The sequence below is a fragment of the Geminisphaera colitermitum TAV2 genome (genome assembly GCF_000171235.2).
GTDB classification, from domain to species: domain Bacteria; phylum Verrucomicrobiota; class Verrucomicrobiia; order Opitutales; family Opitutaceae; genus Geminisphaera; species Geminisphaera colitermitum.
This window is the reverse complement of record NZ_ABEA03000143.1, coordinates 1-46,414: the sequence shown is the minus strand read 5'-3', so window position 1 is coordinate 46,414 and position 46,414 is coordinate 1. Positions and strand designations below refer to the sequence as shown.

Annotated in this window: 33 protein-coding genes and 2 pseudogenes; 13 read left to right on the top strand and 22 right to left on the bottom strand. The window is 61.8% G+C overall.

The window, feature by feature from the left end; genetic code table 11:
• Positions 1–263: 263 nt before the first annotated feature.
• The 4 genes from OBACDRAFT_RS16490 to OBACDRAFT_RS16475 all read right to left on the bottom strand — a co-directional run bounded on the left by OBACDRAFT_RS16490 (position 264) and on the right by OBACDRAFT_RS16475 (position 5,372).
• Complete coding sequence (locus OBACDRAFT_RS16490) at positions 264–2,651, bottom strand: sodium:solute symporter family transporter (RefSeq protein ID WP_043587528.1); 2,388 nt, start codon at positions 2,649–2,651, stop codon at positions 264–266.
• A 344-nt stretch (positions 2,652–2,995) separates the two neighbouring features.
• Entirely contained in the window at positions 2,996–4,015 is a 1,020-nt protein-coding gene (locus tag OBACDRAFT_RS16485) for a 3'-5' exoribonuclease YhaM family protein (protein WP_043587510.1), read from the bottom strand.
• Positions 4,008–4,670, bottom strand: a complete 663-nt coding sequence (locus OBACDRAFT_RS16480) for an isochorismatase family protein (protein WP_081722124.1) — start codon at positions 4,668–4,670, stop codon at positions 4,008–4,010. The genes OBACDRAFT_RS16485 and OBACDRAFT_RS16480 overlap by 8 nt, the downstream gene beginning before the upstream one ends.
• Positions 4,671–4,709: 39 nt before the next feature.
• Entirely contained in the window at positions 4,710–5,372 is a 663-nt protein-coding gene (locus tag OBACDRAFT_RS16475) for a metallophosphoesterase (RefSeq protein WP_043587508.1), read from the bottom strand.
• 297 nt (positions 5,373–5,669) lie between these two features.
• On the opposite strand from OBACDRAFT_RS16475, the gene OBACDRAFT_RS16470 reads away from it, so the two are divergent.
• Complete coding sequence (locus OBACDRAFT_RS16470; RefSeq protein WP_232767270.1) at positions 5,670–6,107, top strand: hypothetical protein; 438 nt, start codon at positions 5,670–5,672, stop codon at positions 6,105–6,107.
• Positions 6,108–6,257: 150 nt separating this feature from the next.
• On the opposite strand, the gene OBACDRAFT_RS16465 is transcribed toward OBACDRAFT_RS16470, so the two are convergent.
• The gene (locus OBACDRAFT_RS16465; RefSeq protein ID WP_043587505.1) at positions 6,258–6,518 is read right to left on the bottom strand and encodes a hypothetical protein; all 261 of its coding nucleotides are present in this window, start codon (positions 6,516–6,518) and stop codon (positions 6,258–6,260) included.
• Positions 6,519–6,789: 271 nt separating this feature from the next.
• Between OBACDRAFT_RS16465 and OBACDRAFT_RS28410 the strand changes: the two genes are divergently transcribed.
• On the top strand, positions 6,790–6,954 hold the full coding sequence (locus OBACDRAFT_RS28410; protein WP_157837140.1) for a hypothetical protein: 165 nt from the start codon (positions 6,790–6,792) through the stop codon (positions 6,952–6,954).
• On the opposite strand, the gene OBACDRAFT_RS16460 is transcribed toward OBACDRAFT_RS28410, so the two are convergent.
• The 3 genes from OBACDRAFT_RS16460 to OBACDRAFT_RS16450 form a co-directional block, all read right to left on the bottom strand.
• Entirely contained in the window at positions 6,929–9,694 is a 2,766-nt protein-coding gene (locus tag OBACDRAFT_RS16460) for an endo-1,3-alpha-glucanase family glycosylhydrolase (RefSeq protein WP_052362144.1), read from the bottom strand. The genes OBACDRAFT_RS28410 and OBACDRAFT_RS16460 overlap by 26 nt on opposite strands.
• A gap of 118 nt (positions 9,695–9,812) precedes the next feature.
• On the bottom strand, positions 9,813–10,550 hold the full coding sequence (locus OBACDRAFT_RS25630; RefSeq protein WP_052362143.1) for a type II secretion system protein: 738 nt from the start codon (positions 10,548–10,550) through the stop codon (positions 9,813–9,815).
• A 92-nt stretch (positions 10,551–10,642) separates the two neighbouring features.
• Positions 10,643–11,314, bottom strand: coding sequence for a choice-of-anchor R domain-containing protein (locus OBACDRAFT_RS16450; RefSeq protein WP_043587503.1), 672 nt, complete (start codon positions 11,312–11,314; stop codon positions 10,643–10,645).
• Positions 11,315–11,482: 168 nt separating this feature from the next.
• Between OBACDRAFT_RS16450 and OBACDRAFT_RS30840 the strand changes: the two genes are divergently transcribed.
• Positions 11,483–12,499, top strand: a complete 1,017-nt coding sequence (locus OBACDRAFT_RS30840; protein ID WP_052362142.1) for a LacI family DNA-binding transcriptional regulator — start codon at positions 11,483–11,485, stop codon at positions 12,497–12,499.
• Between the two features lie 36 nt (positions 12,500–12,535).
• On the opposite strand, the gene ettA is transcribed toward OBACDRAFT_RS30840, so the two are convergent.
• The 4 genes from ettA to OBACDRAFT_RS16420 all read right to left on the bottom strand — a co-directional run bounded on the left by ettA (position 12,536) and on the right by OBACDRAFT_RS16420 (position 19,039).
• Positions 12,536–14,236, bottom strand: coding sequence for an energy-dependent translational throttle protein EttA (gene ettA / locus OBACDRAFT_RS16435; RefSeq protein WP_043587497.1), 1,701 nt, complete (start codon positions 14,234–14,236; stop codon positions 12,536–12,538).
• A gap of 136 nt (positions 14,237–14,372) precedes the next feature.
• Positions 14,373–14,729, bottom strand: a complete 357-nt coding sequence (locus OBACDRAFT_RS16430) for a four helix bundle protein (protein WP_043587495.1) — start codon at positions 14,727–14,729, stop codon at positions 14,373–14,375.
• 95 nt (positions 14,730–14,824) lie between these two features.
• Positions 14,825–17,203 carry an alpha-galactosidase gene (locus OBACDRAFT_RS16425; RefSeq protein ID WP_043587493.1) on the bottom strand — a complete coding sequence of 793 codons (2,379 nt, stop codon included), beginning with the start codon at positions 17,201–17,203 and terminating at the stop codon, positions 14,825–14,827.
• A 420-nt stretch (positions 17,204–17,623) separates the two neighbouring features.
• A complete protein-coding gene (locus OBACDRAFT_RS16420) occupies positions 17,624–19,039 on the bottom strand; it encodes a glucuronyl esterase domain-containing protein (protein ID WP_052362141.1) in 1,416 nt (471 codons plus the stop codon).
• Between the two features lie 115 nt (positions 19,040–19,154).
• On the opposite strand from OBACDRAFT_RS16420, the gene OBACDRAFT_RS30835 reads away from it, so the two are divergent.
• Positions 19,155–20,030, top strand: a complete 876-nt coding sequence (locus tag OBACDRAFT_RS30835) for an AraC family transcriptional regulator (protein ID WP_052362140.1) — start codon at positions 19,155–19,157, stop codon at positions 20,028–20,030.
• A 27-nt stretch (positions 20,031–20,057) separates the two neighbouring features.
• Here the strand turns inward: OBACDRAFT_RS30835 and OBACDRAFT_RS16410 are convergent, their stop codons facing one another.
• The gene (locus OBACDRAFT_RS16410) at positions 20,058–21,416 is read right to left on the bottom strand and encodes an MFS transporter (protein ID WP_232767268.1); all 1,359 of its coding nucleotides are present in this window, start codon (positions 21,414–21,416) and stop codon (positions 20,058–20,060) included.
• Between the two features lie 202 nt (positions 21,417–21,618).
• Here OBACDRAFT_RS16410 and OBACDRAFT_RS16405 point away from each other — a divergent pair, with 202 nt between their 5' ends.
• The 4 genes from OBACDRAFT_RS16405 (at position 21,619) to OBACDRAFT_RS16390 (ending at position 26,213) form a co-directional block, all read left to right on the top strand.
• Positions 21,619–23,436, top strand: a complete 1,818-nt coding sequence (locus OBACDRAFT_RS16405) for a DNA translocase FtsK (protein ID WP_088179311.1) — start codon at positions 21,619–21,621, stop codon at positions 23,434–23,436.
• Positions 23,437–23,589: 153 nt separating this feature from the next.
• Positions 23,590–25,275, top strand: a complete 1,686-nt coding sequence (locus OBACDRAFT_RS16400; protein WP_043587489.1) for a serine/threonine-protein kinase — start codon at positions 23,590–23,592, stop codon at positions 25,273–25,275.
• Between the two features lie 5 nt (positions 25,276–25,280).
• Complete coding sequence (locus tag OBACDRAFT_RS16395) at positions 25,281–25,688, top strand: hypothetical protein (protein ID WP_064499553.1); 408 nt, start codon at positions 25,281–25,283, stop codon at positions 25,686–25,688.
• Positions 25,689–25,796: 108 nt separating this feature from the next.
• Positions 25,797–26,213 (top strand): hypothetical protein, encoded by a 417-nt coding sequence (locus OBACDRAFT_RS16390; RefSeq protein WP_043587487.1) that lies wholly within the window; start codon positions 25,797–25,799, stop codon positions 26,211–26,213.
• Between the two features lie 45 nt (positions 26,214–26,258).
• Here the strand turns inward: OBACDRAFT_RS16390 and OBACDRAFT_RS16385 are convergent, their stop codons facing one another.
• The 4 genes from OBACDRAFT_RS16385 to OBACDRAFT_RS16370 form a co-directional block, all read right to left on the bottom strand.
• Positions 26,259–27,137: a carbohydrate-binding family 9-like protein gene (locus OBACDRAFT_RS16385; protein WP_052362139.1), complete on the bottom strand. Its 879-nt coding sequence runs from the start codon at positions 27,135–27,137 to the stop codon at positions 26,259–26,261.
• A gap of 12 nt (positions 27,138–27,149) precedes the next feature.
• Complete coding sequence (locus OBACDRAFT_RS16380; RefSeq protein ID WP_232767266.1) at positions 27,150–31,544, bottom strand: DOMON domain-containing protein; 4,395 nt, start codon at positions 31,542–31,544, stop codon at positions 27,150–27,152.
• A 39-nt stretch (positions 31,545–31,583) separates the two neighbouring features.
• Positions 31,584–32,270 carry a type II secretion system protein gene (locus OBACDRAFT_RS16375; protein ID WP_043587483.1) on the bottom strand — a complete coding sequence of 229 codons (687 nt, stop codon included), beginning with the start codon at positions 32,268–32,270 and terminating at the stop codon, positions 31,584–31,586.
• A 69-nt stretch (positions 32,271–32,339) separates the two neighbouring features.
• A complete protein-coding gene (locus OBACDRAFT_RS16370) occupies positions 32,340–33,686 on the bottom strand; it encodes a hypothetical protein (RefSeq protein WP_052362138.1) in 1,347 nt (448 codons plus the stop codon).
• Between the two features lie 89 nt (positions 33,687–33,775).
• Here OBACDRAFT_RS16370 and OBACDRAFT_RS16365 point away from each other — a divergent pair, with 89 nt between their 5' ends.
• The 5 genes and pseudogenes from OBACDRAFT_RS16365 to OBACDRAFT_RS16350 all read left to right on the top strand — a co-directional run bounded on the left by OBACDRAFT_RS16365 (position 33,776) and on the right by OBACDRAFT_RS16350 (position 39,367).
• Positions 33,776–34,864 (top strand): LacI family DNA-binding transcriptional regulator, encoded by a 1,089-nt coding sequence (locus OBACDRAFT_RS16365; RefSeq protein ID WP_043587481.1) that lies wholly within the window; start codon positions 33,776–33,778, stop codon positions 34,862–34,864.
• A gap of 125 nt (positions 34,865–34,989) precedes the next feature.
• A pseudogene (locus OBACDRAFT_RS31060) lies at positions 34,990–35,985 on the top strand (P-type ATPase actuator domain-containing protein); the annotation flags it as partial.
• Between the two features lie 238 nt (positions 35,986–36,223).
• Positions 36,224–37,291, top strand: coding sequence for a heavy metal translocating P-type ATPase (locus tag OBACDRAFT_RS29985; protein ID WP_232767264.1), 1,068 nt, complete (start codon positions 36,224–36,226; stop codon positions 37,289–37,291).
• 289 nt (positions 37,292–37,580) lie between these two features.
• Positions 37,581–38,738 carry a 3-dehydroquinate synthase gene (gene aroB / locus OBACDRAFT_RS16355; protein WP_081722125.1) on the top strand — a complete coding sequence of 386 codons (1,158 nt, stop codon included), beginning with the start codon at positions 37,581–37,583 and terminating at the stop codon, positions 38,736–38,738.
• Positions 38,739–38,743: 5 nt separating this feature from the next.
• Positions 38,744–39,367, top strand: a complete 624-nt coding sequence (locus OBACDRAFT_RS16350; protein WP_043587479.1) for a hypothetical protein — start codon at positions 38,744–38,746, stop codon at positions 39,365–39,367.
• Positions 39,368–39,444: 77 nt separating this feature from the next.
• On the opposite strand, the pseudogene OBACDRAFT_RS31280 reads toward OBACDRAFT_RS16350, so the two are convergent.
• From OBACDRAFT_RS31280 to OBACDRAFT_RS16320, 5 genes and pseudogenes are all read right to left on the bottom strand, one after another.
• A pseudogene (locus OBACDRAFT_RS31280) lies at positions 39,445–42,653 on the bottom strand (efflux RND transporter permease subunit).
• Positions 42,654–42,805: 152 nt separating this feature from the next.
• Complete coding sequence (locus OBACDRAFT_RS16335) at positions 42,806–43,927, bottom strand: efflux RND transporter periplasmic adaptor subunit (protein WP_043587512.1); 1,122 nt, start codon at positions 43,925–43,927, stop codon at positions 42,806–42,808.
• Between the two features lie 93 nt (positions 43,928–44,020).
• Positions 44,021–44,938, bottom strand: a complete 918-nt coding sequence (locus OBACDRAFT_RS16330; protein ID WP_043587476.1) for an aminotransferase class IV — start codon at positions 44,936–44,938, stop codon at positions 44,021–44,023.
• A 120-nt stretch (positions 44,939–45,058) separates the two neighbouring features.
• Complete coding sequence (locus OBACDRAFT_RS16325; RefSeq protein ID WP_043587474.1) at positions 45,059–45,475, bottom strand: helix-turn-helix domain-containing protein; 417 nt, start codon at positions 45,473–45,475, stop codon at positions 45,059–45,061.
• 150 nt (positions 45,476–45,625) lie between these two features.
• Positions 45,626–46,414, bottom strand: a 789-nt coding sequence (locus OBACDRAFT_RS16320; protein WP_043587472.1) for a dihydrolipoamide acetyltransferase family protein, incomplete at its 5' end; no start/stop codon positions are given.

The following is a 46,414-nucleotide window of genomic DNA, read 5'->3' as shown; positions in this document are numbered from 1 at the left end:
TTCCCCCCCCCCCCCTCGCTAAACAGTTACGAGAGGCCTCCCTACCGTTAAGACGACGGCTACATCTCAACTGAAAACGCTCTAGCCCTCTGTGTTTTCTCTGCGCCTCTGCGTGATCTCTCTGCCTCTCAGCGTTGCGTCCGTTGCGCCGTGGCGGGAAACCCAGCCTCTCCGCGCCTCCGCGTCTCTGGGTGAGATTTCTCGGATGGGCGCGGCGAAGCCGCGTCTGGCGGGTCGGGAGACCCGCCCTCCACAAGGGGGGATCAGTCGTCCTGCTTCTTGTGGGTGCGGGCTTCGAAGGCGGCTTTGTCGGCGATGGAGACGTGGCCTTCCACCACGCCGTTGTCGAGGGGGTTGTCCACGCGGGCGGCAAGGTCTTTGAAGAGGCGGCGCATGTCTATGATGCCGCCAATGAAGAACCAAACCGTGGAGACCGCGCCGATGATGATCATCACCCACATGTTGGTGATGTAAAAATACTGGCTCCACCATTCGAGGGGCCACGGCTTTATCATGTTCCAGATAAGCACGGCGAGGAAGCACAGGCCGAACTTATAGACTATGGCGTAGCAGACGACGGACCAGGCGATGATTTTGTCTCCCCGGGTGTACTCGGGCGTGATGCCTACGAGTTTGCCGACGAAGTTGCGAATGGTCCATGAGGTCTTGATTCTCCTCTCGCCCTCGGTCGCATAGATGCCGCGGTGGAGGAGGCGGTCGAGGTTGTAGCCCTCGGCTTTTTTGGTGATGAGCGAGCCGATGACGTAGGCGATGACGCCGCTGAACATGGCGAGGAAATAAAGTTCGTAGGAGTTGATCGGGAACTTCACGGGGTTCATCTGCCAGTCAATCCAGGGGTTGAAGGGCGAGGAGAGGACGCGGAAGGCGTTGCCAACGCTGTCAACAAAGCCGTGGTGTTCGAGCCAGGGGTAAATGAGCTTGGCCCATTTATACTGGAAGAAGAGGCCGAGGACGGAGAAGCCGGAGCCGAAGATGAGCGAGCAGAAGGCACCGGTGGTCGTCCCGAAGCGGCTGTAAAGGCCGAAGATCATGATGGGGCCGGCACCGCCGAGCCAGACGGAGCACATGATCGTGACGAACATGTTGATGTAGTCGATCTGCACGAAGAAGAGGCAGCACAGGAAGAAGAAGAACGAGACAACTACGCTGCCGATGCGCAGGGTGAGAAGGTGCTCCTTGGGCGTGAGGGGACGCTTGATGAGGGGGAGGACGATGTCCTGAATGATGGTGGAGGAGGAGTTGAAGATGCGCCCGTCATCGGTGGTGAGCATGAGCATGATCATGAGCAGGCAGAAGAGGCCGACGATGCCGACGGGGGCGATTTCGCGGAAGGCAACGGGGAGCATCATCTGGTTGTAGAGGGTGCGGAATTTTTGGAAGCGGTAGTTGCCTTGGGCGCGTTCGGCGGGGCTGGCGTCGTCGGGACTGAGGACGGAGCGGGCGGCGTCGAAATAGTGGGTGTCAAGGTTGGTGCCTTGCGAGAGGTAGGCGTGGGGGAAGGGTTCACCGACGACGTTTTTGTTGGGGTTGTCGGGGCGGGGGTGCGTGGTGATGTCGGGGTTGATTTCGTGGCGCAGCACGGGAAGGGAGGTCATTTTCTCCTTGAGGGCGGCGCGGGTGGCGGGGACGTCGGCCAGGACTTCGGCGGCGACTTTGTCGGAGAGGTGCTGGCGGATGTTGTGGGATTCCTTGGCAAACTTTCCGTGGGTCATCAGGGCGATGATCATGACGGCGATGAGCAGGCACATGAGGGTGGAGAAGCCATTGCGCCACTGGCCAAGCAGGCCGGCCATTTTTTGCTCGTGGGGGGTGCGTCCGCAAATGGAGCTGTCATTGCCAATCCAGGAGGCTTTGTTGAGGACGGAGGCAATGAGGTGGGTGATGAGCATGAAGAGGTTGAAGTCCCTCAATTTGTGCATGTCGAAGGGGTTGAGGAAACTTTCACCGGGGGCGCGGTCCATCATGACGGGACCGATGACGTCGTGCCAGTTGAACTTGAAGAAGATGTAGCCGGCGATGACGACGAAGATGGGGTAGCAGATGATGCTTTGGAAGGCGTCGGTGACAATGAGGGCGATGCGTCCGCCCGGCCACATGACGCACACGCACATGGCGAGGATGATCGCGCACAGGATCGCGAAGGTGGGCATGTTGATGCCCATGATCATGATTTTGTGGGGGAGTCCGAGGTAGTAGATGAAGAAGTTAGCAGCGATGGCGGGGCCGATGGCGTTGGTGAGCATCTCCGAGACGGTGCGGATGACGGCAGCGGTGATGCGCAGGGAGCGGCTGTAGCGCATCTCGATAAACTGTCCGAACGAGAGCGAGCGCGTCTCGCGGAAGCGGTAATTGCAGTATCCGGTCAGTCCCATGATGATGCCGACGGGGACGACAAGGTAGTCCCAGAAGGTGATGGCGTAGCCGACTTGGTATTTGGTCTCGACGAGGGCAACGAGGGTGATGACGCCGAGGCCGGCTGTGAGGTCACCGACGGCGATGACGTAGCGTCCGGCGACGCGCCCGGCGGCGAGGTAGTCGGCGACGCCTCGCACGTATTTGCGACAGTGAATCGCCACCCAGAGGATGATGGTTAGGGGGACGATTGTGATGAGCCAGTCGATCCAGTGCATGGGTTGAGGTTCCTTGTAATAGTAGGGAGGGTTGGTTGAGGCGGGTTGCCGAATGTAAAAGGAAGGGAATCTCGGATTCGGCAGTGGGGCGGCAATCTTTTTCGTTGGAAAGTCCTTGGAATAGATTTTCTGCAAATCACAAGCGGGTGGCTCGATCCCTGAATGGAACGGCGAATCACGCGAGTAATCGCGTCAAATGGTGTTCGCCGGGAGGCAGTTCCTTAGTGGAGGGCGGGTCTCCTGAGCAGTCGGCGAGGCTCGCGCGTAAGCGCGAACCTCGTAATTCCGGATGGCGCGGCTACGCCGCGTCTGGCGGGTCAGGAGACCCGCCCTCTAGTGTATGATCAACTTACCGGCGTCGTGAGCAGGGGGGTGTTGAGGCCGGGGAGTCGTTCGGAGAATTCGGATGCGGGGTCGGCCTGGCGGAGGGCGCGTTGGACCATGCCCATCTTGGCGTCGAGGTTGTCGATCATCGACACGAAGACGGCCTCGGGCGTGGCGGCATACACGGCGGCTCCCCACTCGGGTTCGCCTTGGTGACTGAGAATGATGTGTTCGAGGCGTTCGAGTCGGTCGGGGTCGAGGCGCGATTTGATGCCGTGCTTGCGGGCGAGTTGGTAGCCAAGCACGACGTGGCCTTGCAGGATGCCGCGGCGGCTGCGCCGGGTGGCTAGCGTGCCTTGGTATTCGATGGTCTTGCCGGTGTCGTGCAGGAGGATGCCGGCGAGGGCGAGGCTGGGGTCAACTTCCTTGTAGAGCGGGAGCAGGGCCTGGCAGACGCGGGCCATGTGGATGGTGTGCTCAAGCAGGCCGTGGCGGTAGGCGTGGTGCATGGCAACGGCAGCGGGCGACCAGCGAAAGCTGTCGCCGATCTCCTCAAATACGCTGCGCACCGTCATGCGGAGTTCGTCGTGGGGAATGGCGTCGATGTATTGCAGGAGTTCGGCCCAGAGGGCGTCGGCGTTTTCGGGGGCGAGTTCGACGAGGTTTTCCACGAGGTCGGGCGTGGCGGTCAGTTCTTCCTCACTGACCACGGCGACGCGTCCGAGGCGCGGGGAGAAGCGGCCTTGATAGCTGTCGGCGCGGCCTTCAATGCGGAGCACGGCACCTTCGCCCGCGTTGCGAACGGGTTCGAAGAGCGGGCCGTCGTTGAAAATGGTGCAGTTGAAGGAGCCGCCGCGGTCGCCGAGTTCGACGCTGAGGAAGGGGTTGCCGTTGGAGGCGGTCTTGGTCTGTAGTTTTTTTATGACTACGATGGCGGAAAAGGGCGCGCCGGGCATGAGTTCGGGCGACTTGAGCTGGCGGACCGTGAGCAGGGGCGCGGAGGGGGGGGGGGGAGGGGAGGTGCGGGTGGGTTCAGCCATGGTTTTTGACGAGTTGAGTGTAGGTCTTGAAGAAGGGGTGGGAGGCGTCGCGCAGGATCGAATAATAAACGGTTTCGGCGGGCAGGAGGTGGGCTCCGGCGCGGTCGAGTGCCGCGAGGGCGGCGCGGGCGTCGTCGGGGCGGCGGGCGCCGATGGCGTCGGTGAGGAGGGTGACTTGCAGGTCGGCGCCGATGGCGTCGATGGCGGTTTGGTAAACGCAGATGGGGGTCTCGATGCCGCAGAGGAGGAGGTGTTCGATGGAGTGGCGGTGGAGGGTGTCGAGGAGGCCGGTGCTGTCGTCGAGGGCGGAGAAGGCGGATTTGCCGAGGACGGGGGCGTCGGGCGCAAGGACGCGTGTGGGGGCGTCGGTGGGGCCGAGTTTGGCGGGGAGTTGTTCGGTGAAGAAGATGGGGATGCCGAGTCCGCGCGCGGCGGCGATGGCGAACTGGGAGCGGCGGAGCACGGTGTCGCCGTTGGCGATGGATTTGAGAAAGATGGGTTGCAGGTCAATGGCGATGAGGGCGACGCCGGGGAGGGGGGCGGGCGCAGGCGCGGGGGCGGAGGATGCGGCAGGGGGGATGGAGGGAGTCGGAGATTTGAGATTTGAAGTCTCAGATTTTTGCGTGGCGCGGCGTTGTGGTGTTTTCTTGGCCATGGTGTGTGTGTGCAGTGAGGGAAGGGGGGGGATGTTGAATCATGCCGGGTAGTAACGTCGACGGGCTTTTATCTGGACGATGCGTTTTTCGGGGAGGATGCAGGCGGTGAGCTGGCCGCCCATGGCGCAGCCGGTGTCGAGGCCGATGGACCACTTGAGTTTGTAAACGTCGGGGCGGGGCGTGTGGCCGTAGATTACGAAGGGGGGGCCGTTCCAGAGATCGGCCCAGAGCTGGCCTTCGGGGCATTCGGAGCGTTTGCGCGGGCGGCCCGCGGCGTCGATGACTTGGATGCGGGTGACGACGGAGGCGGGTTGTTTTTGCCAGGGTTCGTTGGGCAGGAATCCGCCGTGGACGCACACGGTGTTGAGTTCGGGGATGTAGTGGGTGAGTTGCATGGTCTGGAGGTAGAGCCAGTCCTCGGGGCGCAGGCGTTCGATGGTGAGCAGGTCGGCTTCCTTGAGGCCGGAGCGGTCGCCGGTGCGTTTCCAGAGGAGGAGGCGGGCTTCGTGGTTGCCAAGCAGGGAGATGGCGCGGTGCTGGCGCGCAAGGTCGATGACGCGGGAGCTGTCGGGGCCGCGGTTGACGAGGTCGCCGAGCAGGATGATGCGGTCGGTCGGGGTGGGCGCGATCAGTTGGAGCAGGTCGGCGAATTCCTGATGACAACCGTGGATGTCGCCGATGGTGATGATGCGACCGTTCATGAGCGGGAAATTTGCTAGCGTCCAGGCCGGGTGGAAGTAAACACGAAACCCCTATGGATATGAATCTGCAGTCGCTGACCCCGGTGTGTTTTGTGAGTGGCCGTCCTTTTACGGAGGGAGAACGGGTGGCGAGCTACCTGGTGCGCCCCGATGCGCAGGCGGCAGGCGCGGTAACCGGGGAGGCTGCGGGGGAGAGCCGGAAGGGATCGGGAAGCGGCGAGGTCGTCGCGGTGGAGGGCACGGGAAGCGGTGTGACCGGGGGCGTGGGGGGGAGGTGGGGCGGGGGTGGCGCCGGAGGTGGTGCGTTACGATTTGCTGGAGTCGGAGGCGGCGGGGTTTGCGCCGCCGGGGCGCGTGATTTGCCGGTGGGTGCAGATTTTCAAGCCGCGCAAGCAGGCGGACAATCCCGAGCGCGAACTCAAGTTGACGGCGGAGTCGTTGTTCCTGTCGCTGGCCGATCCGGCCAACGCGGAGGGCACGACGGAGGGCGCGGAGAATAATACGCGGATGATGCAGGTGCTGGCGTTGATGCTGGAACGCAAGCGCGTGCTGCGGCCCAAGGGAACGAGCGCGGATGGGAGTCGCGCGATTTATGAGCACGCGAAGTCGAAGCAGTTTTATGAGATACCGAGTGTCACGGATCTGAGTCCGGAGTTTTTCCTGTCCATTCAGGAGCAACTTGCCGCGTTGGTCGGAGGTAAAGTGACGCAGGCGGAGCCGGAGCCATCAGCCTGAAATTGTCTCACGCAGAGGCGCAGAGGCGCGGAGAAAATAGAAAACAAAAATTAGAGAGCAAACGTCAGAGGTCAGAGTCTGTTTTCCGACTTCTGGTTTTCTCTGCGCCTCTGCGTGAGACAATTTCAGGCTGATGGTGCCTCCGCCGGATCAGCGGGTGCGGCGTTTCACGCGGACGAGGACAAAGAACAGGATGATGCTGGCGATGACGCCGATCAGCGGGCCGGCGGGAAAGTCGATGGTGGCGGGGTCAATGCCGGTGACTTTGAGCGCGGCGTTGGTGGCTCCATAGAAGAAAAAGAAGCAGACAAAGAGAATGGCCGCGACAACGCGCCAAGGCATTTCGTCGATCACGTGGAGAACGAATTTTCTGAGCGACTCGGATTCGGGAGCTTCGAAGCGGGAGGACATGACGGAGGGAATGATTGGTTAGGGGATACGTTGTTCCAGCGTCGGTCGGCGAGCACGAAATCGGTGGCGGCGGAAGCGAGGGGGGGGGGGGGGGGGAGTGCAGACGGTGACAGTGACGCTCGACTTTGGCGTTACGCTGGAGTCTCCCGCGTCGGTGTTTCTCGTTGTCCGACCTCCGGAGAAAAGGGAAACGCCGTGCTCCCTGTCTGCCGGCTGCCGCTCGCCCTCGATTTCGAACCGCCGCTCAATGTCTTCGCGCCCGAAAATGCGCTTGACGGCCACATTCGTCCCATGGACCGCCACGCACGTGTGGGTCGCCGACCCGAACGATGCTGCGCCTGCACTGACGTTGCGCTGGGATGCGCCGCAAACACTTGTGCGTGTCGATTTATTTTTCGCCTCCGCCACACTCATGGATGTGCGCTGCCACGCGTGAGCGGTATTGGGAAATTGGGATCGTCGGGCGCGAAGGCGGCACCGCAAACGGTCAGGTTGTCGATCCGGCCACGGTAGTTTGCGTAGGTCTTGTATCCGCTGCCCAAATACCAGGTGGAGTTCCCATAGCTGCGGGCGGGGGACACGGATTTTTCCGCGTCAAGTTGGTCGTTGATGTAAATGCGCAGGTGGCGGCTGTCGTTGGTGACGCGCAGGCGACTCCATTGGCCGAAGGGGAGCGGGGAACGGCTGTGCAGCGTCTCAACAGGCACGGTTTCGTTGCCATTGCGCACCACTTCGACGCGTCCGTCGGGCAGGAGGTTGATGTTGATCGCGTCGCTCCAGCCGCCGCGGCCGATGACGGATTGCGGCTTGGTGGCGCCGGGGGTTGGGTTAAGTTGGAAGTCGACGGTGGTGTTGCCAATCGGCCAGGTGCGGAGGCGCATTTTGAGCGGTTGTTTGCCGTCGAGCACGAGGACTTGTCCGGCGTCGGGTTCGTTGTCTTCCGAGCGCGGGGCAAAGAGGATCGGGGAGGGGGGGGGCATGATGGGCATGTCGCCAAGGCTGTCGCGTCCGTGTCCGTCAAAACTCCAGTGTCCGGCGCGGATGGTTTCGGGAGGGATGTGCGCGGTGACGACCGTGGGTGTGCGAAAGGGAACGTTGGTCGAGAGGTATTCAGATTCTCCTTTCATGCCGCTCGCGCCTGAACTGGTTTCGAGATTGATGGAGGTTTCGATGAGGTTGACCGGGATGAGTTTTCCGGGCGTGGCAAAGGGGTAGGCGATTTCGGAGAACGCGACGCGGCCGTCCGTGGTTTCGTAGCGTGTGTAATACATATCGGATACGTGTTGCGCGTCGATGAGCAGCGAGAGGGTGTGGTGGCCGTTTTTGATTTTGAGCGCGGGGTGGTTTTGGAGTGTCGGGTCGGCGGGGAGGCTTTCGATTTGCAGGTTGTCGAGGCGCAGGAGTTCGGTTTCAGCGAGTTCGCGGGCAGTGATGATTAGCGGGGGGTTCCTGGGTGTTTTGATGGTGAGCCGGGTGTCAGGGGTGAGGGCGAGAAGGAGGCCGGCGGGAGCCCAGTCTTTGCCTTGTTTGCAGACGAGCGTGGTGCTGTTGACGAGGTGGAAGGTGGGGTCGTTTTTCTCGGAAAATTTTCTGACGGCGTTCAGGATTTCGCCGGTGGGGTCGGTGCTGATTTCGTAGTTAGAGGAGCCTTTGATGTAGAGGCTCATCAGGGTTTTTCCGTGGGTGGCGGGGAGGATGGGGGCGATGGGGCGGTCGTTGCGAAAGAGGGTGATGCTGGCGATGTCGCTGGTGGCTTCGTAAGTCAAGGTGGCCTCGATAGTGTCGGGTGAGGTGGGGCGGAGGGTGAGTGTGTTTTTTAGTTCGGCGGGGCTGAGGTGGTGGCGGGCGGGGGTTTTTACCGTCACGGCGTTTTGATGCCATCCGTTGACGAGGAGGATGGGGGGGAGGCTGGCGGTGTGTTCGTATCCGGGGCTGCTGATGGTGATGCGTGGTGTGAGGTGTGGGGAGGCGGCGAGGGGGGCGGTGGGGATGAGCCATTCGGCGCGGTCAAAGTCTTTGGGAGTGAGCTTTTTTTCGTCGAGCGTGGCGACGGTTTTTGCGTCGCGGTCGAGGAGTAGTCCTTTTACCGATACGGGGCCGCGGGCGAGGTTGGGGAGGTTGATGGCTTCGATGCGGAGGAGGGTGCCGGGGATTTCCTCGCGGTGGTAGGCGAAGCAGACTTCGGGTTGCGGGGTGGAGGGGGGGATGCCTTTGAAAGCGTCGGCGTAGGCTTTGGTGAGGAGGGGGGTGGCGGTGGTGAAGAGCATGGGGAGGAGGCTGCTTTCGTCGTGGTCGTTCCATGTGGTGAAGTGCAGCCAGCGGTCGCGGCCTTGGCGGACGAGTTGGAAGCTTTTGTGCAATTGGTCGAAGCCTTGATGAGGTTGGTAAAAATCGTTTCTGCCGTTAAGCCATGCGCCGTAGTATCCGTGCACGAGTCCGGGCATGTAGGGTTTTCCCGCTTCATCCGCGACGGTGGAGATGAGGCTGGCGGTATAGTCGCGGGGCATGCCGTCGAGTCCGCGAAAACCGAAGGCATAGGCGGCGTCTGCGTTGGCAAGTTGAGTGAGCAGCCACTCACGGGTTTGCATTTGGTAGCTTCGGGCAAGGTGGGCGACGAGATAGATGTCGTGTCCTTTGTCGTGGAGTTGGGTGCGGATGGCCTGCCATTCGTCCGGTGTCCATTGCGACCAAGTGTAGGTGACGACTATGGGTTTGTTGTTGTAGCGGGGATAATTGGGGTGGTGGCCAAAGAGGGTGAGCATCCGGTCGAGTTCGGCGACTTGTTTTTCGACGGTGGTTTTGACGTCGAGGCAGGGGGCGATGAGGAAATCGCTGCCTTCGGCGGCCTTGAGCATGGCGTGTAGGGTGTCGCTGTAGATGGCTTTTTGTTGGTTTTTACTGAATACGAGATCGACGAAAAATCCGTCGATGCCTTGGGCTTTGGCCTGGCGGTATTCTTTGGCCCAGTCGGCTTGATTGTCGCCGGTGGAGCGGAAGAGGGGGTAGTTGTAATAGTTGGGGATGGTGAGGGTGGTGTTGAGCGGCGTGCACCAGGGGGTGTAGTGCGCCCAGGCGAGGGTTTGGTCGGCGACTTCGGCGGCGTGGGCGGGGGGGGAGGAGCTGAAAATGAGTGCGAGGGGAAGCAGGAAAAGAAATAGGTGGCGGCGGTGGTTCATGCGGATGAAGTGTGGGTATGGGTTTGCGCGTGGTGTGTGTGGGGGGGGGGGGGGGGGGGAGGGGGACGTTTTTTAAAATGGCGGACTGATCGCTTCGATCGGAACTTAACTTTTAATTTCAGTTAGTCGGTGGCCAGGTCCAGTGTTCGAGGGGGATGCCGTTGCGGGGGAGTTGTCTGGCGTGAGCGTCAACGTAGAGGACACAGCGGGTGACGTTGTCGGGGTGGGTGGGGTCGACGGGCGTGCCTTGGCCTGGGTGCGGGTAGTGCCACCAAGAGTTTGAGGCGCGGTCACTCACGATGCTGGAAAGGGTGTGGCTGATGGGGGTGCCTCCGGTTTGTTCGATCATGAGGACGTCGCGACCGGGCGCGTTGGACTGTGTGATGCGTGTCGGAACGGGCTTGGTGCCGGGGGGGGATTTGCGGGAAACGTATTCGTTGTAGAGGCGGTGCGAGACTGGGATGGGGCCGGGCGTTTCGGCGCGGTATTCGGTGCAGGTAAACACGGCGTGGCCACCAGTGTAATAGGAGATTTTTGCAACCCAACTATCAGGGTCGCTGCTGTCAAGTGAGGCGGTCTGGACGGGCAGGGCATCTTTGTTGTCACCGGCGTAGGCGAGGAAGGCGAGGCCGATCTGGCGGGTATTGGAGAGGCATTTGGTTTTGCGCGCCATGGCCCGGACTTTGCCGGTAACAGGAATGATGATCGCCGCGAGAATACCGATGATGGCGATGACGGTGAGGAGTTCGATGAGCGTGAATGCGCTCGCTTCGCGCGAACGTCCAACATCGAGACAGGTGCCACCGCGCCTTGGTTGTTTCTCAATTGAGGTTGGAGCAGGGGGGGGGCGGTGCATGGAGAGGAAACGGGGGGGGGGGGGGGAAGAGTGGGACCAGGTGTTTTTGTTTCGTCCCTGTGTTTTTTAAAGAAGGGCTTCGATGTGTTTTGTCAGGCGTCGCGTTTGATGCGGCGGATGGCGAGCACAAGAAGCATGGCGCCCAGTCCGGCGGCGACTGCGGTGGTGGCTGGTTCGGGGACTTGGCTGAGTTCGCCGCTGATTTTGAACCAGTTCAGCGTTGTGCTGGTGTTCCAAATGGTGGGGCTGGCGGGATTGCCATAGAGGGCGTTGGCAATGGTGGTGGCTCCGATGCCGGTTGGCGTAACGCTGGGATTGCCGACCGTCCATTTGAGGGAGCCGCTGGTCACCCGCGGCATGATGTAGTAGGTGGTGTTGGAATTGAGAATAACGGGGCTGGTGGAGGTGAAGGTAAAGTTGTTTGTGGTGCCGGCGGTGATGGCATCAGAGGTGGTGAGGGTGGCGATGGCGGTGTTGAGTTTACCGTTCGCACTGACTGACCAGATTTCGGCAGTGATGGCTGCGGGCGCGGTTGTTTCAACGGTGAAGCGTAGTTCGATGCTGGTGACAGCATAGGCGTCGCCTTTCATGGTGAACCCGACGGCCTTGCTGCCGGTGCTGCTGATGGTGGCCGCCGTGCCGGAGGCGGAGGTCCAGGCATCGAGATTGCCGATGATGGTGGCCGCCTGGGCGGCGGTGCTTGCGAGGAGCAGGGTGCCGGTGAGGGCGGCGAGTGTGAGGAGTTGGCGGAGATGCGTTTTCATATGTGGTGGTTTGGGAGGGTGGTTGTTGGCGGTTGCCTTGAGCGTCGGTGGGGAGCTTGCAGGCTTGCCAGGGGACAACAATAACGGCTCGATCGAACGCGTTCAGATCGTTGATTTCCGATTGTCTCTTCGACGGTCGCTTTTCCCTGAATTTTCCCTGAAAACATCATGCCGCGTCCCACTCTTCGCCAGATCGCCCGGAAGGCCGGGGTTTCGTTGTCAACGGTGTCGTATGCGCTGCGGCAGCACGCGAATGTGTCGCGCGAGACGCAGGAACGGATTGCTTCGGTGGCGGCGGAGTTGGGTTACACGACGGACCCGCGGTTGATGTCGTTGATGGCGCATGTGCGGGCGGCGCGGTTGGATGCGCAACGGGAGGTGCTGGCGTTGGTGTGGCCGGAGCAATCGAAGGAGGTAACGCGGGAGTCCACGTATTTTTATTGGGTGCGCGAGGGGGTGCGACGGCGGGCAGGGCAGTTGGGTTTCGCGGTGGAGGAGTTCTGGCCGCATCAGGAGCATATGCCACTAGGGCGTTTGCTGGATGTGTTGTTTGCGCGGGGGATTTATGGGTTGGTATTCGCCTCAACATTACATCCGCCGACGGGTATCGAGTCGGCGGATTTTTCGCGGGTGGCGGTGGCCAAGATCGGGCTGGCGGAGTGGCCGGTGCGGTTTCACCTGTCGGCGCATAATCATTTTATGGGGATGACGCTGACGATGCGGGAGTTGTTGGCGGGGGGCTTTCGGCGTCCGGCGGCGCTGATCCGGCGGCATGTGCATGAGCTGAATTTCGGGGCGTATGAGGCGGCGTTTTTGCAAAATCATCCGGGCCGGGACACACAGCGGGGGCGGCGGGCGGCGGAGCGGTTGTTCATGCTGCTGCCTGATGTTCACAAAATAGATATACAGGGGGTGTGCGCATGGCTGACGCAGGAGGAGCCGGATGTGCTGGTTTGCAGTGACATCGAGGCGTGGCCGAAATCCATGTCGGGACGGATGCCGCAGATGCGTTGGGCGTCACTGCTGCGGGCGGAGAATGTGGGAGGGGCGGGCGTCGATCAGGAATACGAGCAGATCGCCGCCAACGCAGTGGATTTGGTGATGGAGCAATTAAATCGCAATGAGCGGGGCGTTCCGGCTGCGCCCAAGATGTTGCTCACCAATGGCAGGTGGTGCGGTTGGTGAGCGAAGATGCGCGGAGGGCAGGGGGGGGGGGGAGGGTTACCGTGTGAGTTTGCGGTATTTTATCCGGTGGGGCTGGTCGGCTTCCTTGCCTTTGCGGCGGCGGTAATCTTCGAGGTATGAGGTGTAGTTGCCGGGGAAATACGACACGGCGCTGTCTCCTTCGAAGGCGAGGATGTGCGTCGCCACGCGGTCGAGAAACCAGCGGTCGTGTGAGACCACCACGGCGCAACCAGCAAAGGTTTCGAGTCCTTCTTCGAGAGCACGGATGGAATTGACGTCGAGGTCGTTGGTCGGCTCGTCGAGGAGGATCAGGTTGGCCCCGCTTTTGAGCAGGCGGGCAAGGTGCACGCGGTTACGTTCGCCACCGGAGAGGATGCCGACTTTTTTCTGCTGGTCCGCGCCAGTGAAACCAAATTGGGCGCAGTAGGCGCGGGCGTTGATTTCGCGGCTGCCGCCGAGTTTGAGGATTTCTTCGCCGCCGCTGATGGCTTCGTAAATGGTCTGCTCATCAGGAAGGCTGTCGCGGGATTGATCGACGTGGGCAATCTGCACGGTGGGGCCGACGCGGAGTTCGCCGGTATCCGGTTTTTCAACACCGGTGATGAGGCGAAAGAGGGTGGTCTTGCCGGCTCCGTTGGGGCCGATCACGCCGACGATGCCGCCGGGGGGGAGGGCAAAGGTGAGGTTTTCGAAGAGAAGGTTGTCGCCGTAGGCTTTGCTGACTTTGGCGGCTTCGACAACGAGGTTGCCGAGGCGGGGACCGGGGGGGATCAGGATTTCAAATTCGCGCTCTTTTTCGGTGGTGTTTTCCTTGAGCATCGACTCGTAGGCGTTGATGCGGGCTTGCGACTTGGCCTGGCGGGCGCGGGCGGACTGGCGGATCCAGGAGAGTTCGCGGGCCATGGCTTTCTGGCGGCGGTCTTCGGTGCGTTGTTCGACGGCGAGGCGGCGTTGTTTTTGTTCGAGCCAGGAACTGTAATTGCCTTTCCACGGGATGCCGTGGCCGTGGTCGAGTTCGAGTATCCACTGGGCGACGTTGTCCAGAAAATAGCGGTCGTGGGTGACGGCGATGATGGTGCCTTCGTAGCGCGAGAGGTGCTGTTCGAGCCACTGGACGCTTTCGGCGTCGAGGTGGTTGGTCGGCTCGTCGAGGAGAAGGATGTCGGGTTTCTGAAGGAGGAGGCGGGCGAGGGCGACGCGGCGGCGTTCGCCTCCGGAGAGGGTGCAGGTGGCGCCGGTGCCTTCGATGACGTGGTCGCCGGGCGGACAGCGGAGGGCGTCCATGGCCATGTCAACGAGAGCGGAGGTGTCCCAGGCGTTGAGGCGGTCGATCTGCTCCTGGAGTTTTTGCTGGCGGTCAGCGATGGCGTCGCGGGTGGCGTCATCGGTGGCGGCGGCGAGTTCGTCCCAAGAGGCGTCGTAGGCGTCGGTGAGGGCTTTGAGGTGGGCGATGCCTTCTTCGACGCATTCACGGACGGTTTTCCCGGGGGTGAGTTGGGGCTCTTGTTCAAGGAGGCCGACGGTGTAACCGGGCTCGAAGTGGAGGTGTCCGTCAAACTCGGTGTCGCGCCCGGCGAGGAGGCGCATAAGGGAGGATTTGCCGGAGCCGTTGAAACCGAGGACGCCGATTTTCGCGCCGTAGTAAAAGGACAGCGAGATGTCGCGGAGGATTTCCTTGCGCTCGATTTTCTTCGAGACGCGGATCATGGAAAAAATGATTTTCGGTTCGGCGGGCATGACAGTGAACAGTGAGCAGTGAAGCAGTGAGCAGTGAGCAGTGAAGCAGCGGGATAGTGAAAAGAGGGGAATTTGTGTTCGGTGGCAGCAGAAATATTGGAACTGATCACTACTTCACTGATCACTGTTTCATTGTTCACTGATCACTGTTTCTCGTTCTTTTAGTGGATTTGAGCGTTGAAAAGAGCATCGCGGCGATTTCGTCGGCGTCACGGTGAAGACTTTGATGGGCAGCAGTTGTCAGATAGCCGGTGTCTTTGAGCAGGTCTAACCAGTATTTGGTTTCTTGGGTTTCCTTGTAAGCGATGGAAACTTTGGCGGAAAGGTCTGCGGTGGATATGGCAGCATTGGCTTCGGCAAGGTTCGCTCCGATAGAGGTGCCGCAGCGAAGAAGTTGTTTGGATAGAACGAACTCTTTCCCGTCCGTCGTGATGTGTTTGTAGGCATTCACAACCCGTACGGCAAAGGCATACGCTTTTTCGTAAGCAGTCATGCGTCGCAGTGAACAGTTATCAGTGAGCAGTGAACAGTGGAATTATTGCCCGGTTTCGATTGTCGCTGTGTCGCACTGTTTCACTGCTCACTGTTTCACTGTTCACTGATAACTGCCACGAGGTGCCACTGGTGGCTGGTGTAGTCGGCCTTGGCGGCGGGGATGGGGAGGCCGGCGTGTTGGAGAAGGGTTCCCGAATACGTCGCGCCGGTGGCGGTGTCGCGGTAGGTTTTTGTTGGGTCGAGGCCGCGGAGTCGGAGGAAGCGGTGGGGGGCGGTGGCTTCGGCTAGGATCGTAACGTGGGTGACGAGGGCTTCGCTGGCGTCGGGCGCGGCGACGAGCCAGGCCGATTCGGTGCGATTGCCGTCAAAGGGACTGATGAGGCGGTAGAGGTCGCCAGTGAGGAGGAGGGGGCGGAGTTTTTTGTAGGATTCGATCTGGCGGCGGACTTCGTTTTTCTCTTCGTCGGAGAGGAGGCCGAGGTCGAGTTCGTAACCGAAGGCTCCAGTGAAGGCGACGTCGCCACGGGTGCGCATGGGCGTGACACGGCCGACTTGGTGATTGGGAACGGCGGAGACGTGCGCCGAGAGCGTGGAGAGCGGATACGCGAGTGAAGTGCCATACTGGATACGCAGGCGGCTGATGGCGTCGGAGTTGTCGGAAGTCCAGATTTGGGGCATGTAGTGGAGGATGCCGGGGTCGAAGCGTCCGCCGCCACCAGAACAGCCTTCGAAGAGGATTTCGGGGAACTCGGTGACGAAGCGTTCCATGATTTCATAGAGGCCGAGGACGAAGCGGTGGGCGACTTCCTGCTGCTGCGCGGGGGGGAGGGCGGCAGAACCGACTTCGGTAAGGTGGCGGTTCATATCCCATTTGATGAATCGGATGGGCGCAGCGCGGAGGATTTTTGCAATGGCGTCGTAGATGGCGTTGCGGACTTCGGCGCGGGAGTAGTCGAGGACGAGTTGCTGGCGACCTTCGGTGCGGGCGCGGTCAGGAACGTGCAGGCACCAGTCGGGGTGCGCGCGGTAAAGGTCGCTGTCACGCGAGATCATTTCCGGTTCGAACCAGAGTCCGAAGGAGAGACCTTGCGCGTTGATGCGGCGGGCAAGGTCGTCGAGGCCGCCGGGGAGTTTTTTGCGGTCAACCACCCAGTCGCCAAGCGAGGTGTGGTCGTCGTCGCGGTGGCCGAACCAGCCGTCGTCGAGCACGAAGAGTTCGACGCCGAGTTGCGCGCCGGTGGCGGCGATTTTTTCGAGTTTGTCGGCGTTGAAATCGAAGTAGGTGGCTTCCCAGTTGTTGAGGAGGATGGGACGGGGTTTGTCGTGCCAGTGGCCGCGAAGGAGGTGGGCGCGGTAGAAGCGGTGAAGGGCGCGCGACATGCCGCCGAGGCCGCCGTCAGTGACGTGGACGAGGACGGCTTCGGGCGTCTGGAAACTGTCGCCGGGGGCGAGTTGCCAGGCGAAGTCGAAGGGGTTGATGCCGATCTGGGCGCGGACTTGGCGGGTGGGCTCAAGTTCGGCCTGGGCCATCCAGTTGCCGCTGTAAACGAGATTGAAGGCGTAAACGTCGCCGCGATTTTCGTCGGTGCCGTGCTGGGCGAGGGCGATGAAGGGGTTTTGCTGATGGCTGCTGGTGCCGCGGCGGCTGTCCACGGTCTGACGGCCTTGGCGTAGTGGTGTGGCAATGACATCGCGTTCGCGCGCCCACGCGCCGGAGAGTTGGATGAACTGGTGTCCGTCATGCGCGGTAGAAAAATCGAGCGAGGCGGAGAGGGCGCGGCGGATTTCGAGCGTGGCTTTGCCGTGGTTGGTGATGCGGGCGGAACGGGTGATGATCGGGTGGGCGGCGAAGGCGGTGTAAAGCAGTTCGACTTCGAGGCCGGTGAGGGCGTCGGCGAGGACGAGGGTGAGGGTTTCGGCGTCGGTGGTGTGGCCGGTGCGGGTGAAGGTTGCGGGGAGTCCGGCGAGGGCGGGTTTGCCGGGGGTGATGCGGTGGGTTTTGTAGCGGAGATCGAGGATGCGGGAACCGTTGGCGGGCTGGTAAACCTCAAGGGCGGGCTCGCGGAAATCGGAGGTGCCGTGGACGGGGTATTCGAGCGGCAGGGTGTCGAGGCTGATGCCCCAGGGCGCGCCGGCGAGGGTGGGGGAGAAGGCGCGGTCGCCGGTGCGGACGAGAGCGTCAAGACCAGCAGGGGGGGGGGGGGGGGGGGCGGCGCATTCGCGCCGAACATCGAACGCCGAACGCTCAACAGCCAACGTCGAGGTGGAGCGGACCGCAGGTGAATGTGCGCCGGTGTTTTTCGTTGGATGTTGGGCGTTGGATGTTGGGTGTTCGATGTTCGCGTCAGCGGCGAGCGAGGGCCCCCAGTAGAGATGGAGAGGGATGTTTTGGTCCGAAATTTTGATGGCGTAGGTGGTGTCGCCGGCGTGGAGAAGGAAGGTCGCGGTGTCCTTGTGGTATTGGATAGGCATGATGCGTAGTCTGATGGAAAGGTGGTTGGAAAACGGTTGGCAAAAATGAAAACGCGCAACTTGGCAGGAGGCGGGCGGTGAGGGCGAGCTTTGTTGTTTCGTGATCGAGTGCCGGTTCCATGCCTTGGTCGCGAGCGTTATTTGTGCCGCATTTCCAATGCTCGTCCACCGTCGCCGTGCCTGATTAATTCCAACGATCACCTCCTCTGTCCGCGCCATCCATGCGGCAGTGACGATGCCGCAGTTGCCGTGTGCAGCCCAGATTAATGTCAGGGCAAACCGATGACAAACTTGAGGGACTGATGAGACCGGAAATTATACAAAATGGCTGAGCCAAAACCAAAGAATCCAAACCGTAACCGCGAATGAAGACAGCAGATTCATTTGGTTTTATTCGCGATCATTGGCGTCCATTCGCGGTTACGGTTTTTGGCCCGGCGAATCCGGGGAAACCGGGCGCAACCGCCGGTCGGCGAAATCCATGAAACGGTTCCAGTCGTAGGGTGTCAGGTCGTGGATTCCGTTGCGCAAATGGTAACCGATAAAATCGCCGACCGGGGTTTCTGGAGCGGGGAGCGAATCGACGCTGGCACCCAGACCAGGTTTGCCGAACAGGGCATAGACAGGCTCCGCAAGTTTGCCCGACAGAAATTCGCCCTTGGGATCGGCCCAGCGATCCTCGACCGCGCTCGCAATGTAAACAGGACGCGGCGCCATCAAGGCGATCAAGGCGTGCTGGTCGGCAGGCAACGCGCCCTCGTTGCCGGAGTAACGACGGTAGTTTTTGCAGAACCAGTGCGGGAAGTTGCGGTTAAGATCACGGATGGTTTCCCCATAATTGCGCCGGGCGAGCGCGGCGCCGCCCTCACCGGAGTTGTTGCTGATGACGATGGCAAACCGCTCGTCCTGTGCGCCTGCCCACAAAGCCGTTTTGCCGAGACGCGAGTGGCCGAGCACGATGAGCTTGTGCGCATCAACCTGCGGCAGACTCACAAGGTGATCCGCCATGCGGCTCAACCCCCAGGCCCACGCGCCAATCGCGCCCCATTCGTCATCGGCGGGCCTTTGCTTTTCCTGCCGCCCGTCGCGGTAAAACAAGGGATGCACGCCGTTCTGAAAATCGTCGTCAACGTCTGGATCGAAATCGCTGTAGTAGGCGGTTGCGAGTCCGTAGCCGCGTTCGAGAATCGCCTCGATCGGATAGCGGTTCGCCTTGCAACCACGCGAGGATTCGGTCGCCCGATGGTTGATGTAACCGAGCGCGTCGCTGTTGCGAAACCACGCGTCCGACAGCGCAATATCGGGGGTATTGATGACGCTGTGGTTGCCCCAAAAATTAAGGATAACAAACACCGGCACGGGTTTGTTCTGAGCAGCGGCGGGAAGAAACAACAGGAGCGATGCCTGAACGCGGGCGGCAGTGGTGGCACCGGCTTTCGCCCCGCCCGTGGTCGTGTCATCCGCCATCGTCGTCGCCGCCGCCGCCGCGCTGAATTCCAGTGTTGTCTGGCGCATGACACCTTTGCCGCCGAAGACGCTCTTGTCAGGTGCGGTTTCCCAGACGCGCATGGTTACGGGGGCTTGAGGGGTTTTCCCGTAAACTTCATTGGCGAAACTGCGCAGCAATTCCGGTCTGCGCTTCGCCAGCCATGCTGCCTTGTCCGTGATTTTTGTCCCATCAGTCGCGGTCAACACGTCAGGGATTGGCAATGAGCCCACTTCCGATTCGTCGTAGTTGGTGGCGGGCGCGGACTGGGCAGGTAGTGGAGTTAGCATGGCGGAGAATGCAATCAGCACGGTGGTGCTGAGGATGGAGACGGGATTGCTGTATTTCATTTTCAGTTACGAAAGAATGGCGGATGAAACGAAAGAAAAGCATAGCGTTTTCGCGTGCTTGTAGAATGGCGGGAGAGGTGAAATACATGGCAAAACCGAAACCAGAAAAAAAACCATGACCTACCGCGCCAACGATTCCTGGAACCAGCACCTCGACGAAATGAACCGGCGGAGGGTTTTTCAGCCCCTGACCGTGGAACTGGTGCGGATAGAGGGCCATGTGCGGACGGGCTGGAAACACATCGAGCATGTGCATCCCTACTGGCAGATGGAGGTCGTCGAGGCGGGCGGGTTTTCGCTGCGCATCGAGAGGACGCGGTTGTATCCGAAAAAAGGAGACATCATTTTTATTCCGCCGCAGACCACCCATCATTTTCACCATCCGCGCGGCAAGCGGGGCTGGTCGTTCAAGTTTTCGGTGGCGGAGATGACCGGACGGTATCCGGCGGGCTGTATGGGGAAGAACGAGAGCGGCGAGGGGGAGGGGGGGGGAGGGGTGGGCAGGCAGCTGCACACGGCGTTGCTGGGGGCGGCGGGCTTGTGGCGCGAATCGGCGGACGACAATGTGCGGATACTGATTGAGCACCTGATCGCGGCGGCGTTGGAGATGCATTTCGGGCGGACGTTTCCCACGGGGACGGAGAGCGATTTGATCCGGCGCGCGCGTCGTCATGTGGAGCAGCGCATGGCGGCGGGCGGGCAGGTGAAGGTGGGCGAACTGGCGGCGGCTTTGCGGTGCTCGGCGCCTTATTTGAATCGTGTTTTCAGGAGCAGCCTGGGGCTCCCGGCGAAGGCGTTCATTGACCAGTATCGTTTCGAGACCGCCCGGCGTTTGTTGCTGGAGACATCGCTCAACGTGGCGGAGATCGCGGGCGAACTTGGGTTTGATGACGCATTCCGTTTCTCCCGTTTTTTCAAGCGACTGAGCGGAAAATCGCCGCGCTTGTATCGAAATCGGCATGACGTACCGAAGCCGGCAACAGCGCAATGATCCGGGGGGGGGGGGGAGAGGGGGGAGTCAGTTCGGCCGGTCCTTGTCTTTGTAAAAAATATAGCTGGCGAGGTAGGAAAGTCCGAAGACGCCGCTCAGCGTGCGCACGTTGCGCATTGCGCCCACCACGCTTGAGAATGACGCCGCGGCGGGTTCCTGAATGCGCAGCAGCAGCAAGGCTCCCAGCAGCGCGAGCGTGGGTTGCACAAAAAAACACGCGTGGTAAACCTGCAACGCCTGACCCGGCCAGCGCAGCAACGCCCATTCCAGCACGGCGCCGCCGAGGATCGGGGCGATGGCGGCCACCAGCGAGGTCAGCGCCAGGTTGGCGCCGATGGCGAGGCCCTTCGCTCCGGGCGGGATGAGTTTCAACAGCAACGTGAACATCCCCAGCGTGAACCCCGCGTTGGTCATTCCACCCCAGATCCACATGCCATAGAGCCACGCATCCATGCCGGGACCGATGATGCACCAAAGGTAGTTCTGAAGCTGCCAGAGGATGAGCGACACCGCCATCACCGACTTGTTGCCGAAACGGTCGATGAGTTGCCCCCAGGCCGGCATCGAAAGCGCCGCGCCCATCGCGCCGCAGGTCGAAATGATGCCGATGTCGAAGGCTGACTGGTTCATCTGGTCGAGCATGAACTTGTGGTAAAACGGCCCGAAAATATTGGCCGCGAACGACCACACGGAACCGAAGAAAATAAACAGCACGAACGACCTCGATTGTCCCAGCACCCACATCTGGTCGCGCAACGATCCCGCCTGCTGCGTGTCGCGCTGGCGGGGCTGCGTCTGCATCTTGTATTGGGCGCGCAATGACAGCACGCGCGCCACAATCGCCGCCACAATCACCGCCTGGAATGCCGGAATCGCGTAGTTCCATTTTGCCAGCACCCAGCCTGCTGCGAGGAGAAACAGCATGTTGGCGATTTGGAGCAGCCGGTTGCGTCGCCCGAAATACTTGCCCCTTAACCGCACCGGCACCCACTCCTGCACCCACGAGTTCCAGCCCACGCCGGTGAGCGAGGCGCAAAAGCTCGTCACGAAAAACCACCCTGCGATCCACTGCGCCGCGACCTGCGGATTGTCGGCGGGCAAAAACGACAGCATGACCGCGAACACTCCCCAGCTCACCATGCCCGCCGCGCTCGTGCCGATGGCGATGGCCTTGCCCGAGAACCAGCGCGTGAGCAAGGGCGACACAATGATTTGCAGAAAATTGCACATGAACGGCAGCGACGTGATAAAACCAATGGCCGCCGTGGAGAGCGGGATCGCCTTGGTGAACAACGCCGCGAGCACGACATTGACCGGCAGCGTCATCATGACGAGCGGCACGGCGTAAATGCCATCGGCGGTGCACAGGCGGAAGTTGTCCGCCAAGGTTTTTTTACGGGCTAAAGCCAGAGTCCGGGATGCGTTCACGCGAGAATGGTTTTGCGAAATGGCCTGAAAACAGGCCCTGCCACCAGAACCAAATGCACCGCCTCTGTCGATAAAAGCTAAACATCTGCACTCTCCCGCCTTCGTGCGCTTGCAGACCGCGCCACGCCTGCTCCAACATCCAACCTTTTTTTACCAATCCATGCCTGCAGCCCGCACCGCCAGCACTCTCCTCTCCTCGTCCGCCGCAGCCGCCGCGGTCTCTGCCGCCGTCTCGCAGGAATCCACCGCGCAGGCCCTGCTTGCCGAAGACGAGCAACTCCTCGCCGCCTGGCGCGAAGAGATTGATGTGCGCCACGAGGAACGTCTTACGATTCAGGCCCGCCACCGCGACCGACTCGAAGACGCCTTCGACCACCTCGAAGTCCTCCGCCAAGGCGCGACCGAACGCGCCGGCGAAATGCTCTCCGTTACCCATCCCGACGCCCCCCCCCCCCCCCCCCTCTCGACATCGACCCCCGCACCCGCGCGCTCCATCTTTATCCCCCCCGACCCCTTCACCTCGGAAGAGATGGCACGCTACCGCTTCCCCACGCTCGACCTCCTGCGCGCCCCCGACTCCAACGAGAACCAGTTCGCCGACACCGCCGATATCGAGACCGGCAAACGCCTCCTCCAGGACGCCCTCGACAGCTTCGCCATCGACGCCTTCGTGTATGACGCCATCGTCGGCCCCCGCGTCACCCAGTTCCGCGTCCGCCCCGGTTTTGGCGTGCGCGTCGAGACCATTGCCTCGCTCGAAAAAAACCTCGCCCTCGCCATGTCGGCCAGCGCCGTGCGCATCCAGGCCCCCATCCCCGGCGAAAGTTTTGTGGGCATCGAAATCCCCAACCGCACCTCCGTCCCCCTCACCCTGCGCGGCTCCCTCCAGACCACCGCCTGGCAGGACAACAAGATGGACATCCCCCTCATCCTCGGCGTTGACATCGCCGGACGCCACATCCTCTGCGACCTCGCCCGCGCCCCCCACGCCCTCATTGCCGGAGCCACCGGCAGCGGCAAATCCGTGTGCATCAGCAACCTCATCCTCTCGCTCGTGTATCGGTTTCGTCCTGACGAATTGGAGATGGTTCTCATCGATCCCAAGATTGTGGAATTCGCCATCTACAAAAACCTCCCTCACCTCATCCATCCCGTCGTCACCGAACCCAAGCAAGCCGTGCAAGCCCTCAAGTGGCTCGTGCGCGAAATGGAACAACGCTACGAAACCCTCGCCGAAAAAAACGTTCGCAACCTTGCCGGTTACAACGCCAAGGCCGCCGCCGAAGGTTTTCCGAAACTCCCCTACATCGTCCTCATCATCGACGAACTCGCCGACCTCATGATGACCGCCTCCAACGAAGTCGAGACCCCCATCGCCCGCCTCGCCCAGATGTCGCGCGCCGTCGGCATCCACACCGTCCTCGCCACCCAGCGCCCTTCCGTCAACGTCATCACCGGCATCATCAAAGCCAACTACCCCACGCGCATGGCCTTCCAAGTCTCTTCGCAAGTGGACTCCCGCACCATCCTCGACGCGAAGGGAGCCGAATCGCTCCAAGGTCGCGGCGACATGCTCTTCAGTCCACCCGGCCTTGGCCGCCTCCAGCGCTTGCAAGCCCCTTACGTGGACGACGCTGAGATCGAAAAAGTCGTCGGCTATCTCAAAGCCCAGGTGCAACCGCGCTACCGTGTCGAGCTTCGCCCCGAGGACGCGCCCGGCGGCGCCGAAGCCGGGGCCGAAGGCGGGGGGGGGGAGGGCGGCGGCAACATCCCCGCCGGAGCCGATCCCATGATAAAAGAAGCCCTCGAAGTCATTGCCGCGCACGGACGCGCCAGCACCAGCTATCTGCAACGGAAGTTGAAAATCGGATACAACCGCGCCGCGTCCCTCATGGACGAGATGGAAAAACGCCGCTACATCGGCCCCCAAGTCGGCAACAACCCCCGCGAAATCTTCGTCCAACCCGGCGACCTCTGAGTTAATTAAGAATTAAAAATTAAGAATTAAGAATGACCAAACCTGTGCCCCTCTTCGTCTGCATTTATCCATTCACATGGAACCTTCACTTACCGCTGCTCCATCCTGTTTCCGTCCAATTTTTAATTCTTAATTTTTAATTCTTAATTTCCCATGACCATCACCGACCTTCTCGAACGCATCCGGCGCGACGGCGTGCGCCGCACCGCCCACGCCCTGCGCAAATCCCCGCTCCCCTCGCGTCTCCTCCAGGAACTCGCCGCCCTCCCTCCCGCCGACGCGCCCGAAGCCCGCCCCTTTGTCGCCGCCTATTCGCTCTCTCCCAGTCATCTCCTCGAAGAACTCGCGGACGACGCCCTCAGCACCACCCACCCCGACCCCGGCCTCCTTGCCCACCTCGCCACCAATCCCCGCACCCCGCCGCACCTCCTCACCCAGTTTGCCGCTCACGCCGACCCCGCCGTGCGCGCCCAGGCCGCCGCCCACCCGCAACTCCCCCCGCGCGACCTGTTCACCCTTGCCACCGACCCATCGCCCGACGTTCGCCGTTCGCTCGCCGCCAACCCCTCCCTGCGTCTCCCTCATCAGGCCATCCTCGCCACCGATGCCGACCCCGGCGTCCGCCTCCACCTCGCCACCACTGCCGCCCCCCAATCCCAACTCGCCCTCGTCCTCGGTGCCGACGACAGCGCCGCCGTTCGCGTTCACGCCGTCGCCTCGCTCAAAGTCGAGCCCGAGATCCTCCTCGGCTGGGCCGCCTGCGACGAAGAAGACGTGCAACTCGCCCTCTTTCAACGCCGCGAACTCACCGCCGAAGTCCGCCGCCTCCTCCTTCGCTCCCCCCATGCCACCGTGCGCCGCGCCGCCGTCCGCGCCATCAGCGCCGATGAAGCCGACGGTGCCAGCGCCTCCACCCAACTCGACGACACCGACCTCTTCTTCCTCGCCACCCGGGGCCAGCCCGACGAACGCGTCTGGGTCGCCGGCTGTCCCGAACTCTGCCGCCCCCTCCAAAGCATTCTCGCTCAGGACACCGACCCTGCCATCCACGCCGCTCTCGCCGCCAACCCCGCGCTCGACGAAACCATTGCCCGTTACTTCGTTGGCCGCGCCGACGAAACCACCTGCGCCGCCCTCGCCCGCAACCCCGCCGTCCCCCCCCCCCTCATCGAGGAACTCGCCGCCACCCGTCTCCCCTCTGTCCTTACAGCTCTCGCCTACCGCGACGGACTTGATGCCACGCTTGCCCAATTCCTGATCGCCCACAGCCCCGAATTCCGCACCCACTGCGCGCTCCTGCACAGTGAACAGTTAACAGTGAACAGTGAGCAGTTAACAATGAACAGTGAACAGTCGCCCACTGCCCACTGTTCCCTGTTCACTGCTCCCTGTTCACTGTCTCTCGACACCGCCCGCCGACTCATCGCCGATCCGCTGCCCACCGTGCGCGTCCTCGCCGTTGTCGCTTGTCCCGACTGGCGGCGCGCCGACCTTTACGACATTGTCCGCGACCCCGCCCGTGCCGTTCGCATCGCCGCCATCCGCCACCCCAACGCGCCCGACGAATTGTTGTCTGACTGGCAAGCCGACTCCGATCCCGCCGTGGCCGGGGCCGCCCGCGAAGCCGCCGCCATACGCGCCACTCGTCCCTCTCCCCCCTCCTCCTCCTCCGCCCGCTCCGGCAAAAAGACAAACGTTAACATTGACGCCGTCGTCACCAGCCCGACGCTCTCCCCTTCGCCGCGTGCCACGACCCGTGCCGCCGCGCGCGCGATGCCTCCTGCACCTCCCGCAGCACCTGATATTTTCCGCAAACTCAAAAAATTCTTCTGGCAGTAACCGACATGGCAAAAGCAACCAAAACCTCCACCCTCAGCTTCCGCGACATCGTCCTCGGAGCCGAGGCTGACATCATCCGGCAAGCCCTTGAGGCCCGCGTGCAGATCGACCAGCTTCTCGAAGAGCGCCTGCGCGCCTACGAGCGCATCGCCGCCCTCGAAACCCAAGTCGAGGACGTCCTTGGCGAACCGGGCGGATTCCCTTTCCCCGCGCCCCCGCTCCCGGTGGCCGGATTCGATCCCCGGGCCGAGACCGTGCTTCGAGGCGCAGCGGGTGCCGCCGGGTCCGGGCGTAAAGGCCCCGGACGTCGCGCCGCCTCCGTTGCGGGTGACGATGCCGACGCCGGCACCGATGCCGCCACCGACGCCACCGACGACACCGACACCGCGAACGACGCCGACGACAAAAGCTGACGTCACGCCGCCGCTGCCGTAGTGCGGTGCTTTAGCCCGCACCGCTGGGCGAACAACTCACAGTGCGGGCTAAATGCTCCGCATTACGTCGGCACTCTGCAAACACCCGTGTCAATCGAGCCACACACGATTCGCATCAACGAACTGCTCCTCGCCCGCGAGGCGCAGTTCGTGCGCGTGTATGATTTGGAGACGCAGATTAACACCCTCCTTGGCGGCGACCCCTATCCCTTTACGCGCCCCCTCCTCCCCTCTGACCAACGCCGCAAACCCGGCAAAAAGTCCCCCCTCCGCGTCCACCCCGACGCCCTTCCCTCGGTCCGCCAACTCGACCCCGGCGCAGGCGAGACGGCGTATCGCGTCACTTATACCCAGCACGGCAAGACCGTAACCGAGGACCACGATCTGCCCGATGCCTTGCGCACTCTGCTTGCCAGTCAGGGAGCGCAGTTGCGCATCCTGCGCATCGAAACGCTCGACGCTACTGGCGCGACGCGTGAAGTGATTTTCGAGCAACGCACATAGAAGGCTGGCTGGACCTGCGAACTCTCTGCCGGTTGGTTGCGTCTGTTAGAAAATCTTCGAGGGAGATTCCTGCCGGATGACTTTTTCAGGCTGGAAAAGAAGCCAGCCGTAGCGATCGAGTTCCAAGGGATGCGGACGAGGACGTTGTGGATCGCTCCAGATGGTCATGGCGTTTTCAGGACGATGCCAGCGGGCGAAGTTGGCGCGGAGACGGACGGGTGGCGTCTGGCGTAGAGCGGCCTCGGCGCGCGCGAAGTCGCGCTTCGCGGGGTCGAAGATGGCGTCGTAACCGCGGGTGTTCACCACATCCGCAAGCGCGGAAAAAGGAATGCTGCACTCCACGCTCCAGCCGGAAGGAGTGATGTTCGTGGCGACCTCGATATCCGACGGACTCCAGTCGTGATTGAGCCAGTTCGGAACACGAAAAAGCACATCGTTCCAATAACCAGCAGGGTTGATTTCGATGTTGAGTCCCTCGTTGGGCGGCCCGTCCACGGGCGCGGCGAAGAGGATCTCGGCGCAATCGTCGCGGAAGGTGTGGTCGTCGCGTGCGGTATGCGTGGCGACAATGTTGTCGTCCTCGCATACGAAGGAGACGAGCAGATGCGTGCCGGTGTGCAGGAGACGAACAAGGGTGCGCTGCGTCGTGGGACGGTCAGGCCAGTAGTTGGACAAAGGAATCGGTGGAGCTAGGTTCCAGGCCGGTTCATCCGCACGTCCGTCAATGGTAATGCTGCCCACGGCAACACGGGGCACATGGTGTTCGGGGACCAGACCACCCGTGCCACGTGGGGCGGACGGTTGCGTTGCCACGGGGGGCAGCGTGGAGATGTAGTTTGTTTTACATGACGATGACATGAGGGAGATCATGAATCCGATAATCAGGGTGGTGGCCAGCCGGGCGGCGAAGTGGGAACGGATCATGAAGAGGTGAATCTACAAAACCGGATGGTCTGTGACGAGCGGGGCGTAAAGTTCGGCGGGTTCGCTGCTGAGCTTGAGAAGACGGAAGGTTGCGTCAAACTTGCCCCACGTTTCCAGCGTCAGCGTGTTGCCGCTTTTGGGAATGTCGAAGGCGACACCGCGCACGAGGAGTTCGTCGTTCACGACCATGTCAAGGACGCCGTTTTTCATGCTGATGCGGATTACCACGGGGCTGCCTTCCGGAATCTTGGGTTGCGGGGAGGTCGCCTTGTCGGAGGTGCGCGGACCAATGCCGCGTCCCCAGCCGTTGAGTGGACCGTCCAGCACCCAGCGGGGATCGTGGCGAAGCGTGATGGGGCCGATGCGCAGGAAGCAACGGGCGGGCATTGTCTCGAGTTTCAGAACAGCGGAGAACGTGTCGCCCACCGTCTGATCAAGTGTGGCAACCGCGCGATCGGCGCCGGATTTGATGGTGAGCGCGGGCTTCCCGTCGAGCGTGCTGACGGCGGTCTTTACGCTGCGCCCTTTTTTGACCGTCCAGCGGTCAGGTGGAATATCGGAGAGATCGAACGGCTCTTGCAGGAGAGCAGCCGAGACACGCGCGGAGATGAGACCGCCTTCATAGAGCGCAACGGGCTCGCTGCTCATGGCGAGTGGAGCAAACGTGAGCGTGTTGCCATCGGTCGTGGAGAGGGCGATTTCCATGGGAGAGGGGGGAGCGCCGAGGGAACGGTTTGCCGGAGTCCAGACGAGACCTTTGGCGAGCGGCTGGTTGTCAATGGTGGCATCGAGGATGCGTCCAGTCAGTGTGAGGCGAAGGTGATGGACGCCGGAATTCGCGGCACCGGTTTTGAGCGAGGGATTGAAGAGCGTACCGGGATTGGGCCAGCCGATACGATAGCGTCCGATGAAAGTCGTGTCGAGGTCACCGGACTCCCTGCCTCCGGGGAGGCCGTAGGCAGCGGCGGCATTGATGCCGGCAGTTGTCCATTCGTCGTCCTTGTAGACGATGGCCGTATCTCCAAGATGAATACTGAATTGGTCTTGCGGTTTGACGAGGATTTCGAGCATGCCTCCGTCGAGAAGCGTGCGCGAGGTGTGGCGGGCGCGGGCTTCGCCGCCGTTTTTGGAACTCGTCAGGGTGATGGCAGGATACGTTTTCCCCTCGGAAGTGACGAGCGTTGTCTGAGTGCCAGCGGTTGTCGTTGCCCAGTCATCAATGCCGGGGCCGACAGCCCAGGGGGCAAGGGAGGCGGCAGTTTTGCCTGATTTCGGTCTTTCGATGCGGATGGCGAGGCATTTGCCGGCATCGAGTGTCCGGCGGATGCCACCGTTTTCGATCGGGATGCGCACGCCGGTCAGGACGTCTTCGGCGACGAGCGGAAGAGGGCCTGCGCCGGGAAAGAGCGCGGGGAGATCTAGCGCGATGTCGATCTTGTCGGGAGACAGGCCAAAATTACCGACCGCGAGAATGGTGGCGCGGGAACCATCGTAACGCGAAAGTCGCGTATCTCCGGTTTCGCTACGGAGGATCACATGAGGCATGGGCCGCCACCAAGGGTGAAAGACGGGAGTGCCACCCTCGTTGATGGTTTTCATGACATCCTGATAAAGATTGTTGTCCCGCATCTGGTTGTTGTGAAGGAGAGCGTAGGTGAGCGCCCAATACGGGCCGTCGGAGCGTATCCAGCGTTTTACCCAGAAGGTGCCGAAGTGGCCGAAGGACTGGCCACTGTAACCGACTGCATAATTGGCGAGCGGCGGACGATAGTTGATGGGGTAGCGTGAGAGTTGTTCGCCTTCGACGTAGTAATCGAAGAATGAGAGCGTGTGCGGGTCGAGGCCGCCGCCGGTGTGGGCGATAAAGGCGATGGGGCGGCCGGTGTCGGAAAAGATGCCGCGGAGGCGTTTGAGAAAATCGCGCTGGGCGACGAGACGCGAGGGGATGTCCGCGTCCCAGTCGAGGCGGACGGGGTGGCCGCCGCCGCGGGCATTGCCGGGGTTTTCGTCGTTCCAAGGCATGCTGAGGCCGTCGCTGAGAATGCCGGAGACGCCGGCTTCGTTGGCGAGTCGACGGAAGGCATGGAGTTGGAGATCACCTTCCGGTCCGCGCTTGCTGGTGGCCCAGACCGGCACGCCTTTGTCCGGCGCGTGGTGGCGGCGATAAAACATCCAGGGAGGCTGCATCATCATGTCTTCCTTGAATTCGGCGAAGCCGGGCGAATTCTCGGAGACCCCCTGACAGGTGTAGAGAATGGGAACCCGGCCGGCGTCGAGCAGGGCGGTGGACCATTGTTTGATTTCGGGCAGCTTGGCGAGGTCGGGGTAACCCTGCCAGTCGCTCCACATTTCAAATTTGTAGTCGCTCACACGTGGACTGGCGATGAGTTCGGGGCGGGGCCGGGTGGGGGTCGGCTGGAGGAGAAACCGGAAGAGGATGGCACCTTCCGGGGTGAGGTTGGCGTTGGCTTGGGTGAGGTCGGAGAGGCTGGCAGCCGGGACGGCGGCGAGTTGCCCGGCGGCATCGACGAAGTTGAATTCCATCCAGGCGGGCTGTCCCCGGTTCTCCACGACGCGAACCTGGCGGCGCGTGTCCGAAGAGTGGAACAGCGGGGTGTCGCTGGCGAAGGAGAGTCCTTGCTCAAGGTTGCCGGTCCAGAGCGGGCCGGCGGAGCCGTTGTAGCCGAATCCGTCAAGGGCGGCGATTTGCTGCACGTGGACGCGGTGGATGTAGCGGGCGATTTGCGGATTGATCGGGATGCGCACGGAGAAGTGCGAGAGTTCGGCGGGGGGGATGCCTTGCAGGCGCATCTTCACGACGGTAAAGCCGTCGAAATCCACGTGCGTCCGGGTTTCGAGGGTGACGGGACCGCCGGGGAGGGTGGCGGTGGCAAGGGCGCTGGCTCGCACGGAGTTTCCGTCGATACTGACCATCGGGACGCGCGGCGTGAGCGGGACCGGGCCGCGGCTCGTCGAGACGAGCACTTCGGAAGCGCCTTGAAGGGTATCTGTCTCTCCATGACGGATGGAGTCGAAAAGTCCGTAGGCCCCAATGCGGAGGGTTTTGTCCACGAGGGTGATGGTGCGGGCGTTTTCATCGACCACGGGCTGCGTCCAAGGGTCGGGGATTTTCTTGTCGAGGTAATCTGTTCCGGCGTCGGTGTTGAACCACTCGGGCGCGGTGACGGCAGGGAGGTCGCGGGTGACGGTGTGGACGGATTTGTCTTTTGCGTAGAGGATGAATTCGGCTTTGCGGGCGGATTGATTGCCGGGGGTGATGGGGAGGATGGCGAACTGGCGGCGGCGATTGGGGACGAGTTTGATTTCGGTGTCGGGATGACCGGAAACCCGAAGGAGGGCGCGGTCGGCTTGGGCGGCGGAGGCGGGCAGTTTTCCGTCGATGATGCCGATAATGGAGCCTTGCAGGGGATAGTATCCGATTTCGATCTTGTCGGTCCGGGCGAGTCCGGTAGTGCGCGTCTTGATACGCGTGGGTGTTTCGATGGTCGTGGCGAGTTTTTTTGCGGCAACCTCGGCGGGAGTGACGGTACCGGAGATACCGCCGGCAACAGTGGAGGGGGCGGGGAGGAGTTTCACCCGGCCAAAAGGCATGGGGCGGTAGCCGCCGAAGCTGGGGAGGTGCCAGCCGGTCATGGCCGGGGGACGGATGCGGATGACGTTAAGAAAAATGTCGGCGTTGTCTTCGGCGAGGTAACGGCGGACCTCGGGCGTGGCACCAAAGCTGTCGAGTGGGATTTTGTATTCGATGCTCCAGCCGGTTTTCGTGCGGGCGACGGCGGATTCAAAGCGGGGGTTTTTGAGCGGGAGTTCGTTCCACTGGCGTTCGCGGGCTCCGGCGGCGTTGACGATGTATTGGTAGTAGTTGTCGGCGGCGACTCCGGCGGCCCCGAGCGCGCCTTCGTAGCCTCCCATGTCGAGGATGTCGCGCTGCACGACGCTGCGGTCGGCGAGGCCGAGTACAACCTGGACGGCGTCGTCTTGAAAAAAGTTGCCACCGGGCGGACGGGGATGGGCTTCGGGGTAGCCGGGCTGGGTTTCGATGCAATCGACGGCGACCCAGAGGTGCCGGTCATTGTGTTTGAGATAAACGGTGGTGCGGTTGGCTCCGGGGTCGCGGGGAGTGGGACGTTCGTGCGCGTCGGCCTGATTGATTTCCATCGCAGGATAAAGGAGGGCGGAGCCGCGCCATTCATCGGGATCGATACGGCCGTCGAGCGTGACGGAGCGGCCGCCTTGTGCAAGAGAGGCCACGTGGGGGATGTTGGCGGCAGGCGGTTCGGGTTTGGCCTGCGCCCGGGCGCGAGTGGAGACACCGGGGAGAATGGCTAGGAGGAGAATAAAGGCGGCGAGGGCGAGGCGTCTGGACATGGTTGTGGCGTGTATCATGAAAATGGGTTCAACGCGGCAGAAGGAAGGGGGGGGGCGTCAGTTCTTCTTGTATTTCTCGGCAGGTTCTTTGGCGACGTGCCAGTCGAAATAGAGGATATTGAGCGTGTCGCCGTGCGGGACGTAGGTGGGGATACGACGAGTTGGAGTGGAGTTGGTGTTTTGGATGGAACACTCGCGGATGGCCCAAATGCGGGAGAGGGGGAGGCCGCTGATGTCCTGAGGTGCTTGGCTGACGCTTTCGTCCGTTCCTTGCCCCCATGGGTTGACGCCGGAACCGGCGGCCCCGTTGGGGTCTCGGGCGGAGAAGTTGAGAATTTTTGTGATGATAATCCCCACGGTGGTGGTGGCGGGATCACTGGAGGGATTTTTTACCAGAGTGGGGCACATGAAAACCTCATCGTATTGGCGGGTGGAGGTGATCGGGGTGCCGCTGACATAGGGATGGAGACGGGAGCCAATCACGTATTTTTCCGCCGCAGCTGAGGCAGCCCAGCCGCAAAAATAACTATCGGGAAGCGGACCGGGGAGCTTGCCGCGATTGTCGGTCGTATAGTTGTTGATGGCCACGCCGATCTGCCTCATGCGGCTGAAGCACATACTGGCGTCTGCCTTCGCGCGGACTGCGCCGACGACGGGAATCAGGATGGCAGCGAGGATTCCGATGATGGCGATAACGGTGAGGAGTTCGATGAGCGTGAAAGCAGCGTGACGGGTTGTTTTCATGGGGAACAGGGAAGATTGGCGGAAAAAGGGCGGGGAACCAAGAAAGCAGCAAGAGAGGGCACGAATCGATCAGCGGCGACGACGGAAAAGGACAACCAAAACAGTACCAAGCCCAAGGGCCAGAGCGACTGTCGAGGGTTCGGGAATAGGAGCGGAGACGACCTCAAACTGGAGGATGTTGCCGTGGTATTTGAAATTGCCCGTCCAGTCACCGGAGGCGGCAAAGGCAGTGTCGTCGATGCCGGGGGTGCCGCCGAAGTCGATCAGGTCGATGGTCGAGCCGACGACACTCGTAGAGGAGCCGCTGAAGTCGAAGGTGATGATGCTGCCTGTCGCGGCGGAGCCGGTCAGAGTGTCGCCATTGAGGACGATTTTGTCGCCGTCGAGATTGAAGAGGATGGTGGCGTTGCCTTCGAATACGAGTCCAGCGCCGGACGTACCGGTGATGGTCAGCGTGCCGGTGGAGGCGATGCCGAGATCGCTGATATCACCGGGGTTGAGGATGCCGCCGTCCTTGACGGTAATGGTGGCGTCGGTCTTGAGACCGATGGCACCTGTGCCGCCGAGCGTGGCACCGGAACTGACGGTGTAGGTGCCTTGGCCACTGGTCACGCCATTGATGTAAAGTTCGCCGGCAAGGACGTTGGTGCCGTTGTTCCAAGTGCTGGCGGAGTCAGTCGTGCCACCGGTGAGGCGAAGGCGGCCGGTGCCGGATTTTTCAAAGGCAATGGTGCGATTACTGGCATCGGTAATGATTCGACCGGCGTAGGTAGTATTGGTGGACTGATCGACACGAAGGACGCGGTTGCTGCCGGCGTTCATCAGGCCGATGATGGCAGATGTGCTGTTACCGGAGAGTTCGCCGATGGTCGTCGTGAACCCTTGGGTGCCGGTGTTCAGGAGAAATGAGCCGGTGCCGTTGAGGGCGATTTTGGTGGAGGTGCTGACGGCGGCCACATTGCTGACCACTATCCGCGAGGTGGCATTGGTGCTGGTGTCGGTGATGGAGCCGATCCACGCGGTGGTGGCACCCAGCGTCAGGCTGAACGTCCCGGCAGTAATACCTCTCCACTCCAAGTCACCGTTGCCGGCTCCGGTGAGTGTAAGGGCGTTGTTGCCGGTTGGACCGCTGGTGATCCGTGCTCCGTTGCGGATTTCCAGACCTAACGTCGTAACTGTACTCAAGCTGGAGAGCGAGATGATGGCTCCGCTTTGGGTGATGATCGTAGAATCACTGGCGGAGGTGAAACCGGTATTGGCGGGACCGGTCTCGGTGGATGCCCAGTTGTTGCTGCCAGCCCAGAGACCGGAGGCGGGACTGTTGGCATTCCAGTATTTGTCAGCGGCCTGAATCGAGGAGACCGGCAGAGTGGCGGCGAACGCCATGATCAGGGACAGAATGATATTTTTGTTCATGGGTAAGTATGCGTTCTCGATAAAATCGAATCCATGATGCACGAGCGCAATTGACAGGATGCGTTAATCATAACACATAAAGGTCACGCATGGCCGATCAGAACACCCCAACGATGAAGCAAATCGCAGAACTGGCTGGCGTGTCAGTGATGACGGTGTCGCGTGCTTTGAAAAACCATCCGCGCCAGTCGGCGGAAACGCGGGCTCGTATCCAAAAGATAGCAATGGATATCGGCTGGCGGCCAAATCCGATGCTGGCGGCGCTCATGGCCCATGTGCGAAGCAACAGGATAGGGCAGACGCCCGGATCGCCGGTGATCGCGTTTCTGACCTGGCATCTGGACAAACATGTTTACGACGAGGAGGCCGGCTTGTGGTTGTCGTCGATTTACAAGGGAGGGAACGAGCGCGCCCGGACTCTCGGTTACAAGTTGGAACGTTTCGCGCTCAACGCGCCCGGCATGAGCACCGTGCGCATGGAAAAAGTGCTCCAGGCACGCGGCATTCTCGGGGTGATCCTCGCGCCGTTGTCGGACCCGATTCCAGACATCGATTTCGACTGGAGCGGATTTGCCTGCGCCACGATCGGGTTCAGCTATCGCGGGGCCGTGTTGCACCGGGCCGTGAATGACCAGTTCAGTTCTATGCGGCTGGCCGTTACGCGACTGCGCGACCTGGGCTACCGGCGCATAGGGCTGGCGATCCGCTACGAGGACGACGCCCGCGTGGAGCACAAGTGGACGGGGGCGCTTTGGTCGTTCCGCTCCCTGTTGCCGAAAGGACACCGTCTGCCGGTTTTCCTCTGGCATGACTGGCATCCCGACGGATTTGGCGAGTGGGTGGAGCGCGAGAAACCGGAGGTGATCATCACACTCCATGCGGAGGTGCGCGGCTGGTTGCAGAAACTCGGGAAACGTGTGCCGCGTGACATCGGCTTGGCGAGTCTCAACCTCCAAGGCGATCAGGCGGGCTTTTCCGGCATCAACCAAAACAACCGCCTGCTCGGCGCGGTGGCGGTCGATCTGGTGGTGGAGCAGATCAACCACAACGAACGCGGGGTGCCCCCGCAGGCCAAGACTGTCATGCTCGCCAGCGAATGGATGAATGGTGAAACGACGCGAGAGCAGGCGCGCGATCCCGCATTCGCTTCTGCTGGAAAAACAATTTTCCAAATGTAGTCATGTTACTTGGATGGTTCCTTTTCCTTTCCGTCCTCGACTGAGACTGAATCTGGATTGCAACTTATTGTTTATCAAGCTTCTGCTGGCGTGGCGGCGAAGTCGTGCTACGTTGGCGGAGTTTTATGGGAAACAAGAGCACATGGACTGAGACGTTGGCGGCATTTTTGCGTCGTGAACCCGGCGTGGAAGCCGTGCGGCTCGATTTGGAAGCGCGGACAGTGTCGCTTGCCACGCTGGGCCATGTCGATGCCGCCGCGTTGCAAGAACGGCTCAACGCCACTCTCGCCGCCATCGACGAGCATCTGGCTAGCACAACTTCGGATGTCGCCGCCGGTCGTGTGCCGCCCGGTTACACGCTGGAGCAAACGGCGGAGGGCGTCACCCAACTGGCGCGTCCGGGGTGCGCCACGGTCCCGCGGTTCTGGCGCTGGCGGGAATTTGCCTGGCCCGACCTTGTCGAGCGCAACATCACCGGCGCCGACGAGGAGGGGACCATTGACGAGGACCGGGCGGGAGGGGCGGGAGGCGACGAAAGCGAGTGGAAACAACTCGCCCTCCTCGCCGGCATTTGCGCAGCCGCGGGTTTGCTGGCGTTTGTGATCGAGCGGCTCGGCGCGGGACCGCGCTGGCTGGCACCGGGACTCTACGGCGTGGCGCTCGTGGCGGGCGGGTGGGATGCGGCCATCGACTCGTGGCACAATCTGCGCCGGATCCGCGTGGACATCCATTTCCTGATGCTCGCGGTGGCAGTCGGGGCGGTCATGATCGGGGCTTGGAGCGAGGCGGTGTTGTTGTTGTTTCTCTTTTCGGCGTCGGGAGCGATGGAGGAGTTTTCCGTCAACCGCACGCATCGTGAGGTCAGCGCGTTGCTGAAGTCCGCGCCCAAGCAGGCGACGCTGGTGTTGCCCGATGGTCGCGAGCGCGAGGTCTCCGTCGAGGAGCTGGGCATCGCGGACATCGTGCGCGTGAAGCCGGGCGCGGTGTTCCCGGCGGACGGCGAGGTGGTGCGCGGCGAGAGCGCGAGTGATGAATCCAACCTCACCGGCGAAGCGGTGCCAGTGGAGAAGGGCAGGGGGGCGCAGGTGTTTAGCGGGACGCTCAATTTGTGGGGCGCGGTGGATTTCAAGGTGCAGCGGCTGCCGTCCGAGAGCACGTTGCAAAAGATCATCCGCCTCATCCACTCGGCGCAAAAACTGCGCGCGCCGAGCGAGCGGTTCACGCAGAAGTTTGGGGCGCGTTACACGGTCGGCGTGCTGGGCGTGTGCGCCGTGATGTTTTTTGNGTGGTGGCTGGGGCTCGGGTTGCCGGCTTTCGTCAGCGGAGGGGCGGGGGGGGGGGTCGGCGTTTTACCGGGCGATGACGTTGTTGGTGGTGTTGAGTCCGTGCGCGCTGGTGTTGTCGATCCCGTCGGCTATCCTTGCGGCCATCGCCTGGGGGGCGCGGCATGGGGTGCTGTTTCGAGGCGGGGCGGCGGTGGAAAAACTGGCCGGCGTGGGCGTCATTGCCCTCGACAAAACGGGCACGCTCACGACGGGCGAACTGGCGGTGGAATCATGGGAGAGTTTCCCGCCGGGACGTGAGTGCGAGGTGATGGAATACGCGCTCGCCCTGGAGTTGAATTCGCAACATCCGCTGGCGCGCGCCATCGTCCGCGATGCGCGGGCGCGCGGGGCGGTGGAGCAGGGCGTGGAGCGTTTCCAGTCTTTCACCGGGCACGGAGTGGGGGGGCAGGTGGGAGGCGCACGCGTGGTGATGGGACGCCGCGAATTGTTGGAATCGGGACCGCTCGGCGCGTGGTCGCGTGACCTGCCCCCGGCCTCTGCCGGTATGAGCGAGGTGTGGCTGGTGGCGGGCGATTTGCTGGGGCGTTTGTTGCTGCGCGACCAGATCCGGCCGGAATCGCGCGGGGTGCTGGAGAAACTGCGCGCGGAAGGCATTCGCACGGTGATGTTGACGGGGGACAGGCATCTGGCGGCGATGGACGTGGCGCGTGTGGTGGGGGTCGATGAGGTGCAGGCGGGATTGACGCCGGCGCAAAAGGTGGAGGCGGTGCGCGAGTTGCGTGCGGCGGGACGTCCGGTGGCAATGGTGGGCGATGGCGTGAACGACGCGCCGTGCCTGGCCGTTGCCGATGTGGGCATTGCGATGGGCGCACGCGGAAGCGACGCCGCGCTGGAGCAGGCCGAAGTGATTTTGATGCACGACCGCATCGAGAACGTGCTGGCCGCGCTGCGTCTGAGCCGGCGGGCGCGCGCGATCATCCGGCAAAACCTGACCATCGCGCTTGGCGTGGTGGTCATAATGGCGTTGGCCTCGATCATCGGCGCGGTGCCGCTGGCCGTGGGCGTGGCCGCGCACGAGGGGAGCACGGTGGTGGTGTGCCTCAATTCACTGCGCCTGCTGTGGGGGAGACGCGAAGGGTGAAAGGCAACAGACGCGTTTGCGTTCCTCTCCCCCCCCCCCCCCCCCGGAAAACAAGTGGTCCGCGAGGCGACCAAACCTCGCGGACCTAACGACTTGTGTTGACCTTAACCATTGCGGCCACCCGCTTGACGGGCTGAAGCTCACTGGTGAATGCAGCGTGGCAAAAGCAGGAAGATTCCGTCAATAAAAATCGTGAGATAGAGTCTCATTATCTTTTATTGAGATTGCCATTGCGCTGCTTGACCCATTGATCGACAACAAGTTTAGTGGATTTTTAAAAAACAACAAAATGTCCGACGCTCTCAATATCCGGCTGGGTGAACGCAGTTATTCGATCCATTTTGGTTCGGACTTGAAGTTTCAGGTGCGCTCTACGCTCGCCGAGCTTCAGGCTGCGGGACGCCGCTGCGCCGTCGTGACCGACCGTCACATCCACCGGCAGCAATCCGAGGCGCTCCAAGCCATGATCGGCGATGCGCCGTTGCTCGTGCTGGAGCCGGGCGAGGAAACCAAGTCGCTCACGGAGTTGGGCCGCGTGCTTGATTTTCTGGCGGAAAACCGGCTCGACCGTTCTTCCGTGCTTGTCGCCATCGGTGGCGGCGTGATTGGCGATCTGGCGGGTTTTGCCGCGGCGAGCTACCTGCGGGGCATCGGTTTTTACCAGATTCCGACCACGCTGCTCGCCATGGTGGACAGTTCCGTGGGCGGCAAAACGGGCATCAATTTGCGCGCAGGAAAAAATCTTGTGGGAGCGTTTCATCAGCCCAAGGCGGTTTTTATTTCGACCGATCTGCTCGTCACCCTGCCGCCGCGCGAATTTGCGGCGGGCATGGCGGAGGTCATCAAATACGGATTGCTTGGCGACCGGTCGCTGTTTGAGGAACTCGAAAAAACACCGCTTCAGGCGGACAGCCCTGCGCTGGCGGGCGTCATCCGGCGGTGTTGCGCGATCAAGGCGGCGATTGTCGAGGCCGACGAACGCGAGACAGCGGCCGAAGGCGGGCGCGCGCTGCTCAATCTGGGACACACCTTTGGCCATGCGATCGAACAGGTCACCGGTTACGGCACGTATCTGCATGGCGAGGCCGTGGCGGTCGGGCTGTGCGCGGCGGCGCGTTTGTCGCGGCGGCTTGGATACATCGACGACGTTGCCGTGACGCGGGTGGAGTCCGTGGTGCGGGCGCATGCGCTTCCGGTGCGGTTGCGCGAACCGCTGCCGATCGGCGCGCTGACGGCGGCGATGGCGCGCGACAAAAAGGTGCGTGCCGGGACGCTGCGGTTTGTCGTGCTGCGGGCGTTGGGTGAGGCGGCGACGCAGGGCGGCATCGATCCGGTGCTGGCCGAGGCAAGTTTCGTGGACGTGGGAGCGGCCTTGAACGTCGAACATCCAACGTCGAACATCCAACATCCAATATCGAACAGCGAACAGACAGCGGGGGAGGTTTAAAGCATATGTCCGCCATCGACGAAGGCATTGTCCGCGAGTTTTTTGAACAGAATGGTTTTCTGGTCCGTCAGGCCCGGAAGTATCAGGTGATGGCGCGTCGCAAAACGCTGGACGAGGAGATTGACCTTGTCGTGTACAACCCGATGTGGCGTGGCGAACTGCGGAAGCCGGATTTTTTTCTATTCTCGTCGGAACTGCCGTACCTGCATCGCGCGGTGGTGGCGATCAAACCGTGGCACACGGATGTATTTACGCCGGGGACGCTGCGCAATTCACCGGAAATTTTGCGTTTTCTCGAAACGCAGGTGGCCAGCGAGGCTGCGCGGCTTTTCCCGAGTGCGGAGGATGCCGGTGGCGGAACGCCCGACTTGGCGCGGATTCTCGTGCTCCCGAGCCTGCCCACGCAGGAGCCCTATCGGACGCAGAGCGTGGAATTGCTTAAAGAGCGCGGCGTGGACGGCATCCTGTCGTTCCGTGCGATGCTGCTCGACTTGATCGACAAGGTGGAGGTCAACCGCAACTACGGCAAAAGTGACACGCTCCAAGTGCTGCGCATCCTGAAAAAATACGACTTGTTGCGCGACGCCCAACTCGACTTGCCGACCGCGCGCCCGCCGTCGCGCAAATGAGATGACTTGATGTTACGCGGAGTGCCTTGACGGAGCGGCGGCATCCTGCCGCCGCTCCTTGCTCTGCCTGCGTAACATCAGTGAGATGATTCAGGATGGCCGCGCCAGCGGCGTTTGAAGCGTTCCATGTAGAGATAAATCACCGGCGTGAGGTAGAGTGTGAGCACCTGTGACACGATGAGTCCGCCGACCACCGCAAGGCCCAGCGGGCGGCGTGACTCGGCTCCCGCACCCAAACCGAGCGCAATCGGCAAAGCGCCCGCCAACGCGGCAAAAGTCGTCATCATGATCGGTCGAAAACGCACGATGCAGGCTTGGTAAATCGCCTTGTCCGGTGAGAAATCCGCGCCCTGTTCGCGTTCCGCCGCCATCGCAAAATCGATCATCATGATCGCGTTCTTTTTCACGATGCCGATCAGCATGACCAGTCCCACGTAACCCATGATGTTAAGCTCCTCGCCAAACAGCCATAGCGTCAGCAACGCGCCAAAACCTGCTGCGGGCAGGCCCGAAAGAATCGTCAGTGGGTGGATGAAGTCTTCGTAAAGAATGCCGAGCACTACGTAGATCACGAACACCGCCAGCACGAGCAGCCAGCCGATGCCGGCCAGCGATTGTTGAAACGCCTGCGCGGTGCCGAGCAGCGAATACGTGATCGAGGGCGGCAACACTTCCGACGCCACTTGGGCGACGGCGGTGGTCGCGTCGCCCAGCGAATAGCCGGGCTGCAAGTTGAAGGAAAACGTCACCGCAGGCGACTGCCCCAGGTGGCCGACGCTGAGCGGGCCGACGGTGCGTTGCACGTCCACCACGGTGTCGAGCGGCACGAGTTTGCCGTTCATCGTGCGCAAGTGGACGGAAAGCAGCGAGGCGGGGTCGCGCGCGAGTTCGGGTTCGGCCTCCATGATGACGTAATACTGCGCCGACGGTGTGTAAATTGTGGATACCTGACGCGCACCAAACGCGCTGTAGAGCGCGGTCTCGATCTGCTCGGGCGTGATGCCGATTTTGGCGGCATGGTCGCGCTGGATTTGCACGCGCAGTTGCGGACTGGTGATTTGCAGGTCGCTGTTGAGGTCGGCCAGTTGCGGCAGGGGGCGCAGCTTTTCCTCCATTTCCTGCGCGGTGGCGTAGAGTTCGGTGAGGTCGGAACCGGAGATGGCGATTTGATAGGCGGCCTTGGACGAGAGCCCGCCGATGCGAATCGTGGGCGGCACTTGCGGATAGGCGCGGATGCCGACGACGCGCGAGAGTTGGCGGCGCAACTCGTTGACGACTTGGAAGGCCGAGGCGCGTTCGGAGCGGTCCTTGAGGCGCACGGTCATGTTGCCGCTGTTGGTGCCGGTGTTGCGTCCGCCGCCGATGGTGGACTGCACGGCGTCCACGGCGGGGTGCCGGGCGACGATGGTGGAGGATTCGTCCATGTAGGCGCGCATGGCCTCGATCGAGGTGCTTTGCGCGGCTTCGACGTTGACGATGATGAGCCCTTGGTCGTCGGTCGGGAGAAAGCCCTGTGGCAGTCGCAGGAACACCAGCACCGTCAGCACCACCGAGAGCAGGGCCGTGCTCACGGTGAGCACGCGGTGGCGCAGGCACATTTGCAAGGTGCGTTCGTAAAACCGGAGCATCCCGACAAAAACGCGTTCGCAGGCGTTGTAGAAACGTCCGTGCTCGGATGGCGGGGGGGGGGGGGGGGGGGGGGTTGGAGTGGCGCGGGCGTCTCGCCCGCAATCTGCTCCGAAGCGGGCGGGACGCCCGCGCCACTTCCTGAATCACTGTTCGAACTTGCGTGCGGTTTGAGGAAGCGGCTGCACAGCATCGGCGTGAGGGTCAGCGAGACGAGGCCCGACACGAGGATCGAGGCGGTGATGGTGATGGCAAACTCGTGTAACAGTAATCCCAATACGCCGCTCATGAACATGAGCGGGATGAACACGGCGACGAGCGAGAGCGTCATGGAGAGAATGGTGAACCCGATCTCGCCCGCGCCCTTGAGCGCAGCCTCGCGCACGGGCATGCCTTTTTCCACGTAACGCACGATGTTCTCCAGCATCACGATGGCGTCATCGACGACGAATCCGACCGAGAGGGTCAGCGCCAGCAGCGAGAAGTTGTCCAGTGTGAAGCCGTAAAAGTGCATCACGACAAAGGTGCCGAGCAGCGCGAGCGGGATGGCCACGCTCGGGATGACGGTCGCCACCGCCGAGCGCAGGAAGAGGAAGATGACCATGACCACGAGCGCGACGGAGAGCAGAAGCGTGAATTCGACGTCATGCACGGATTCGCGCACGGCGGCGGAGCCGTCGCGCATGATGTCGAGGTTGATCGCACCGGGCAGTTCCGCGCGAAAGGCGGGGAGCATGGCTTTTATGCGGTCCACGACTTCCACGGTGTTGGAACCGGCCTGCTTCATGACGGCGAGCATGATGGTGCGGCGCGAGTCGCCCGTGCCGCCTTCGAAGTAGGTGCTGGCAATGCGGATGTTTTGCACGCTGTCGGCGACGGTCGCCAGTTCGCCGAGGCGGACGGGGGCGCCGTTGCGCCAGGTGACGACGATGTCGCGAAACTCGCGGGCGGTCATGAGCTGGCCGGTGGCCGTAACGGTAAAGGTCTGCCGCGCGCCGTCGATCTGGCCGGTGGGCTGGTTGACGTTTTGCGCGGCGAGGGCGGCGCGAACTTCGTCGATGCTGATGCCGCGCGCGGCGAGGAGGCGGGGGTCGAAGCGGGCGCGAACAGCGTATTTTTGCGAGCCATGCACGGTGACATCCGCCACGCCGGTGATCATTGAGAGGCGGGGAGAGAGGGTGTTTTCCGCGTAGTCGTTGACTTGCGAGAGGGGGAGGGTGGGGGAACTGAGGGTGATGTAGAGGATGGGGGTGTCGGCGGGGTTGGATTTGCGGAAGGAGGGGGTGCTGGTCATCTCCGTGGGCAGGCTGCGCTGGGCGGCGGAAATGGCGGTTTGCACGTCCTGCGCGGCGGCGTCGATGTTGCGGTCAAGGGAGAACTGGAGGGTGATGCGGGTGCTGCCGAGCGTGCTGATCGAGGTCATCGAATCGATGCCGGCGATGGTGGCGAGCTGGCCTTCGATGGGCGTGGCCACGGCGGAGGCCATTGTCTCGGGCGATGCTCCGGGGAGGTCGGCGCGGATGGTGAGCGTGGGCATCTCGACATTGGGCATGTCGCTTACGGGCAGGGAGCGAAAGGCCACGATGCCAAAAACCAGCAGTGCCATCGTGAGCAGCGTGGTCATCACGGGACGGCGAATGCAGAGCGTGGGAAGATTCATTCGGAGAAATTAGGAATTAGAAATTAGGAATTAGAAATTTCGGAGAAAAGGAGGATGGGGGGGGGGGAAATTAGGAATCAGGGAACGGACTTTGGCTGCGTTGCGGTTTGGGGGTCGGTTGCCTGGACTTCCCAACTCCTAATTCTTAATTCCTAATTTTTAATTATTGTGACACGCGAACGGGGCGTGAGCCGGATCTGGCCGTCGGTGACAATGGTTTCGCCGGGTTGTATTCCCTTGGTCACTACGACGAAGTCGGTGTCGCGGCGGCCAATGGTGACGTCGCGAATTTCGATGCTGTTGTCTTCCTTGATGATAAAGGCGAGCGATCCTTGTTGTCCGTCCATGATGGCTTGCGCGGAGACGACGGTGGCGTCGCGCAGTTCGCCGAGGAATACGGTGACGCTGACGAAGAGGCCGGGCCAGAGGGCGTGGTCTTCGTTGGGGAAGACGGCGCGCAGGGCGATGGTGCCGGTGGTGGCGTCCACGGTGTTGTCGATGTAGTCGAGGTGGCCGATCACTTCGCGTCCGGAGCCGTCTTGCAGGCGTCCGACCACGCGAATTTCCCCGGCGGCGAGGGCGGCGCGGACGGAGGCGAGAATGTTTTCGGTGACGGAAAACTCCACCGCGATGGGGGCGATCTGGTTGATGGTCAGCAGGAGGCGCGTGGCGTCGTTGGCCTTGACGAGCGAGCCTTCACGGAGGGCGAGGCGGCTGGTGCGTCCGGCGAAGGGGGCTTTGATTGTGGCGTAGCCGAGGTTGAGGCGGGCGCTGGCGACGGCGGCTTCCTTGCCGGCCACGGCGGCCTGGGAGGAGGCGTCGGCGGCGGAGTATTGCAAAAAGGTTTCCTGCGAGACGAGACCGCCTTCGATGAGTTTTTTGTAGCGATCAAATTCGCTTTTGGCGCGTTCGGCGGCGACTTGGGCCTGTTTGAGTTCGGCCTCGGCCAGCGCAAGGCCCGCCACGAAGGGGCGGCGGTCGAGCGTGACCAGGGGTGCGCCCGCTTTTACCGTGTCGCCGTCGCGGAAGTGGACTTCCTCAATGACGCCGTCCACCTGGCTCTGAATCTCCACGGTGCGCAGGGAGCGGACGATGCCCACGGCGTTGTGGGTGAGCGGGACGGTGCGCAGTTCCGCCTTGGCGGCGCGCACGGGCACGGGGGCGATGGCGGCGGGTGGTGGCGCGGAGCGTTTACAGGAGGTGGTGGCGAGGAGCAGCGCCAGTCCGCAAAATAGAACGGGAAGCGTGCTGAGGGAGCGATGGAAACAAGACATTACGGAGACAGTTGACGTGCGAAACTAGGTCTGGTTGCGCTGTATGCAACCAGCGAGCTGCCCGAGGGCAGGGAAATTTTCAGCGTGATCCTACTATGCGGCCAGTTCGCTGCGGCGGCGGTTGGCAACTTCGCGGGCAAAGGCGGCAAAGGCGGCTTTGACGTGGCGCGTCACGGTGTCGGGGCCGGTCTTGAATCGATGCGAATCAATCGAGCCCACCGGTTGCAGGTCCTTGGTGGTCGAGAGCAGGCAGCATTCGTCCATTGCGGGCAGGTCGGAGGGGAGAATCACGTCTTCACGGATTCGCACGCCTGCCTTGGCCGCGACATCGCTGAACAGCAATCCTCGTGTGATGCCGGCCAAAATGCCTGCATCAAGCGCGGGCGTGATGAATTCGCCGCCCTTGACGAAAGCAATGTTGCAGACGGCAGCTTCGGTGATCTCGCCGCGTTGGTTGGTAATGACGACTTCATCCGCGCCGCGTGCGCGCGCCTCGCGCAGACAGAGGATGTTATTGAGGTAATTGCCGGTTTTCCACGCAGGGTTGAGCGTGTCTGCCGGGTTGCGGCGCAGGGTGGTGGCGAGTGAGAGGTTGAGGCCCTCCTCCAGTTTCGATGCGCTGAGTTTGGGCACGGGCTGGACGAGGAGAACGAAGTCGGTGCGGTCGGCCAGGGCAATGTCGAGACCGATGGGGCCGCAGCCGCGGGTGACTTGCAGGCGAACATACAGATCGCCCTGCTCGCCAGTGGACGCGCGAAAGGCAGCGGTGGTTTTTTGGATTTCGCCGAGCATGGCGGCGGGGGTGAAGGGGAGGGACAGGTGGAGGGCGGAGGCGGAGCGTTCCAAGCGATCCCAGTGTTCCTCCCAGCCGAAGAGGACGCCGTGATAGGTGCGCCATACTTCATAAATGGCGTCGCCATAGAGGAAACCGCGATTGAGCGGGCTGATGGAGGGTTCGTCGGCGCGATGCAGACGACCGTTGGTATTGGCCTGTATAAAGGGAGTGCCCATGGTTGCGAAAAATACTTCTGCTCCAACAACGCCCGCGTCGCGTGGCGTGCAAATAAAAACGCCCCGTGGAAGAAAATCCACGAGGCGTGTGCTTGGAATTAATAAAGCAGACTGGCTTTATCAGGAAGCTGCGGGAGTCTCGGCGGGGGCGCTGGCTTCACGAGCCTTTACCAAGCCGAACTCTTTCTTGATATTCTGCACGCTGGGCAGGGAAATGCCGAATGCGGCGGCGATTTCGGAGCCGGTCTTGCCTTCGGCAACGGCGGCTTTCACCTGTTCTTTGAGTTCGGGCGTGATCTTGGCGCGGGTGCGTTTGCCACCTTCGGATTTGGCGGCCTTCGGGGCCTTGGATCCTTTGCGGCTCTTGCGGACACCAGCGGCTTGTTTCAGGGCTTTGATGAAAGCGTTGACATCATCATAGCCGTATTTGCCGGGGAGCGCAGCCAGTTCAGCGGTGCGTTCTGCGTCAATAGAGGCCGCAAGTTTGGCGGCGCGAGCTTTCAGCTCTTCTAATTCTTTGATTTTTTGGATTACCATAGCGGATGGACACAATCATATTGCGATTATGGTTTGGCAATATGAAATTGATGTTTTTTTCTAAAAAACTTTATTGCACATGGTAATCGCGGCAGGGAGGGAGGGGAGAATAGAAGGGAATAAAGATAATGAAGCAGAAAATACAGATGTTCAAACGAGGAGCAGGAGCGGGTTCTCCAACACGTCCTTGAGTGCTCCGAGGAACTGCGCGCCGGTGGCTCCGTCCACCACGCGGTGGTCGCAGCTCAGGGTGAGCGTCATGACTTGGCCGATGACAATCTGGTCGTCTTTGTTAACCACGGGTTTTTTAATCGTCGTACCGACTCCCAATATTGCGGCGTTGGGCGGGTTGATAATGGGCGAAAATCGCGGGATGCCCATCATACCGAGGTTGCTGACACAAAAGGTGCCGCCTTGGAATTGGTCGGGCTTGAGCTTTTTATCCTTGGCGAGTTTGCCGAGGGTTTTGGCTTCGGCGGCGATTTGCGCGACGGTCTTGGTGTGGGCGTCGCGGACAACGGGCGTGATGAGCCCGTCTTCCATCGCCACGGCAAAGGATACATGCGCAGCGGCGTGGTATTTTATAGATGGCCCCGATCCGGTGTCGGTCCAGGAGGCGTTGACCGCCGGGACACGGCGGAGGGCTTCGGCGCTGGCTTTGAGGATGAAGTCGTTAACCGAGATTTTTGGGGGACGGGCGTCGCCGGTTACTGTGGTGGCGAGTGCGGTGTTGAGTTGTTCGCGGAGTTTGAGGAGGGGGGTGGCATCAATATCGATGTCGAGGTAGAAGTGGGGGATCGTGGTTTTCGATTCCAAGAGCCGTTTGGCGATGACGCCGCGCATGGTCGAAACGGGGACGGTGCGCTCTTCTTGTATGTTCGATTTTGGATTTTCGATTGTCGATTGAGGACGGGATGGGGCTGACGCAGCGCGGGGGGG

Excerpts from the sequence above, each read along its gene's own strand:
- OBACDRAFT_RS16490 (WP_043587528.1), bottom strand. The coding sequence starts at position 2,651 with ATGCACTGGATCGACTGGCTCATCACAATCGTCCCCCTAACCATCATC.
- OBACDRAFT_RS16485 (WP_043587510.1), bottom strand. The coding sequence starts at position 4,015 with ATGGCTGAACCCACCCGCACCTCCCCTCCCCCCCCCCCCTCCGCGCCC.
- OBACDRAFT_RS16480 (WP_081722124.1), bottom strand. The coding sequence starts at position 4,670 with ATGGCCAAGAAAACACCACAACGCCGCGCCACGCAAAAATCTGAGACT.
- OBACDRAFT_RS16475 (WP_043587508.1), bottom strand. The coding sequence starts at position 5,372 with ATGAACGGTCGCATCATCACCATCGGCGACATCCACGGTTGTCATCAG.
- OBACDRAFT_RS16465 (WP_043587505.1), bottom strand. The coding sequence starts at position 6,518 with ATGTCCTCCCGCTTCGAAGCTCCCGAATCCGAGTCGCTCAGAAAATTC.
- OBACDRAFT_RS16460 (WP_052362144.1), bottom strand. The coding sequence starts at position 9,694 with ATGAACCACCGCCGCCACCTATTTCTTTTCCTGCTTCCCCTCGCACTC.
- OBACDRAFT_RS25630 (WP_052362143.1), bottom strand. The coding sequence starts at position 10,550 with ATGCACCGCCCCCCCCCTGCTCCAACCTCAATTGAGAAACAACCAAGG.
- OBACDRAFT_RS16450 (WP_043587503.1), bottom strand. The coding sequence starts at position 11,314 with ATGAAAACGCATCTCCGCCAACTCCTCACACTCGCCGCCCTCACCGGC.
- OBACDRAFT_RS30840 (WP_052362142.1), top strand. The coding sequence starts at position 11,483 with ATGCCGCGTCCCACTCTTCGCCAGATCGCCCGGAAGGCCGGGGTTTCG.
- ettA (WP_043587497.1), bottom strand. The coding sequence starts at position 14,236 with ATGCCCGCCGAACCGAAAATCATTTTTTCCATGATCCGCGTCTCGAAG.
- OBACDRAFT_RS16430 (WP_043587495.1), bottom strand. The coding sequence starts at position 14,729 with ATGACTGCTTACGAAAAAGCGTATGCCTTTGCCGTACGGGTTGTGAAT.
- OBACDRAFT_RS16425 (WP_043587493.1), bottom strand. The coding sequence starts at position 17,203 with ATGCCTATCCAATACCACAAGGACACCGCGACCTTCCTTCTCCACGCC.
- OBACDRAFT_RS16420 (WP_052362141.1), bottom strand. The coding sequence starts at position 19,039 with ATGAAATACAGCAATCCCGTCTCCATCCTCAGCACCACCGTGCTGATT.
- OBACDRAFT_RS30835 (WP_052362140.1), top strand. The coding sequence starts at position 19,155 with ATGACCTACCGCGCCAACGATTCCTGGAACCAGCACCTCGACGAAATG.
- OBACDRAFT_RS16405 (WP_088179311.1), top strand. The coding sequence starts at position 21,619 with ATGCCTGCAGCCCGCACCGCCAGCACTCTCCTCTCCTCGTCCGCCGCA.
- OBACDRAFT_RS16400 (WP_043587489.1), top strand. The coding sequence starts at position 23,590 with ATGACCATCACCGACCTTCTCGAACGCATCCGGCGCGACGGCGTGCGC.
- OBACDRAFT_RS16395 (WP_064499553.1), top strand. The coding sequence starts at position 25,281 with ATGGCAAAAGCAACCAAAACCTCCACCCTCAGCTTCCGCGACATCGTC.
- OBACDRAFT_RS16385 (WP_052362139.1), bottom strand. The coding sequence starts at position 27,137 with ATGATCCGTTCCCACTTCGCCGCCCGGCTGGCCACCACCCTGATTATC.
- OBACDRAFT_RS16380 (WP_232767266.1), bottom strand. The coding sequence starts at position 31,544 with ATGATACACGCCACAACCATGTCCAGACGCCTCGCCCTCGCCGCCTTT.
- OBACDRAFT_RS16375 (WP_043587483.1), bottom strand. The coding sequence starts at position 32,270 with ATGAAAACAACCCGTCACGCTGCTTTCACGCTCATCGAACTCCTCACC.
- OBACDRAFT_RS16370 (WP_052362138.1), bottom strand. The coding sequence starts at position 33,686 with ATGAACAAAAATATCATTCTGTCCCTGATCATGGCGTTCGCCGCCACT.
- OBACDRAFT_RS16365 (WP_043587481.1), top strand. The coding sequence starts at position 33,776 with ATGGCCGATCAGAACACCCCAACGATGAAGCAAATCGCAGAACTGGCT.
- OBACDRAFT_RS29985 (WP_232767264.1), top strand. The coding sequence starts at position 36,224 with ATGACGTTGTTGGTGGTGTTGAGTCCGTGCGCGCTGGTGTTGTCGATC.
- aroB (WP_081722125.1), top strand. The coding sequence starts at position 37,581 with ATGTCCGACGCTCTCAATATCCGGCTGGGTGAACGCAGTTATTCGATC.
- OBACDRAFT_RS16350 (WP_043587479.1), top strand. The coding sequence starts at position 38,744 with ATGTCCGCCATCGACGAAGGCATTGTCCGCGAGTTTTTTGAACAGAAT.
- OBACDRAFT_RS16335 (WP_043587512.1), bottom strand. The coding sequence starts at position 43,927 with ATGTCTTGTTTCCATCGCTCCCTCAGCACGCTTCCCGTTCTATTTTGC.
- OBACDRAFT_RS16330 (WP_043587476.1), bottom strand. The coding sequence starts at position 44,938 with ATGGGCACTCCCTTTATACAGGCCAATACCAACGGTCGTCTGCATCGC.
- OBACDRAFT_RS16325 (WP_043587474.1), bottom strand. The coding sequence starts at position 45,475 with ATGGTAATCCAAAAAATCAAAGAATTAGAAGAGCTGAAAGCTCGCGCC.